The 57671-nt window shown below is 68.0% G+C and carries 34 protein-coding genes (1 of these 34 cut by a window edge); 8 read left to right on the forward strand and 26 right to left on the reverse strand.

All coding sequences use genetic code 11. The annotated features are described in order from the left end of the window. Positions 1-275 precede the first annotated feature (275 nt). The 9 genes from RT456_RS14135 to RT456_RS14175 form a co-directional block, all read right to left on the reverse strand. Positions 276-617 (reverse strand): lipid-A-disaccharide synthase N-terminal domain-containing protein, encoded by a 342-nt coding sequence (locus RT456_RS14135; RefSeq protein ID WP_313347676.1) that lies wholly within the window; start codon positions 615-617, stop codon positions 276-278. Beyond that, a complete protein-coding gene (locus RT456_RS14140; protein WP_313347677.1) occupies positions 617-1339 on the reverse strand; it encodes a glycosyltransferase family 2 protein in 723 nt (240 codons plus the stop codon). The genes RT456_RS14135 and RT456_RS14140 overlap by 1 nt, the downstream gene beginning before the upstream one ends. A gap of 87 nt (positions 1340-1426) precedes the next feature. Next, positions 1427-2392: an NAD-dependent epimerase/dehydratase family protein gene (locus RT456_RS14145; protein ID WP_313347678.1), complete on the reverse strand. Its 966-nt coding sequence runs from the start codon at positions 2390-2392 to the stop codon at positions 1427-1429. Positions 2393-2442: 50 nt separating this feature from the next. After that, positions 2443-3168 carry a suppressor of fused domain protein gene (locus RT456_RS14150; RefSeq protein ID WP_313347679.1) on the reverse strand — a complete coding sequence of 242 codons (726 nt, stop codon included), beginning with the start codon at positions 3166-3168 and terminating at the stop codon, positions 2443-2445. 42 nt (positions 3169-3210) lie between these two features. Next, positions 3211-3519, reverse strand: a complete 309-nt coding sequence (locus RT456_RS14155; RefSeq protein WP_313347680.1) for a helix-hairpin-helix domain-containing protein — start codon at positions 3517-3519, stop codon at positions 3211-3213. Between the two features lie 9 nt (positions 3520-3528). After that, positions 3529-4452 (reverse strand): ParB/RepB/Spo0J family partition protein, encoded by a 924-nt coding sequence (locus RT456_RS14160; protein WP_313347681.1) that lies wholly within the window; start codon positions 4450-4452, stop codon positions 3529-3531. Next, on the reverse strand, positions 4452-5249 hold the full coding sequence (locus RT456_RS14165) for a ParA family protein (protein WP_313347682.1): 798 nt from the start codon (positions 5247-5249) through the stop codon (positions 4452-4454). Before RT456_RS14165 ends, RT456_RS14160 begins: the two co-directional genes overlap by 1 nt. 121 nt (positions 5250-5370) lie before the next feature. Beyond that, positions 5371-6009, reverse strand: coding sequence for a 16S rRNA (guanine(527)-N(7))-methyltransferase RsmG (rsmG, locus tag RT456_RS14170; protein WP_313347683.1), 639 nt, complete (start codon positions 6007-6009; stop codon positions 5371-5373). 51 nt (positions 6010-6060) lie between these two features. Then, positions 6061-6660 carry a 4'-phosphopantetheinyl transferase superfamily protein gene (locus RT456_RS14175; protein ID WP_313347684.1) on the reverse strand — a complete coding sequence of 200 codons (600 nt, stop codon included), beginning with the start codon at positions 6658-6660 and terminating at the stop codon, positions 6061-6063. A gap of 93 nt (positions 6661-6753) precedes the next feature. Here RT456_RS14175 and RT456_RS14180 point away from each other — a divergent pair, with 93 nt between their 5' ends. Beyond that, complete coding sequence (locus tag RT456_RS14180; protein WP_068854466.1) at positions 6754-7005, forward strand: GlsB/YeaQ/YmgE family stress response membrane protein; 252 nt, start codon at positions 6754-6756, stop codon at positions 7003-7005. Between the two features lie 147 nt (positions 7006-7152). Here the strand turns inward: RT456_RS14180 and xth are convergent, their stop codons facing one another. The 4 genes from xth to RT456_RS14200 all read right to left on the reverse strand — a co-directional run bounded on the left by xth (position 7153) and on the right by RT456_RS14200 (position 12858). After that, positions 7153-7920, reverse strand: a complete 768-nt coding sequence (gene xth, locus RT456_RS14185; protein WP_313347685.1) for an exodeoxyribonuclease III — start codon at positions 7918-7920, stop codon at positions 7153-7155. 210 nt (positions 7921-8130) lie between these two features. Continuing rightward, the gene (locus RT456_RS14190; RefSeq protein WP_345785093.1) at positions 8131-9585 is read right to left on the reverse strand and encodes a coniferyl aldehyde dehydrogenase; all 1455 of its coding nucleotides are present in this window, start codon (positions 9583-9585) and stop codon (positions 8131-8133) included. Positions 9586-9717: 132 nt separating this feature from the next. Further along, on the reverse strand, positions 9718-11373 hold the full coding sequence (locus tag RT456_RS14195) for an MFS transporter (RefSeq protein ID WP_313347687.1): 1656 nt from the start codon (positions 11371-11373) through the stop codon (positions 9718-9720). A 57-nt stretch (positions 11374-11430) separates the two neighbouring features. Further along, entirely contained in the window at positions 11431-12858 is a 1428-nt protein-coding gene (locus tag RT456_RS14200; protein WP_313347688.1) for a DcaP family trimeric outer membrane transporter, read from the reverse strand. Between the two features lie 245 nt (positions 12859-13103). On the opposite strand from RT456_RS14200, the gene acs reads away from it, so the two are divergent. The 3 genes from acs to RT456_RS14215 all read left to right on the forward strand — a co-directional run bounded on the left by acs (position 13104) and on the right by RT456_RS14215 (position 16670). Beyond that, complete coding sequence (gene acs / locus RT456_RS14205; protein WP_313347689.1) at positions 13104-15047, forward strand: acetate--CoA ligase; 1944 nt, start codon at positions 13104-13106, stop codon at positions 15045-15047. Positions 15048-15064: 17 nt separating this feature from the next. Further along, complete coding sequence (locus RT456_RS14210; protein ID WP_313347690.1) at positions 15065-15730, forward strand: response regulator transcription factor; 666 nt, start codon at positions 15065-15067, stop codon at positions 15728-15730. Positions 15731-16094: 364 nt separating this feature from the next. After that, positions 16095-16670, forward strand: a complete 576-nt coding sequence (locus RT456_RS14215; protein ID WP_313347691.1) for a manganese efflux pump MntP family protein — start codon at positions 16095-16097, stop codon at positions 16668-16670. A gap of 6 nt (positions 16671-16676) precedes the next feature. Here RT456_RS14215 and RT456_RS14220 read toward each other — a convergent pair whose 3' ends face one another. The 3 genes from RT456_RS14220 to RT456_RS14230 form a co-directional block, all read right to left on the reverse strand. Continuing rightward, positions 16677-17909 (reverse strand): hypothetical protein, encoded by a 1233-nt coding sequence (locus RT456_RS14220; protein WP_313347692.1) that lies wholly within the window; start codon positions 17907-17909, stop codon positions 16677-16679. 127 nt (positions 17910-18036) lie between these two features. Next, positions 18037-21483, reverse strand: a complete 3447-nt coding sequence (locus tag RT456_RS14225) for a PAS domain-containing hybrid sensor histidine kinase/response regulator (RefSeq protein ID WP_313347693.1) — start codon at positions 21481-21483, stop codon at positions 18037-18039. A 63-nt stretch (positions 21484-21546) separates the two neighbouring features. Beyond that, positions 21547-22902 (reverse strand): ATP-binding protein, encoded by a 1356-nt coding sequence (locus tag RT456_RS14230; RefSeq protein ID WP_313347694.1) that lies wholly within the window; start codon positions 22900-22902, stop codon positions 21547-21549. Between the two features lie 150 nt (positions 22903-23052). Between RT456_RS14230 and RT456_RS14235 the strand changes: the two genes are divergently transcribed. Continuing rightward, positions 23053-24924, forward strand: a complete 1872-nt coding sequence (locus tag RT456_RS14235) for a GGDEF domain-containing protein (RefSeq protein WP_313347695.1) — start codon at positions 23053-23055, stop codon at positions 24922-24924. A gap of 32 nt (positions 24925-24956) precedes the next feature. Here RT456_RS14235 and RT456_RS14240 read toward each other — a convergent pair whose 3' ends face one another. From RT456_RS14240 to RT456_RS14255, 4 genes are all read right to left on the reverse strand, one after another. Beyond that, positions 24957-25967 (reverse strand): OmpA family protein, encoded by a 1011-nt coding sequence (locus RT456_RS14240; RefSeq protein WP_313347696.1) that lies wholly within the window; start codon positions 25965-25967, stop codon positions 24957-24959. Between the two features lie 10 nt (positions 25968-25977). Beyond that, positions 25978-29334, reverse strand: coding sequence for a hypothetical protein (locus RT456_RS14245; protein ID WP_313347697.1), 3357 nt, complete (start codon positions 29332-29334; stop codon positions 25978-25980). Beyond that, entirely contained in the window at positions 29331-38876 is a 9546-nt protein-coding gene (locus RT456_RS14250) for an SdrD B-like domain-containing protein (RefSeq protein WP_313347698.1), read from the reverse strand. Before RT456_RS14250 ends, RT456_RS14245 begins: the two co-directional genes overlap by 4 nt. 227 nt (positions 38877-39103) lie before the next feature. Next, positions 39104-39853 carry a response regulator transcription factor gene (locus RT456_RS14255; RefSeq protein WP_313347699.1) on the reverse strand — a complete coding sequence of 250 codons (750 nt, stop codon included), beginning with the start codon at positions 39851-39853 and terminating at the stop codon, positions 39104-39106. A 198-nt stretch (positions 39854-40051) separates the two neighbouring features. Between RT456_RS14255 and RT456_RS14260 the strand changes: the two genes are divergently transcribed. Beyond that, positions 40052-40651, forward strand: coding sequence for a hypothetical protein (locus tag RT456_RS14260; RefSeq protein WP_313347700.1), 600 nt, complete (start codon positions 40052-40054; stop codon positions 40649-40651). A 10-nt stretch (positions 40652-40661) separates the two neighbouring features. Here the strand turns inward: RT456_RS14260 and RT456_RS14265 are convergent, their stop codons facing one another. Continuing rightward, a complete protein-coding gene (locus RT456_RS14265; RefSeq protein ID WP_313347701.1) occupies positions 40662-42809 on the reverse strand; it encodes a S46 family peptidase in 2148 nt (715 codons plus the stop codon). A 125-nt stretch (positions 42810-42934) separates the two neighbouring features. On the opposite strand from RT456_RS14265, the gene RT456_RS14270 reads away from it, so the two are divergent. Further along, complete coding sequence (locus RT456_RS14270; RefSeq protein ID WP_313347720.1) at positions 42935-44620, forward strand: molecular chaperone HscC; 1686 nt, start codon at positions 42935-42937, stop codon at positions 44618-44620. Further along, a complete protein-coding gene (locus tag RT456_RS14275) occupies positions 44617-45948 on the forward strand; it encodes a hypothetical protein (RefSeq protein WP_313347702.1) in 1332 nt (443 codons plus the stop codon). The genes RT456_RS14270 and RT456_RS14275 overlap by 4 nt, the downstream gene beginning before the upstream one ends. Before the next feature lie 208 nt (positions 45949-46156). On the opposite strand, the gene RT456_RS14280 is transcribed toward RT456_RS14275, so the two are convergent. The 5 genes from RT456_RS14280 to RT456_RS14300 all read right to left on the reverse strand — a co-directional run. Beyond that, the gene (locus tag RT456_RS14280) at positions 46157-46471 is read right to left on the reverse strand and encodes a SymE family type I addiction module toxin (RefSeq protein WP_313347703.1); all 315 of its coding nucleotides are present in this window, start codon (positions 46469-46471) and stop codon (positions 46157-46159) included. A 516-nt stretch (positions 46472-46987) separates the two neighbouring features. Further along, complete coding sequence (locus RT456_RS14285) at positions 46988-50830, reverse strand: translocation/assembly module TamB domain-containing protein (RefSeq protein ID WP_313347704.1); 3843 nt, start codon at positions 50828-50830, stop codon at positions 46988-46990. After that, entirely contained in the window at positions 50827-52611 is a 1785-nt protein-coding gene (locus tag RT456_RS14290; protein ID WP_313347705.1) for an autotransporter assembly complex family protein, read from the reverse strand. The genes RT456_RS14285 and RT456_RS14290 overlap by 4 nt, the downstream gene beginning before the upstream one ends. A gap of 142 nt (positions 52612-52753) precedes the next feature. Continuing rightward, positions 52754-53014 carry a hypothetical protein gene (locus RT456_RS14295; protein WP_313347706.1) on the reverse strand — a complete coding sequence of 87 codons (261 nt, stop codon included), beginning with the start codon at positions 53012-53014 and terminating at the stop codon, positions 52754-52756. 244 nt (positions 53015-53258) lie between these two features. After that, positions 53259-57671, reverse strand: partial view of a hypothetical protein gene (locus tag RT456_RS14300; protein ID WP_313347707.1) — the 3' portion only. Its footprint extends 2556 nt past the window's final position; the window shows 4413 of its 6969 coding nt (coding positions 2557-6969); its start codon lies beyond the right edge, outside the window; the stop codon is at positions 53259-53261.

Raw genomic sequence — 57671 nt, forward strand, 5'->3', positions numbered from 1 at the left:
CGACTGTTAGTCGGCTGCCGTTCGCTGCCCGCGCAGCGGGCAGGACCGGGGATCGGCCAACGGTCGAGACCCAAGCGCCGAAGGCGCGGGGTAGAGCCGACTGTTAGTCGGCTGCCGTTCGCGCGGACGTCCGGGGAGAGCAGCCGACTAACAGTCGGCTCTACCCGGTCGGCTCTACCCAGTCGGCTCTACCCAGTCGGCTCTACCGGTAGGTACCGACCGTTGGTCGGTACACCGTCAAACGGCGGGTACCCACCGTTGGCTGCTGCACCTCGTCAATGCGCCGCCTTATCCCGCTTCCAGCCGCGATGCTGGATATCCAGCTTCAGGCTGTACAACGCAGTAAACGCCGGGAACAGGTTCTGCAGCACGCCCACCGAGTCCTGCTTGGCCGAGAACAGGAAGTAGCTCAGCGTCATCAGGCTGCCCACCACGCTCATGTACCAGAACAGGCGGGGGATCACCGGCTTGCCGGCGCGCCGGGAGGCGACGAACTGGACCAGCCAGCGGCCGCCGAACATCAGCGCGCCGGTATAGCCGATCAGCTTCCAGCCGGTCACGTGCAGGCCGGTCCAGAACAGCCAGGTCAACGGTTGGTCGAGCCAATGCAGCTCCATCAGCGTTCTTCCACGGCGGTGCGGCTGCTGCGCGTGATCAGCCAGGCCACGCCACGCAGATCGCGGATCCCCACCAGCGCCCGGCCCAGGTTGTTGTACTTGGACACGCCCGCGGTGCGGTGCCGGTGGTTGACCGGCACGCTCACCGTCGTCCAGCCGGCGCGCTGCATCAGCGCAGGCAGGTAGCGGTGCATGTGGTCGAAGTACGGCAGGTCCAGGAATGCGTCGCGCTCGAACAGCTTGATGCCGCAGCCGGTATCGGGCGTGTCGTCGCGCAGCATGCGGGCGCGGATCGCATTGGCCCACTTGCTGGCCCAGCGCTTGCTGCCGCTGTCCTGGCGGTTGACCCGCCAGCCGGCGAACAGTTTGACCTGCGGCGCGGCGGCCGCGCGTGCGGCCAGCAGCCTGGGGATATCGGCGGGATCGTTCTGGCCGTCACCGTCGAGCGTGGCGATCCAGGGCGCACGGGCGTGCTTCACCCCGGTGCGCACGGCGGTGCTCTGCCCGCTCTGGCTCACATGGTGCAGGACCCGCAGCTCGGGGGTGCCGGCCTTCAGCGCCTGCAGCACGGCCAGGGTGTCATCGCGCGAGTGGTCGTCGACGTAGACGATCTCGAAGTCCAGCTGGCCGCGCAGGGCGGCGGTGATCTCGTCGATCAGGGGTTGGACGTTGTCGCGTTCATTGAATACCGGAACGACGACCGACAACTGGGGTTGGCTCATGATCGGGCTCTGCGAAAGGCCAGGGATGAAAAAGACCGCGCATTTTCCGCAACCAAGGTTATCTGAAGATGAACCCGTCGATGTGAGTCAGGCGCGATCCCCGAAATAGTCGCGGCACCATGCCACCACGGGCGGCAGCCCGCGCTCGACCGGGGTGGCCGGCTCATAGCCGAATGCGTCTGTGGCGCGCGTGGTGTCGGCCATCGTGCGGACCATGTCGCCCGGCTGCATGGGCTTGTAGACCTTCTGCGCCGGACGTCCGGCGGCGGCTTCGATGATGCCGATGAACTGCTCGAGCTCGATCGGGGTGTGGTTGCCCAGGTTGAAGACACGGTGCGGTACGTCCTCGCCGGACGGATGCGCCAGCGCGCCGAGGATACCCGCGACGATGTCGGAGACATGTGTGAAGTCGCGCTGCATCTTTCCGTCGTTGAAGACCTCGATCGGGCGCCCGGCCAGCACCGCGCGCGAGAACAGCAGCGGGGCCATGTCGGGGCGGCCCCATGGGCCGTACACGGTAAAGAAGCGCAGCCCGGTGGCGCGCAGGCCATACAGCTGGGCGTAGGTGTAGGCCATCAGCTCGTTGGCGGCCTTGGTGGCCGCATACAGCGAGCGCGGGCGGTCGATGCGCTGGTCTTCGGAAAACGGCGGCGTGGCCGAGTCGCCGTACACCGAACTGCTGGAGGCGTATACCAGGTGGGCCACGCCACGGTGCCGGCACAGCTCCAGCATGTTCACGAAGCCCACCAGGTTGCTGTCCACGTAGGCGTGCGGGTTTTCCAGCGAATAGCGCACGCCGGCCTGCGCGGCCAGGTGGATCACCCGGGTGGGGGCGACCTCGTCGAACAGCGCGGCCAGGCCATCGCGATCGGTCAGGTCGAGCACGCGGATGTCGGCGTCCGGGCACAACGCGGCCACGCGGTCGCGCTTGATCTGCGGATCGTAGTAGTCGTTGTAGTTGTCCAGGCCGACCACCGTTTCACCGGCATCCAGCAAGGCACGGACGGTGTTGGCGCCAATGAAGCCGGCAGCGCCGGTCACGAGTAGGGTCATGGCAGGGTCCTGGAATTTCCAGCCGACAGGATATCGCCGATGCGCTGCGCTCAGAACAGCCCGAAGCGTTTCCTGGCCACGTTGACGCGGCCCGGTTCGATGATGTCCCGGATGCCCTTGGCATCGAAGCGGTCCAGCAGTGCATCACTGCCCTTCTTCAGCTTCAACGCCATCTCTTCCGGATACAGCGGCACCAGGGCCATGAAAACGATGGTCTTCTCCGCATCGATCACCAGATGGCTGAAGCCTTCCGGCGCGCTCACCGACGGCAGCACGATCGCGCCGTCGAAGCCCACGCCCGGCGCATAGGGCTCGGCCGGGTGGCCGTTGGGCACGGTGTGGCCAAAGCCCAGCCAGGTATCGAACTTGTGCGGCAGCCGCGCCAGGCCCTTGAGCAGGCGGATCGGCCAGTAGTAGCGCTCATCCTCGAAATCGGCGTGCTCGATCGGCCAGTCGGCCGGCAGGGTGACCATCAGCTCCATGTGCTGCGGTGCCTCCACGCCCTCGGGCAGGGCCATCGGCAGGTCGCTCATGCCCGAGGTCACCAGGCGCAGGTACGGGAATGCGTCCGTGGCCGGGACCACGTGCACGTCGATGTGCACGGCATCGGAAATGATCTCGTGGAATACGCCCGAGATCGGCCCGAGGTGCTGTTCGATATGCGCGCTGATCTGCTCGATGGATTCCTCGCCGTGCGCGGGCTCGAAATCCTTCTCCTGCGTATGCAGCAGGATCGGGCTGCCGCCCGGGCTCAGTTCGTCGTGTTCATTGCTCATGGTGGCTCCCGGTAGTCTCCGCGGATGGCCAGGGGCGTTGGCTCACCACAGGGTGAGCGGGGCATCCTTGGCCAGCGTGGCTTTGCGTTCCTTGCTGAAATCCCACCACGGTCGTGGTGCCTCGCCCTGCATGAAGCGCACGACCGACAGGAACACGTCGATCACGCACGGGTCGTGCATCACCCCGGTGCGCATGCACAGCTGCGCATACATGTCGTAGGCATCGCGGCCGCGCAGGTGCGCGGGCACGCGGATGCCGATCAGACGCAGATCTTTCTCGCAGGCCGGCCCGACATTCGGCAGGTCGGTCAGACGCAACAGATGGTTGCGGTCGACCTTGGTGGGGTTCATTACGTGGGTTCAGCCCTTCTGTGCGCGGAGTCGTTCGAGCACACCGTCCAGCGTGTCCAGGTCGGTGTAATGAATGATGAGCTTGCCCTTGCCACCGCGGCCGTGGTTGATGGCCACGCGGGCGCCCAACGATTCGGACAGCTCGGTTTCCAGCGAGGCGATATCGGCCTGGGGCGCGCTGGCACTGGGCTTCCTGCGCAGCGAACCGGGCACCTTGCCGGCAGCGAACTGCTGCGCGCGGTGCTCCACTTCACGCACCGACCAGCCCTGGTCGGCCGCTTCCTGCGCCAGCTTGCTGGCCAGTTCCGGGGCCAGGGTCAGCAGCGCGCGCGCATGGCCCATTTCAAGGCGACGCGTTTCCAGCAGCAGGCGGATCGCCACCGGCAGTTCCAGCAGGCGCAGCAGGTTGGAGACGGCGGCGCGCGAGCGCCCCACGGCCTGCGCGGCCTCGGCATGGGTGAGGGCGAATTCGCTGATCAGGCGCTGCAGCGCTTCGGCTTCTTCCAGCGGATTGAGGTCTTCGCGCTGGATGTTCTCGATGAGCGCCATCGCGATGACGGTGCGGTCTTCCAGCTCGCGCACCACCACCGGCACTTCGTCCAGGCCGGCCAGCTGCGAGGCGCGCCAGCGGCGTTCGCCGGCCACGATTTCGAAGCTGTCGGGGCCGAGCTGGCGGACCAGGATCGGCTGGATCACACCCTGGGCCTTGATCGACTCGGCCAGCTCGGCGAGCTTGGTCTCGTCCATGTCGCGGCGCGGCTGGTACTTGCCCGGCTGCAGCTGCTGCACCGGCAGCTTGCGCAGCACTTCACCCGGCAGCGGTTCGACCACCGCCGCGGCCTGCACCTGCGTCACCGCCCCCTTGGGCCCCAGCAGGGCATCGAGGCCACGGCCGAGGCCGCGTTTCTTGCCGAGGGCGGGCTTGGTGCTCATCAGGCGGTCTCCATGGCCTTGTCGGCCGTCTTGCGTTGGTGGTGGCGGCGGATGATCTCGCCGGCCAGGCCGAGGTAGGCGACGCCGCCGCGCGAGGCGCGGTCGTAACCCACGATGCTCTGCCCATGGCTGGGCGCTTCGGCCAGGCGCACGTTGCGCGGCACGATGGTGCGGAACACGCGGTCGCCGAAGTGATCGGTCAGTTCGGCCGACACGGCGTTGGCGAGGTTGTTGCGCACGTCGAACATGGTGCGCAGCACGCCCTCGATCTCCAGGCTGGGATTGAGGTTGGCGCGCAGCGCATCGATGGTTTCCACCAGCGCGCTCAGTCCTTCCAGCGCGTAGTACTCGCACTGCATCGGCACGATCACCGAATCGGCCGCGGCCAACGCGTTCAGGGTCAGCAGCGACAACGCCGGCGGGCAGTCGATCAGGATGAAGTCGTATTCATCGCGGATCGGGGCCAGCGCGCGCTTGAGGCGCTGCTCGCGCTCGCCCTGGTCCATCAGCTGGATCTCGGCGGCGGTGAGGTCGATGTTGCCCGGCAGCAGGTCGAAGCCTTCCGGGGTGGTCACCCGGACTTCGACAGCAGTGCTCTCGCCCAGCAGCAGGTCGCAGGTGGAGGCGGCAACTTCCCGCTTGTCCACGCCGCTGCCCATGGTCGCATTGCCCTGGGAGTCGAGGTCGACCAGCAGCACGCGCTTGGGCGCAGCAGCCAGGGCAGCGGCCAGATTGACGGCAGTCGTGGTCTTGCCGACGCCACCTTTCTGGTTGGCGATGGCGATGATGCGGGCCATGCGGGTGAGCCTCATCGGCGGGGAGTGGGACTGGCCATTATGCGTATATGGGGCGTGTCATGCACTGTGAGATGCACGGCGACGGATCGCCGCACTCCCCCACGGACGCCTTCGCGGCCGCTCACGGCCCCGCCACCACGACCAGGTGGCGCTCACCGGTGAGACCGGGAACGTGCAGCGGCAGGACCCGTTCAACCCGCCAGCCGGCCGGCAGCTGGGCGATCTCGTCGTGCGGATGGACGCCCTTCATGGCCAGCAGGCGGCCACCGGGCCGCAGCAGATGGCCGCCGACGGCGATGATGCCGGCCAGCGTATCCATGGCGCGCGCGGTCAGGTGGTCGTAAGCGCCCGGTTCGTCCAGCGCCTCGGCCCGCGACTCGGCCACGCGGGCATTGCCCAGCCCGAGCTGGCGTATCGCCTCGCGCATGAAGCGGGCCTTCTTGCCGTTGCTCTCGACCAGGGTCACCTGCAGCTGCGGGCGGGCGATGGCCAGCGGGATGCCGGGCAGCCCCGGGCCGGTGCCCAGGTCGGCCAGCGTGCCCTGCTCCAGGTAGGGCTGCATGGCCAGCGAATCCAGCAGATGGCGGGTCACCATCTCCAGCGGGTCGCGGATGGCGGTGAGGTTGTAGGTGCGGTTCCAGCGGTCGAGCAGGGTCAGGTAGGTCAGCAGGGGCGGCGCCAGGGCGGCGTCCAGGTCCATCGCGGCCAGGCCACGCTCAAGGGCTTCGGCCACGCCGGCCGGCAGTGTGTGTTGGGTCATGCGCCCATTATCGCAGGGTGGCGGTGGCGCGGTTGCGCGTTTTCGGTGCGGTCAGAGCAGGTGCCAGGCCAGCGCGGCGCGGAAATCGTCGGCGGCCTGCCATTCGTGCAGGTGCCAGCGCTGGGCGGGGCCCAGTTCGGGGTCGCACCAGGGCAGGTGCAGGGCACCGTCGGGTCCCGGGGCCAGCTGCAGGCGATGCAGGCCGAAGGAGATGCCCTGCCCCTGCGCCTTGAGGATGGCTTCCTTGGCGCACCAGACCCGGAAGAACCAGTGGTTGCGGGCGTCCTCGTCCAGGCCGAGCAGCCAGGCCACTTCGGCCGGGTGGAAGAAGCGTTCGATGATTTCGGCCATGCGCGGGCGCGGTCGCAGCGGCTCCAGGTCCACGCCCAGGCGCACGCCCTCGCCCAGTGCCACCAGCAGCAGGCCGTGGCTGTGGCTCCAGCCGGTGCCCTGGTGCGCCAGCGGCCCATGCAGTTCGGGCCGGCCGCGCGGGTCGCGCTGGAGCGGCAGGTCCCCGGGGCGGCCGCCGAGCTGTTCGGCCAGCAGCACCCGGGCCTGCGGCTCGCCGCGGGTGCCGGGGACGTGCGGCAGGCGCCACACGGTGACCGGGCCAAACCGCCACGGTCCGTCGAGGGTGGCGGGCAGGCTCATGCGAACACCCTGACAAGACCACTGCACGACGACTTCACGGAAGCTGCCGTCAACTGGGCCTGTCTCATCCGCACACCACAGGGAACTACTACCATGGGCATCATCATCTGGTTGATCGTCGGCGGCATCGTGGGCTGGCTTGCCAGCATCATCATGCGTCGCGACGCGCAGCAGGGCATCATCCTCAACATCGTGGTCGGCATCGTCGGCGCGCTGATCGCCGGGTTCCTGTTCGGCGGTGGCATCAATGAGGCAATCACGATCCGCACGTTCCTGTTCTCGCTGATCGGCGCCGTGATCCTGCTGGCGATCGTGAATCTCTTCACCCGCCGCAGCGTCCGCTAAGGGTTTGCCGGTAGGTGCCCCAAGGAACGGCGAATGTCGTTCCTGACGTCGCTCGTCGACGGCCCGAAGGGGGCCCGCCAAAGGCGGGCATACCGTGGGTGGGTACGCTGTACGCAAAGGCCCGGCACCCGCCGGGCCTTTGCTGTGTCACCCCAGCTGCACCCACGCCGGTGCGTGGTCGCTGGGGCGGTCCCAGGTGCGCGGCTCGCGGTCGATGCCCGACGCCAGCGCGCGCGCCTTGAGCGCGTCCGAGACCAGGGTCAGGTCGATGCGCAGGCCGAGGTTGCGGCGGAAACCGGCCGCGCGGTAATCCCACCAGCTGAACACGCCTTCTTCTTCGCTGTGCAGCCGGAACGCGTCGTGCAGGCCCAGCTGCAGCAGCTTGTTCAGCGCGCCACGTTCGGCGGTCGAGGTGAGGATGTGGTTTTCGTTCCAGACCAGCGGGTCGTGTACGTCACGCGCGTCGGGGGCGATGTTGAAGTCACCCATCACCACCAGCTCGGGGTACTTCGCCAGTTCCGACGCCACCCATTCGTGCACCGCCTCCAGCCAGCGCAGCTTGTAGGCGTACTTGTCGGTGCCCACGTCCTGGCCATTGACCACGTACAGATTGATGATGCGCACGCCGTTGACGGTGCCGGCAATGACGCGCTTCTGCTCGTCCTCGAAGCCGGGAATGCCGATCTGCACGTCCTGCGCCGGCTCGCGCGACAGCAGCGCCACGCCGTTGTAGGTCTTCTGGCCGGCAAACACGCTGCGGTAGCCCAGTCCGGCCAGCACCGCGTCGGGGAACTTGTGGTCCTCCATCTTGGTTTCCTGGATGCCGACCACGTCCGGGGCGAACGCGGTGAGCCACTGTTCCAGGTGCGGCAGGCGCACGTTGAGCGAATTGACGTTCCAGGAGGCGATTTTCATGGGGGCATTCTACCTTCGGTGCGCCGACGCGACGCGCTCTTCCTGGCCTGAAGCACCGGCGGCGGAGCGCTGGTGGGGCTCTGAGCCGAGCCGCGTCGATAATCGGCTCATTGCGTGAGCCGAATAAGTGCCCTATTCGGCTCACGGGCTCCCCAGGTCGCGGATGACCCACCCCACTGGAACGACCCTGCTTCGTCCAATGTCGTCGGTTTACCGGGTCAGCGCCTTCAACAGCCCGGCCATACGTGAATAGGGCGGTTTGAGCAGATCGCTCGCCGCCCAGCGTGACTGCCACAGGATCGGCAGCTGTTTGCTCATGGCGTCGAAGCCCGCGCGGGCGTGGTACGCGCCCATGCCGCTGGGGCCGACGCCACCGAACGGCAGGCCGTTGATGGCGAAATGCAGCAGCGTGTCGTTGACGGTGACGCCGCCGGCCACGACCTGGCCCAGCACACGCTCCACCACCGCGCGCTTCTCACTGAAGATGTACAGCGCCAGCGGGCGGTCGCGGCGTTGCACGTCGGCCACGGCGTGGTCGAGGTCTGGATAGGCGCACACCGGCAGGATCGGACCGAAGATCTCGTCCTGCATCAGGTCCAGGTCGGCCGGCGGATCGAGCACGATGGTGGGCACGATCAGCCGCTCGCGGCGCGCGCGCTCCGGATCGATGCCGGCCAGTTCGATCACCGGCACGCCGCGTTCGCGCGCCTGGGCCAGGTAGCCGAGCAGGCGCTGGTACTGGTCGTCATTGATGATGCGGGTGTAGTCGTCGGGGTGGCTGAAATCGCCATAGCGCGCGCGCACCTGGGTTTGCAGCTGCTGCACGAACTCGCGCTGGCGAAGCCCGTCGATCAGCACGTAGTCCGGGGCGATGCAGGTCTGCCCGGCGTTGAACCACTTGCCGGTCGCCAGCCGCGCGGCGGCCTTGGGCAGCGGGTAGTCGCTGCAGACGATGGCCGGCGACTTGCCGCCCAGTTCCAGGGTCAGCGGGGTCAGGTGCTGCGCGGCGGCGGCCATCACCTTGCGCCCGATCGCGGTGGAACCGGTGAACACCAGGTGGTCCAGCGGCGACCCGGCCAAGGCGGATGCCAAGGCAGCATCGCCCTGCACCACCGCCACGCGGTCGGGCGGGAACACGTCGGCCAGCAGGTCGTGCAGGAAGGCGCTGGTGCGCGGGGTGTGTTCGGACGGTTTGAGGATGACGTGGTTGCCGGCGGCAATCGCGGTGGCCAGCGGAATCAGCGCCAGGTTCACCGGGTAGTTCCAGGGCGAGATCACGCCCACCACGCCCAGCGGCACCGCTCGCGTCTGCGCGCGCGCCGGCCAGAACCGCCAGCCCACCGCCACCCGGCGTGGGCGCATCCAGCTGCGCAGGTGGCCCAACAGGTGGTCGATCTCGTTGAGCACGGTCATGCCATCGGCAATCAGCGACTCGTGCGTGGAGCGGTGACCGAAATCGGCGGCGATGGCGTCAGCCATCTCTTCGAGGCGCGCCTTGAGCGCGATGCGCAGGCGCTGCAGGTCGCTGCGGCGCTGGCCCAGCGACGGCCGGTTGGCCTGCCAGGCGCTGCGCACGGTGTGCAGGATCGCGGGAAGCGCGGCGGGTTCGGTGGAGGCGGTGATCATGGCCGGAATATAGCAAGTGGCCGGTGAGACACCGCGCAGCCACGCAGGGCGTGGCTCTACGAACCGTCCTTGCACCCGGCGTAGAGCCACGCCCTGCGTGGCTGCGCGGAGCCCAAAAGAAAGAAGGGCCGTGGCAATGCCACGGCCCTTCTGGTTCACGCCATCACCGGATTACTTGGTGATGTCCACGCCCTTGGTTTCATGCAGGAACAGGCCGCCGACCACGACCGTCATCAACGCGATGATGATCGGGTACCACAGCCCGTAGTACAGGTTGCCGGTGCCGGCCACCAGCGCGAACGAGATCGCCGGCAGGAAGCCACCGAACCAGCCGTTGCCGATGTGGTACGGCAGCGACATCGAGGTGTAGCGGATGCGGGTCGGGAACAGTTCGACCAGGTATGCCGCGATCGGACCGTAGACCATGGTCACGTAAAGCACCAGGAGCCACAGCATGAACACGGTACCGGCGATGTTGATGCGCGCGTTGTCGGCCTTGGCCGGGTAGCCCGCCGCCGTCAGGGCCGTCTTCAGTTCGCCGCCGAAGGCATCGCCCTTGGCCTTGAGCTCATCCTTGGTCAGGCCAGCGGCCTCGAACGATTCCACCTGCTTGTCGCCCACGCTGACCGTGGCCAGCGATCCGGCAGGCGCCGGCTGCACGTCGTACGGCACACCCGCCTTGGTCAGCGCGGCGGTGGCCACGTCGCAGGAGCTGGTGAACTTGCGCAGGCCCACCGGATCGAACTGGAACGAGCAGGTGTTCGGGTCGGCGATGACCAGTGCCGGCGAGCTGCTGCGGGCTTCTTCGATGGCCGGGTTGGCAAAGTGGGTCAGGCCCTTGAAGACCGGGATGTAGGTCACCGCCGCCAGCAGACAGCCGGCCAGGATGATCTTCTTGCGGCCGATACGGTCCGACAGCCAGCCGAAGAAGATGAAGAACGGCGTACCCAGTGCCAGTGCGGCGGCGATCAGCAGGTAGGAGGTGGTGGCATCAACCTTGAGCATGCTGCTCAGGAAGAACAGCGCGTAGAACTGGCCGCCGTACCACACCACGGCCTGGCCGGCCGCGGCGCCCAGCAGGACCAGCAGCATCAGCTTGAGGTTGCCGTCCTTGAGGCTGTCACGGAACGGGGTCTTGGAGCCCTTGCCTTCGGCCTTCATCTGCTGGAACAGCGGCGACTCGCTCAGCTGCAGGCGGATCCACACCGAGATGCCGAGCAGGATGATCGACACCAGGAACGGAATGCGCCAGCCCCAGGCTTCAAATGCCTCGTTGCCCAGGAAATAGCGGCAGGCGAGGATGATCAGCAGCGACATGAACAGGCCGAGCGTGGCGGTGCACTGGATGAAGCTGGTGTACAGGCCACGCTTGTCGGCCGGTGCATGCTCGGCAACATAGGTGGCCGCGCCACCGTATTCACCGCCCATGGCCAGGCCCTGGGCCAGGCGCAGGACGATCAGGATGACCGGTGCGGCAAAACCAATCGACGCGTAGTTGGGCAGCACACCGACCAGGAAAGTCGAGATGCCCATGATCAGGATCGTGACCAGGAAGGTGTACTTGCGGCCGATGCGGTCGCCGAGGCTGCCGAAGAACGCCGCGCCGAACGGACGCACGAAGAAGCCGGCGGCGAAGGCCAGCAGGGCGAAGATCATGCCCGTGGTTTCGTTGACCCCGCTGAAGAACTGCTTGGCGATGATCGCCGCCAGCGAGCCATACAGGAAGAAGTCATACCATTCGAAAACGGTGCCCAGGCTGGACGCGAAGATGACCTTCTTGTGCCCCTGGGTAAGTGCTGCTTTTGCAGGTACAGGTGTTGTTGACATGGGAAGCTCCCCCTCTGTAATGCCGACTGTAGGTGCCGACCGTTGGTCGGCACTCCTTTAGAAACTGTATTTGGTGGTGAACTGCACGCGGTTGATGTCGCCCTTGCGACCATCCTCGATCTCGCGCACGCCGTACATGTACTCCGCGCCGATATCGACCTTGGGCATCGGCGTATAGAAAATGTTGCCGCGGATGCTCTGCACGCTCTTGGTGACCAGCGGGCCAAGCACGCTGTCGTTGTCGTAGTCGCTGCGCGCGTAGATCAGGTTGGTGCGCAGCTTCGGCGTGAACGCATGTCGCCAGCCGACATAGCCGGCCAGCACACCGGTCGGGTTCAGCTCGTCATTGGCGATGTCGTACGCTGTGTCGGCGGTAACGCCCAGGCCCACGTAGCGGGCAATGCCCTCACCACCGCTGATCTGGTAGTGCAGCTGGTCGCTGCCGCCCATCACCCACTTGCCGCCCAGGGTCAGGCCGCCGCCGATCTTGTCCGCGTCCGCACCCGTGGTCTGGTTGTCGATCTTGAGCTGGCGCACGATGCCACCGACGCCGAAGGTGCCCCAGTCGCCCTTCCACCCGTACCGCAGGGTCAGGTCCGGCAGGGAGCCGCGGTCGCTGTTGCTGGCCACGTTGGTCCACACCCCGGTGACCGGGTTGCGGGTGCCGGTGAGCACGGTGGTTTCCGGGTTCTCCAGCGCGACGCTGAAGCCGCCCTGGGTGTAACGGATCTGCGTCTGGCGGACGAACAGCACGCCGTCGGTGGGGCCGACGAAATCGGCCGCTTCCGGCAGCGACGCGGCGTCCATGAAGTTCGACCAGGTCTGGCCGGCCATCCAGTTGTTCCAGTACATGTAGGCGTGCCGCAGGGTGACGCCGTAGGTATTGGTGGCGGTCTGGTTGCCCAGCGAGTTGCCGAAGAAGTCCATCTCGAAGAACGCACCGGACTTGTTGCCCTTGTCCGACACGTTGTCGATGCCCAGGTTGAAGCGCGAGAACTTGGCGTGGGCGTTGAAGTCCACGTCCGAACGCTCGCCGCTGCCACCGGCACCGGCCACCGGGGTCTGGCCCGGCAGGTACAGCGCGCGGCCGGTGGCGTCGTCGGCCAGCTGGCCATCGCCGGTCTGGGTGGCGAGGAAGTCGGCCTTGATGAAGCCGCCGATCTTGACCGTGGTACCCGGCGCGGCGCCCGGGGTGATGGTGGTGACCTGGATGGGCTGCTTGCCGGCGGGCACGGTGGCCCCCACGGGCTGCTGGGCCTGTACGGTCTTCACCGCGGTCACGTCGGTCTGTGCCTGGCTGATCTGTGTCTGTTGCTGCTGGCTGGTGGACAGCAGCAGCTGCACCTGTCGCTCGAGTTCTGCGACGCGGGCCTCCAGCTGCTTCTCCTTGGCGGTTTCCGCGAACGCCATGCCTGGCGCGATCAGTGCAACAAACATGGCGGCCGCCAACGGCCGACGTGCTGCTTTCAGAATACGGTGGCTCATGTTGCCCTCTCTCCCGGGTGGCAAAGTGATCGCCGCGTGTGGGGTCACGGTCGGGCCGAGCGTGCGGCAGCCTGACGCACCCCGCTATTGGCCATTGGTCGAACCCGCCCGCCGTGCGGGTGCGGTACGACCATGGTCTAACCATTCCCGTAACGCGCGGCCCGGCGGATGCGGCAAACTGAGGGGGATGGATCGCGGGTTATGCTGCGATCGCACAACCCAGTCCTAGTGCAAGTGAGGGTGCCATGGCCGATCTTTACCCCGTCAAGGCGGACGTTGCCGCCAAGGCGCGCATTGACAAGAACACCTACCAGCAGCTCTACAAGGCGTCGCTGGACGATCCCGATGCTTTCTGGGGCCAGGCCGCCGAGCGGTTGGACTGGTACACCAAGCCGTCAAAGATCCGTAACGTCAGCTACCAGCTCGACGACTTCCGCATCAAATGGTTCGAGGATGGCGAGCTCAACGCCAGCGTGAACTGCCTGGACCGCCAGCTGGCGCAGCGCGGCGACAAGGTTGCCCTGCTGTTCGAACCGGACAGCCCGGATGCGCCTGCGCAGGGTGTGACCTATCGCGAGCTGTACGAGCGCACCTGCCGCCTGGGCAACGCGCTGCGCAACCTGGGCGTCAAGAAGGGCGACCGGGTCACCATCTACCTGCCGATGATCGTCGACGCGGCCGTGGCCATGCTGGCCTGCGCGCGTATCGGCGCGATCCACTCGGTGGTGTTCGGCGGCTTTGCGCCGAACTCCATCGCCGACCGCGTGATCGACTGCGGCAGCAAGCTGATCATCACCGCCGACGAGGGCCTGCGCGGCGGTCGCAGGATTCCGCTGAAGGCCAATGTGGATGCCGCACTGAAGCTGCCCGGCACCACCACGGTGGAAACCGTGCTGGTGGTGCGCCACACCGGCGGCGCGGTGGACATGCAGGCCCCGCGCGACCGCTGGTTCCACGACGTGGTGGACCCGCAGCCGGCGCAGTGCGAACCGGAGCGGATGAACGCCGAGGACCCGCTGTTCATCCTGTACACCTCCGGCTCCACCGGCAAGCCCAAGGGCGTGCTGCACACCACCGGTGGCTACCTGCTGTACGCGGCCTACACCCATGAAGCGGTGTTCGACCTGCGCGAGGACGACATCTACTGGTGCACCGCCGACGTCGGCTGGGTCACCGGCCACAGCTACATCGTGTACGGCCCGCTCGCCAATGGCGCCACCTCGCTGATGTTCGAAGGCGTGCCGAACTTCCCCACCACCTCGCGGTTCTGGGAAGTGATCGACAAGCACCAGGTGACCATCTTCTACACCGCTCCGACCGCGATCCGCGCGCTGATGCGTGAAGGCGATGCACCGGTCAAGCGCACCTCGCGTGCGTCGCTTCGCCTGCTCGGCAGCGTGGGCGAGCCGATCAATCCGGAAGCCTGGCGCTGGTACTACGACGTGGTCGGCGAAGGCCGTTGCCCGATCGTGGATACCTGGTGGCAGACCGAGACCGGCGGCATCCTCATCTCACCGCTGCCCGGCGCCACCGATCTCAAGCCCGGTTCAGCCACGCTGCCGTTCTTCGGCGTGCAGCCGGCGCTGGTCAACGCCGATGGCGAGATCAAGGACGGTGCCACCGAAGGCAACCTGATCATCCGCGATTCCTGGCCGGGCCAGATGCGCAGTGTCTACGGCGACCACCAGCGTTTCATCGACACGTACTTCCGCACCTATCCGGGCAGCTACTTCACCGGGGATGGGTGCCGCCGCGACGAAGACGGCTACTACTGGATCACCGGCCGCGTCGACGACGTGATCAACGTGTCCGGTCATCGCATCGGTACCGCCGAGGTGGAAAGCGCGCTGGTCTCGCACCCGAAGGTGGCCGAAGCGGCGGTGGTCGGCTTCCCGCACGACATCAAGGGCCAGGGCATCTACGCCTACGTGACCCTGGTGGCCGACGAGACGCCGAGCGACGAACTGCACAAGGAGCTGGTGGCGTGGGTGCGCAAGGAAATCGGCCCGATCGCGGCGCCCGACCACCTGCAGTGGGCACCCGGCCTGCCGAAGACGCGTTCGGGCAAGATCATGCGCCGCATCCTGCGCAAGATCGCCGAGAACGCGCCTGACCAGCTGGGCGACACGTCGACCCTGGCCGATCCTTCCGTGGTGGCGTCGCTGGTCGAAGAGCGCAAAGTCAAATAGTGGTCCCAACCAACCCCATGCCTACCCTGCTGATTGCCGACGACCACCCCCTGTTCCGCGAAGCCCTGCGCGGCGCGGTGCAGCGGGTGATGCCGGGGGTGCTGCTGTTTGAAGCCGACAGCGTGGAAGCGCTGTACCAGCTTGCCGACCAGCACACCGACGCCGACCTGGTCCTGATGGACCTCAACATGCCCGGCGCGCAGGGGTTCAACGCGCTGGTGCACATGCGCGCCCTGCACCCGCAGTTGCCGGTGGTGGTGGTGTCGGCCCGCGAGGAGCCGACCGTGATGCGGCGTGCGCTGGACCACGGTGCGTTCGGCTTCATTCCGAAGTCGGCCGATTCGGACACCATCGGCCATGCGTTGAGCACCATCCTGGATGGTGAGACGTGGGCACCGCCGGAGGCACACACCATGCCGCCGACCGGTCGTGAGGAGCGCGAGGTCGGCCAGCGTCTGCGCGAACTCACGCCGCAGCAGTTCCGCGTGCTGCAGATGCTGGGCGCAGGGCGGCTCAACAAGCAGATCGCCTACGACCTGAACGTGTCCGAGGCGACCATCAAGGCCCATGTCACTGCGATCCTGCGCAAGCTGGGCGTCACCAACCGCACCCAGGCGGTGCTGATGGCCGGCAAGCTGGCGCTGGATGACGAGCCGTTGGTGTTGCCGCCGGAAGAGGATTGACCTGCGGTTGGATCTGCGTGGCTGCCGGCCAGCGGCCGGCACTACCTGCGCGGTAGAGAACATGCAGCGGACTAACAGTCCGCTCTACCAGCTTCGGCGTATAGCCGAAGCTATACATCCCAGCATTCCCTGCGCAATGCGTGCATTCCGTGGTGAAGCGCACTGTCGGTGCTAAGCTTCGCGTCCCCTTGGGGAGTAGCCTGTTTCCTGTGATGAGGAAACGCCCGTATCAACATACTCGGCCAGTGCGCCGTGGTGCGGGCAGCCATGATGGTTGGCGAGACCAGCGGTCCGCGTGCGCAACGACAGGTTGGGCGCGAGCGCGGACCGTTGTCCGACACCGCCCAACCTGCCGTGCCCTCCCATGTCACCCGTTTCCATCCTGCTGATCGGCTTTGCCATGTCCACCGATGCCTTCGCCGCGGCGATCGGCAAAGGTGCGGCCATGCGCACGCCACGCTTCCCGGACGCGCTGCGCGCTGGCCTCATCTTCGGTGTCATCGAGGGCATCACGCCGGTGATCGGCTGGTTGCTGGGGCGCGCCGCACTGCAGTACGTGGAAGCCTTCGATCACTGGATCGCGTTCGGTCTGCTCGGCGCGCTCGGCCTGCACATGATCATCAATGGCGTGCGCCCCGACGCCGGCGGCGATGAGGACGACGCCGACAAACACCACGGCTTCTGGCGGTTGGCCGTCACCGGCTTCGCCACCAGCATCGATGCGATGGCGGTCGGCATCGGCCTGGCCTTCATGGACGTGCATATCGGTGTGATGGCCGTGGTCATCGGCCTGTGTACGCTGACCATGGTCACGCTGGGTATCATGCTGGGCCGCGTGCTCGGCGGCATGGTCGGCAAGCGCGCGGAGATCGTCGGTGGCGTGATCCTGATCATCATCGGCGCGACCATCCTGTACGAGCATCTGCACGGCGCGGCCTGAGCCCGCTCAGGGTTCCCACCAGCGCATCCTGCAACCTCCCCCGCGAGGCTCGTGGTAATCCACGATTCCAACCAGCTCGTGTCCCCCCGGTGTGCGCCGGTGCAGCAGTCGCCACAAGTTGCGTCCGCTGAGGCCGTCCAGCTGGATATCGCTGGCGCTGTAATGCACGCCATGAAGCGTGACCGGCTTGCCGCACACGCGGCCTGCCTGCAGGTCCTCGACGATCACTGCCAGTTTGGTCAGCGTCCGCCCCGACGCCGGCAGGCAGGCCATCTGGTCTCTCAGTATCTGGCCCCTGACGATGTCGCACGTCGCCGGCGGTACGGTACGGGGCCCGGGGCCCGTTGGCGGCTCAGTCGGGGCCGGCCGGCGATGGCTGGCAGGCCGCCGGCAGCGCGGCGCCACCGCGTCCGCGTGCGCTGCCGCAGGTTCGCGCGGGCGTGCGGCCTGGCCTGACCCCGCCCCAGCAGCGGGGATGTATTCGACGTCATCGCGCTCCATCTGGAACGCCATGGCCGCGTGCACGCGTTCGTTGGCCAGGTCTGCGCGTATGTACGGGCAGCGCAGGTTGCGCAACACCGCTGTGGGCGATGCGCCCTTGCGGCCCAGTGCCAACCGGATGGGCTCCTGGTTCTCGCGGTGCGCGGCCACCAGGTAGCACTCCTGCGTGCTGGCACGGCTGACCACCAGGATGCCGCGATCGCCACAGTGCAGCAGAAAGAAATGCCGCAGCACCGCTTTCATCAGCGGCGCGACCTTGAGTCCCTGTTGGCGGCAGTGCTGCTCGAACAGAGCGCACATGCGCTTCACCTCCCTGTCCACGAAATCGGACACCTGTTTCACGGCAGCCATGTCGTGCATGCAGGCGCCTTTCGCCGCCAGCAGCTGGTGCACCGCAGGGTAGTGCTCCAGCGCATCGACACGCGCCTTGTTGGCCTCCATGGATGCCTGGACGTGCTCCCTCCAGCGCAGCACGCCCCACCAGCCGACGCCCAGCAGAGCGCCCACGCCCGTCCCCGGCAGCAGGTTGCCAATGCCCTGGAAGGCCAGCGCCACCGCGCTGCCCGCACCGGCGCCGACCCCCGCCGCCACTGGCCCGGCCAGCGCGTCCTGCGGCGACACATTCCCCAATGACTGCAGCCACGACGCCCCAGCGCGGGCCGATGTCGTGGCGGGCAACGGCGGATCCGTCAGGCAGGGGGTAGTGGCGCCGCCGGCGGCGGAGAGCTTGGGCATCACGGGTGCGGATCCGTGGAACGGGGCCGCCAGCATAGGCACCGGTCGAAACCGCGGCGGCTGCGCATCACGTCCGACCGCGTCCGCGTCCGTAGGCGAGGCGCGGCACGGCGCCACGCCTCTGTCGCCTTCAGCCAGGCAGGCTCGAATGCGCGGCCAGGAACGCGCGCAGCGAGGCCGGTTTGATCGGCTTGGTCAGCAGCCGGTAGCCGCGCTCGCGCGCCATGCGCTTGAGCTCATCGCGACCGTCCGCGGTCAGCAGCGCGCCGGGAATCGCCCGACCGGCGCGCTCGCGCAGCGCCACCAGCGTGTCCAGCCCGTCCAGGCGGTCGTGCAGGTGGTAATCCACCAGCATCACGTCCAGCTGCGCGTCCACGACGTCCAGGGCCTGGTCGACGGTGCTGGCGGTGATCACCTCCACCTGCCAGCGGCCCAGCAGCGCGCGCATGCCGTCGAGGATTTCCTGGTCGTTGTCCACGCACAGCACGCGCATGCCGGCCAGCGAATCCGAGCGCGTGGCGTGTTCGGGCGGGAGCGACTGCGCTGTGGCCGGCGGCAGGTCGGGCACCGCCGCGCGCGGCAGCAGGATGGAGAACATGCTGCCACTGCCTACCCGGCTGCGTGCATTGAGCCGGTGGTCGAGCAGGCGCGAGATGCGCTGGCAGATCGACAGGCCCAGGCCCAAGCCCTGCTCGCCCCAGTCGAACGGCTGCTGGTAGCGGTGGAACTCGTCGAAGATCTGCTGCATGTGGTGCTCGGGAATGCCCGGCCCGGTATCCCAGACCTGCAGTTCGACCTCGTCGCGGCGGTGACGCACCGCCAGCACGATGCGGCCCTGGCGGGTGTAGCGCAGCGCATTGGCCAGGAAGTTCTGCAGCACGCGGCGCAGCAGGCGGCGGTCGCTGCGTACCCACGCGGGCCGCGCGAACAGATCCAGGCGCAGGCCGCGGCCGGCCGCCACCGGCGAGTACTGCGCGGCGAGCTCGCGCATCAGCAGGCTCACATCGAAATCGCCGATCACCGGATGCAGCCCACCGGCATCCAGCCGCGAGACATCCAGCAGGCCATCGAGCAGTTCTTCGGCCGCGCGCAGCGAGGCGTCCACGCGCTCGGCGAGGTGGCGCTGCTCGTCGTTGTCGTGGTGGCTGTCGCGCAATGCCGACGCGAACAGGCGCGCCGCGTTGAGCGGCTGCAGCACGTCATGGCTGATCGCCGCCAGGAAGCGGGTCTTGGACTGCTGCGCCATCTCCGCCTCGTGCGAACGCTCGGCCACGCGCTGCTCCAGGGTTTCGTTGGCCTCCAGCAGCGCGGTTTCGGCGTGCTTGTAGTCGGTGATGTCGTTGTAGCTGGTGACGTAGCCACCGCCGGGCAGCGCCTGCCCGCGCATCTCGATCACCCGGCCATCGCTGCGGGTGCGCTCGAAGATGTGCGGCGACCCGGCGCGCATGTAGCCGATGCGGCGGTTGATCTGGATATCGATGTCACCCTCGCCCAGCTCGCCGCGCTCGGCGTTGTAGCGGATCAGGTCAGCCACCGGGCGGCCGACATACAGCATGCCGTCGGGGTACCCGAACATCTGCTGGTAGCGCCGGTTCCAAGCGGTCAAGCGCATTTCCGGGTCGACCACGCTGACCCCGGCACTGATGTTTTCCAGCGTGGTGGACAGGATCTCGCGGTTGAAGCGCAGTTCCTGACCGGCCTCGTCCAGCACCGCCACCACTTCGCCCAGGTCCATGCCCGAGCCACGCAGCAGGCTGGTGAGCAGCAGGCGCGCGGACGCCGCACCGATCGACGCAGCCAGCAGGCGTTCGGTGAACTGCACCCAGGCCCGGTCGGCCGCGGCCGAGGCCTGCAGTTCGAGGCCCATCGACTGCGCCTGCTCGAAGAACGAGCGGCGCGCATGGCGGTCGCCGACCACGCGCGAGGCCAGCGCCAGCAGGTCGCCCACATGCACGTTGCCTGGCCAGGCGCCGGCCACCGCGGGGCGCTGCGCATAGGGGTCCAGGAACGGCGCCGCGCGCAGGCGCTCGTCCACGCCCGGGCGCCAGCGCACCGAGACCAGCAGCATGGCCGCGGCGTTGACCAGCAGCGACCAGAAGGTGCCGTGGGTGAGCGGATCCCAGCCGCTCATGCCGAACAGGCGTTGCGGCTGCAGCCATTCGATACCGAAGGGTCCGGCGGTCAGCCAGGTCGCGTCCATCCAGCCGGCGTGGGTCAGCGCGGGCAGCAGCAGGGTGTAGATCCACGTGCCGAAGCCCAGCAGGATGCCGGTCTCCACGCCGCGGCGGCTGGCACCGCGCCAGTACAGCCCCCCAATGAGCCCTGGCGCGAACTGTGCGACCGCCGCGAAGGCCATCAACCCGTAAGACGCCAGCGTGCTGTCGTTGCTGCTGCCGCGGTAATAGCTGTAGGCGGCCAGCGCCAGCAGCAGGATCGCCATGCGGCGGATCCACAGCACCCGCGAGGCGACGTCGGCCGCTTCCTGGTGGTCGCCACTGCGGCGCAGCAGCACCGGCATGACCAGGTCGTTGCTGACCATCGTGGCCAGCGCGATGGAGGAGACGATGACCATGCCGGTGGCCGCGGAGAACCCGCCGACGTAGGCCACCAGGGCGAGGAACTTGCGGCCTTCGGCCAGCGGCAGCGCAAGCACCATGCTGTCGTCGGCCACGCTGCCGCCGGTGCCGAACAGGGTCACGCCGGCCGTGGCGATCGGAATCACCATTGCCGAGATCACCACCAGGTACCCGCCGAACATCCAGCGCGCGCGGCGCACGTCGCGCACATCGCCGCACTCGACCACCGCCACGTGGAACTGGCGCGGCAGGCACACGATCGCCAGGAAGCTCAGCAGGGTCTGCGAGATGAAGCCCACCGGTGGCAACCCGGTGAACAGCGTATGCACGCTGCGGATCACCGTCTCGCCGCGATCGGCCAGCCACAGGTAGGCGAACAGGCCCAGCGCCACCATCGCGATGAGCTTGATCATCGATTCCAGCGCGATCGCCAGCATCATGCCGTGGTGATGCTCGGTCGCATCGACCTGGCGGGTGCCGAACAGCGTGGCGAACAGCGCCATCAGCAGCGCCACGTACAGCGCCGGGTCGCTGAAATAGCCGGTGGGGCCCACGTTGCCGGTCAGTACCTGCAGGCTCATGGCCACGGCTTTGTACTGCAGGGCCAGGTACGGCACGATGCCGATCAGCGCGATCACCGCCACCAGTGCTGCCAGCCGCCGTGAGCGGCCAAACCGCGAGGAGATGAAGTCGGCGATGGAGACCACGTTCTGGCTCCGCGCGATCAGCGCCAGGCGCTCGATGATGCGCCAGCCGAACAGCAGCAGCAGCAGCGGCCCCAGGTAGATGGGCAGGTAGCCGATGCCGTTGCGCACCGCCGTGCCAACGGCGCCGTAGAAGGTCCACGACGAGCAGTACACGGCCAGCGCCAGGCTGTAGACCACCGGGCGCAGCCACGGGCGGTCCGGGTACATCGGCCGACGGTCGCCCCACCACGCCACGCCGAACAGCAGCGCGGCATAGGCCACCGACACCAGCAGCAGGATCCAGCTAGAAACCACGGCAATGTTTCCGCGAGCGCATTCGGCAGTGTAGCCGTTGGATGCGGTATGCCGGGGCCATCCTCACGCTGCCAGCGGTGCCAGGGGGCGCGAGGGCAGGTGCAGGTCGATGCGCGTGCCCTCGCCGGGGCGGCTGTGGACCTGTACCGAACCGCCGGCGGCGGCCACCAGGCTGGCGGTGACCGACAGCCCCAGCCCCGTGCCCTGGCCCACCGGCTTGGTGGTGAAGAACGGCTCCAGGCACCGGGCGCGGATGGCTTCGCTCATGCCCTGGCCGGTGTCCTGCAGCTGCAGCACCAGCGCGCCGTCCGGGTCAGGCGGTTGCAGCCGCAGGGTGAACGCGCCGCCATGGGGCATCGCCTGGTTGGCGTTGACCGCCAGGCTGAGCAGGATCGATTCGAGCTGCGCCGGATCGAAGTGGATCAGCCGGCGTACCCCGCCGGTGTCCACCTCGCAGCGCACGCCTTCGTCGAAGACCTGCTGCAGCGTGGGCGCCATCGCCATCAGCGTGGCCGCCGCGTCCAGCAGCTGCGGCCGGCCGGGCTCCAGCCGGCTGAAATCCAGCAACCGGCGGCTGACCGCACTGGCCCGGCGGGTGGCCGAGTCCGCCCCCTGCAGGGCAGTCTGCAGGTCGTCACCCTCGCTGCGCCGCGCCTTGGCCACGTAGCCCTGGATCAGCGCCAGCAGGTGGTTGAAGTCGTGCGCGATCCCGCTGGCGAGGCGGCCGACGTTCTCCATCTTCATGGCGTGCACCAGCTGGTCGCGCGAGCGCTCGCGCTCCTGCATCTCCACCTGCAGTTGGTCGCGCTTGCGTGACAGTTCCCGGCTGCGCTGCTGCGCCTCGTGCAGGCTTTCACGCAGCCCGGTCACGCTGTGGTGAAGCAGCCAGGCGGTGATCACGGCACCCGCTGCGGAGATCGCCAGATCGGCGGTGGCGTGCTGCACCCGGTCGGCACGGAACAGCGCACCGGACGCATCGCCCCAGGCACCCATTGCCATCACGCCACACAGCCAGGCGGTGCTCCAGCGCAGCGCGGGGCCGCCGAGCACCGCCGCCACCAGCAGCACCGGAACCAGCTGCACCATCTGCACGCGCAGCTGTGCGGCCAGGCCCCAGTAGCCGTAGGCCAGCACCAGCAGCAGCAGTTCACCCACCAGGAAGGTCATGGCCGCATGCAGGGTGCGCCCGGCGCGATGCTCGATCAGGCACAGCAGGCAGAGCAGGATGTGCGAGGCGGCCATGGCCGGCACCATCAGGTCCAGCCCGGGCCCGGTGCGCAACGCGAGCCACAGCGCCAGCAGCAGGTGGTACAGCCCCACCAGCAGCAGCAGCCCCCGCAGCATGGCGTCGGTCCGGGTGCCCAGACCCTGCGGGCAAGCGCTGGCGGCGTTGGGTGCGGGGGGCAGCGGGTCGGGCATGCGGGACGGGATCCGGCCGGTGAGGCCGGCGCTCGGCGGCAACACGGGTATATTAGCAGCGCGTGCCCGGGCACCGCCGCCGCCGCCGCTCCGCGCCGGACCCGGTACGCCGTCATCAGTCTGCACCCGACCGGGGAAGTCGTTGCCTCCATGATTACGTTGTCGCTTGTCCGGCGTGGACTGCCTGCGCTTGTCTGCCTGTTTTCGCTCGCCGCCCTGCCCGCTCTGGCGCAACGCCCGCTCGATGGCGCGCCGCGGATGGAACAGGTGGAACAGTGCCATGCGCTGCTCACCAGTGAACCGCAGACGTCGTTGAAGATGGCGCGCGCCCTGCTGGCGGCGCCGTCGATCTCCACCTCGCTGGAGATCGGCGCCGTGGGCTGCCTGGGCGTATCCCTGCGGGCGCTGGGGCAGCTGGACCAGACCGCCGGGTTGCCCGACCGCCTGCTCGCAGCGGCAGCACGCGCCGATGCCACGGCCGAGGACCGGATGCGCGCGCGCTCGATGGCCTCGCACCTGCTGCTATGGCGCGGCGATCACACCCGGGCGCTGGCATTGACCGGCGAGCTGCTCGACGCGGCGGTCCGCGAGCGCGACGTGCACGGCGAGATCGGAGCACTGATGCAGATCGCGATGATCCGTGGCGATGCCATGGGCGATGCCGAAGGGGCGCTGACGTACCTGCACAAGGCCACCCAGCTCAGCGAGCACCTGCGCCGCCCGCCCAACCCCGGCGATCTGATCCTGTACTACAACTACGGCTACGCGCTGCTGACGATGCAGCGGTATGACGAGGCGTCGGCGGCCTTCAAGCGCGCCGAGGGGATCGGGACGCGGCTGAGTGGGCAGGACGTGTTCCTGCACCGTATTGCCAGCCACCGTGCCGAGATCCAGCGCGTGACCGGGCAGCTGGACCCGGCCGAGGCCGGCCTGCGCAAGGTGTTGGACTGGCAGGCCGTGCAGGACCCGCAGGGCCAGATCGTGACCCTGCAGCGGCTGGCGCGGTTGGCGATCGATCGCCGCCAGGCCGACGCCGCGCTGCCGCTGGCGCTGCGGGCACAAGCCCTGGCCGACGGCGGGCGCTTCACCGAAGAGATCCGCAACGGACTGGACCTGCTCGGCGATATCCATACCCTGCTCGGCCACCGCGAGCAGGCATTGCAGTATGTGCGCCAGGGTCGTGACATGGACCAGGCCCGCAACAAGGGCGAAACCCTCACCCAGCTGGCCCGCTTGCAGGCCTCGGCCGAACGCAGCATCGATCCGGCCCAGGTCAACGCCGTGCAGGACCTGGGCCGGGTGCGCCTGCTGCGCAATACGGCCGTCGCCGCGCTGCTGGCGGTGTGGGTGATCGCCACGGTGATCGTGCTGCGGCTGCGCCACCAGCGCCGCCAGCTCACGGCATTGAGCCGGACCGACGCGGTGACCGGGCTGGTCAACCGGCGCGAGGCGGAACGGCTGCTGGACGCCGACACCGCCCAGGCGTCACGGCGCGGCCGCAGCGCGCTGCTGTTGCTGGAACTGGACCATTTCAAGCAGCTCAACGACCGCCATGGCCAGGCCGCCGGCGACCGCGTACTGAAGGCCGTGGCCACCTGCGTACGCCAGGCCAGCGACCGCCATGACCTGGTGGCACGCTGGGGCGGCGCCGGATTCCTGGTCGCCCGCCACGACACCAGCGCAGCGGCCGCGCAGGCCCTGGCCGGTCACTTGCGGCTGGCAATTGAACGCCTGGTGGTCGAAATCGGTCCCGGACAACACCTCACCCTCAGCGCGAGCATCGGGGTGGCGTCGCTGCCGCTCTTCGACGATGTGCCGCCCGTGCTCGACGACAGCCTGCATGCCGCCGACCGGGCGTTGCAGGTGGCCCGCCAGAGCGGACGCAATGCATGGGCGTGCGTGTGGGGCGAACGCGGCGCCGGTGCACCGGACCTGCGCGCGCTGCTGGGCAATCCCACCGCGGCGATGGCCGACGGGTGGGTGACATTGAGCAGCAGCCGCCCGATCCAGTGGGTTCCGTGACGCCACGCCATGCGTGGCTGCGCTACCTCATTTCAGCGCGCGACCTCGAATCGCACCTCGACACGACGGTTGGGCAACAGGCATTCCAGCAGCGCCGCGCGCGGACGCACGCCATCGCACTGCTGGACCTGCTGGGTATCGCCGCGGTATTCGTAGCGCACCTTCGCAGGGTCGATGCCGCGGCCGATCAGCAGCTCGCGCACGGTACGGGCGCGTCGCTCGGATAGCGACTGGTTGGCATCGAAGCCACGCCCCTGCATGCGGTCGGCATGGCCGACCAGCGTGATGCCCTGCAGCTGCAGTTTCTCGCCGGCCATGCTGGCCAGCGCGCGGTCCACGCTTTCCAGCGAGTACGTGCGGATATCGCGGTAGCCGTCGCGGTCGAACTCGAACAGTACGTTGGCCACCAGCGGGCCCGGTGCGGTCACTGCGGCCGGTGCCACGTCGCACTGGCGGGCCAGCGCCTCGGCATCGTTCACCAGCTCCTCGGCGATCTGGATGTACGGCTTGGAATGCCGCCACTGCTGCTGGTTGAACTCGTTGCCGGCGTGCACCAGCTCGACTTCGCCGCAGGCCACCTGCTGCGCTGCGCAGGCGAAGCCCGGCGTGCCGTGCAGCACGCGCAGGCGCTGCCACAGGTCGTCGCGCAGGTACTTGGCGTTGTTCACCAGCGGCGTGTCGGTGGGCAGCGGGCGGGCGCCCTGCTCCATGCCGATGATGAGCCGCTCCGATTCACCGAGCGCGGCCTGCGGGAAGTCGCTGCGGTCGTTGCGGCTGTATTCGTGGAAGGACACGTCCAGCCAGCACTGCGCCTTGGACAGGTGGTAATCGCGGATCGGACGGCCGCCGTCGTTGAGCGCCTGGATGCGGCCCTGGGTGGCCTCATACGTGGCGTGGTCGGCGTGGATCGCGGCGTCGGTGATGCGCAGCTGCTGCGGCAGCAGCTGTGCCTGCCGGGCCGAAGCGGCACCGGCGAGTCCGGCAAGGATCGCCATGCCCAGCAACGGGCGGGCGAAACGGAAGGTCGGGTGGGTAACGGTCATCGGGGCATCCTCAGCGTGCCGGGTCGCGGTAGCGGACGGGGTCCGGCCGGAAAAGGTCTTCGTCAAACTTGAAGCGCAGGCGCAGGAACACGCCCTGCTGGGTGTACTCGTAGCCATTGAGGTCGCGGTCGCCGGTGAAGCCGGTCCAGTTGTAACCGGCGGACAACCACAGGTTCTGGCGCAGCAGGCGGCCGACCTCCATGCCGTAGGCATACTGGTTTGCACCGGCCTGCCCGCGGAAGGTGGACCCGAGCACGCCGATGTCCCAGTTCTCGGTGATGTCGTACACCACACGGCCGGAGAACAGCATCGCGCGGAAGCGGCTGTCGACGCGCGCGCCATCGCGGTACGCGAACTGGTCCTGCTGCCACTTGCCCGCCACCCGTCCGGTGAACCACCACGGCCGCGACGGGTGCCAGTCGGCATGCGCGGACACGATGTGGGCGCGCGTGCGCACGTCCTGGCTGCTGCCATCCACGGTGCTGCCGTCGGACAGGGTCAAGCCACTTTCATCGCGCTCCAGCTTGTACTCGTAGCGGGCCAGCGCATTGATCCGGTTGCGGTCGGTGTCGCGGTACGCCACGCCCAGCTGGAAGCGGTCCTGCAGCACGTCGCCGCGTGCGTCGTAGCGGGTGCTGAGCAGGTAGTTGCGGCCCAGCAGGGTCCAATCACGGCTGAGCTTGCGCGCCAGCATGAACTGCAGCAGCGTGGTGTTGAACGCCTCGTTGGTGTCGGTGTCCGGCACGTCCTCGGAGATGCGGTGCTCGGCGCGGATCGCGCCCCGCCACAGCGGGTTGGCCGCGTAGTCGAGCGCCAGCGCCAGGCCGGTGCTGTCGCCGGTGCTGCCATCGATCACTTTGACGTGCTCGGCCGAGCTGGACAGGCGCAGCCCTTCGCGGATATCCCAGTTGTTGCGGATGCCCGAGGCGGCCTGCACGTCGCGGCCACTGATCGCGTCGCGCAGGCGGTACTCGCTGAAGGTCTGGGTGTCGCGCAGGTAGCTGCTGTCGATACCGAACACCAGCGCATCGGCCTCGCGGTCGGTGGTGGTGATGCCGTACGCGCTGGTCAGGCCGGTCTGCTTCTCGTAGCGGCCGTACAGGCGGCTGCGTTCGAACACCTGGTAGTCCAGGCCCGCGGCCAGGCGCCGGCGGTCCTCGCCACTGACGCTGTGCTCGATCTCCGCGCCACTGCTGAGCCGGTCGCTCAGGCGGTAGCCCAGGCCAACGCGGGCGCTGTCCGATTCCAGCTCGGTGCCCACCGGCAGGTCGCTGGTGATCGGGCTGCCGGTGCTGCTGCCGTTGATCACCATCAACCCGGTGGCCGGATCCAGCGCCTGCTGGCCATAGCCGAGCGCGCCACCGCCGGCACCGGTGGCGAAGCCGCCGGTCAACCCGCCGGCATTGCCGAACGGCACCCCGGACGACCACGGCGAGGTGATGCCGATGGTCTCGCGGATGCTGCGTACGCCCACGTCCACGGTCAGCCGCTCGGTGGCGTCGATCCGCACGCCGGCGCCGCCGGCATCACGCTTGCCACCGTCGGGATTGCGGTCCTCGCTGCGCAGGCCTTCCACGTAGAGCTCCAGGCGCGGCCCCAGCTGGTAGGCCACGCGGGCGTTGTACTCGCCACGGCCGCCATACAGCGGCGCCGCCGGGTTGTTGAAGGCCGGGTCGGTGCGGGCGGCGAACAGGCGCGCTTCCAGCGTGTCGGTCTGGTGGGCGAACTCCACCCGCCACGCATCGCCGGCCACCTCGCCGGTGACGTCCTTCAACCCCTGCGAAGTGATCTGGTTGATGCTGTTGGTGTTGACCTCGCTTTCGGTGCGCGCGAACTCGGCCACCAGCAGCGTGTTGTCGCCGAACCGGTAGCTGGCGTTGGCGCTGCCCATGCGGAAGGCCGCATACGGGTTGCGGTCGTCCACCGCGGCCGCGCCCACTTCCAGGCGGTCGGTCAGCTTGACCTGTGCATCGGCGCCCACCACCCAGAACTTTTCCGTGTCCTGGTCCAGTTCGTAGGTGATGCGCAGCGACACCGGGTTGAGATCGCTGTCGAACGCCGGCAGGAACTGGTTGAGCAGGATGCGCCCGGAGAACGGCTCGAAGCTGTAGTCCACCAGCCGCGCCAGCGGCCGCACCGAGACGATGCGGGTGGGCTGGTTGCGGTCACGCACGATCACCTCGACCCGCTCGCTGCCTTCCAGCACCGCGTTGTTGCGCAGCGCATACGGGCCACTGCCCTGGCTGCGGAACTCTTCGATCACCTGGCGCAGGGAATCCTCGATGGCGAACACATTGCTGCGCACGCGCGCGCTTTCGAAATGCCAGCCCAGGCCGGTGGCGGTGCGGTTGTAGGTGCCCAGGCTGCGCTGCGGAATCGGGCCGCTGCCGCCGATGCCGGTGGCGGTGGCCAGTCCGTCGCCGGTCTGGAAATCGCCATACAGCAGGTAGCTGCGCTTGTTGTCGATGCGCACGTACAGGCGCTCGGCCGAGCGCGCGTCGAACCCGCGCAGCGACGAATCGCCGTAGACCGGGTAGAACTCCTCCGGCTGGATGTCACGCAGCAGTCGGCCGCGGGTGTCCTTGTCCGAATCGTAGGCGGCGGTCAGCAGGGTCTCGCCCTTGATCCGTCCCTTGACGAAGAACGCGGTGCGCGCGGCGGCGTTGGCCTTGCCGTTGTTGAACTGGCGTTCCCAGCGGCGGATGTCGCGATCGAAGGCGTCGTTGCTCTCCACCGGCGACACCAGCCCGCCGTTGCCGTTGCGACGGAAATTCACCACGCCTTCGATCAGGCCGGTGGCGATCATCTCGCGCATTTCGGGGACGAAGCCGATGCTGCCCTGTGCGGTCTCGGCACCGGCGGTGATGCGCAGCAGCACATCCTGCGGCTCGTGCGGCGCGATCAGGTCGAATTCGGCCACGCCGTCGACGACCTGCAGCTGCACGCCCGGGGTGACCTTGTCGGCATCCAGCGCGCCGGGGCCGAGCTCATCGGTGCGCGAGCCCGGCAGGCGGACCCGGCCACCGCTGTTTTCAATCGTGGCGTAGGTGGTGCCGGTCAGCGGCAGGCCGCTGGGATCGAGCAGCTGCACGCGCACGTGCACCGGGCTCTGGCCGTCGGCGGGTACGCCGTCGCGGTCCAGTTCCACCACGATGCGGTCCAGCGTACCCGGCGGCGTCGCGCGCAGGGCGGCGGGCGCCGCATCGATGCTGGCGGGGCTGCGCGGGTACAGCGTGCTGGCGTCACCCAGGACCGGGGTGAAGCGGCCCGGGGTTCCCACGCTCTGGGCCATCGCCGGCAAGGTGGCCAGTGCGCAGGCCAGCAGGCTCAGGCGGGGCAGCCGGCGCAACACGGGGGCGCGGCTCATGGCGTGCCCTCCGTGGTGGCGCCGGCGGCGGGCGGGTTGGCTCTGGGGTGCACGATCGGTCTCTGGTTGGCCGTGTCGGTCGCCTGCTGCGGCGCCCGTGCGGGTTTGCTCTCGAAGCGCAGCGGTGCCTGCCCCGGTTCGGTTTCCGGTGCGCGCACCTCGCCCTGGGTGCGGCGGGCCTTGACCTGCTCCAGCACCGGGTTGGCGCAGCTGCTTTCGATGAAGTCAGCGCGGTGCAGCTCGCCGTTCTTCAGGTCGAGCAGCAGGCTGTCGGCGTCGCCGAGGTTGCGGTTGCTGCTGGTGGTCAGGCGTGCGCCGACCGGCAGCGTGCTGGCATCCACCTTCAGCGTGTGGCTCTGCGGCGGCAGGCCGCAGTGGCTGTACTTGCCTTCCGAATCGCTGATCACCCAGGTGCCGTCGGAGAAGTACAGGCGCACGCCCGGGATGCCGAGCTCTTCGCGGTCCTGCAGGTGGTTGTTGTTGCAGTCCATGAACACCTTGCCGAGCACGCAGGCCTGGTCGGTGAACACACCGCCGGTGACGCGGACGCGGTACTCGGCCCGGTTGGATGCCAGCGCACCGGCCAGCGGCGCGATGGCGACCGGGTCGATGCAGCCCCCGCTGATCGAACAGCCGAAGGCCTGCGCGCGGTTGATGCCATCGCCCTGCTGCGCACCCACGCCCACCCGGACGCGGTAGGTCAGCACGACCTGGCCACCGACGCTGATCGGTCCCAGCGCGAAGCCCAGCAGCGGACCGGGCTTGCCGGCTGGATCGGGCACCGCGCGGCCATCGGCACGGGCGGTACCGTCGATGTAGGTGAAGCCACGCGGCAGGCGGTCGATCACGTTCAACGCACCCAGCGCGCTACCGGCGGTCTGGCGCACGGTGATGGTGTACTGCACGGTGTCGCCGATCTCGGCGGTCTGGCGGTCACCGGTCTTGGTGATCGCAAGACCCGTGGCCACCGCCGTATCGAGCGGCAGATGGTTGTGCACGATCGCCGCCGTGGTCGAACCGGCGAACAGGGTCAGGTAGTACTGCGTGGCCGCACCCACCGCACCGGTCGGTGCCTGGGTGTTGGCCTGCACGACGTGGTTGGCACCGGCGCCGCCGGCCGGCGACAGGGTGTCGGCCTGCGGCGGAATCATCGTCGAGACGAACGTGTAGCCGCCCGGCGGGGTCACCGTGAGCTGGAATTCGCAGCGGGCCGGTGCGGTCGGTGCGAAGGCGAACTGGTAGAAGCCTTCGCTGCCGACCGTCATGGCAATGCGGTTGCCGTCGATCCGGTAACCGCCACTGGCGGCGTTGAGCACTGCGGTGCGCGGGTCGTAGCCGGTGCACAGGCCGACCGGGGCCAGCGTGACGATCGAGCCCGGTACCGGGTCGCGGGTGGTGGCGTCATACACCACGCCCGACGGGTCCACCGGCAGGCTCTGCTGCGGCAGGTGTTCACCGGCGCGCAGCACCACTTCCAGCTGGCTGGTGCCGTTGTCGGCAGTGCGGCAGGCGCTGACGCCGCCGCGCGCGATCGCCGCGTCGGTGTCGCAGGCTTCCTGCACGCCGCCGGCGGTTTCACGGGTGACCGGGAACGGCCACAGCACGTTCGAGCGCGGGTCGCGGAAGCGGATGTTCCACTTCACGCCGGGCACCACATCGCCGACGCGGTAGCTGCCGTCCGCTGCGGTCGCGGTGCTCTTCACCACCAGGCCGGTGGCCGGGTCGACCAGTTCGACGATCCAGGCCGACAGGCGGCTGTCACCACCGTCCAGCAACTGGTCGTCGCTGCCCACGTCGAACCACACGGTGCCGCCGACCGACGCGGCCAGCTGCACGGTGTTGGGCACGCGGCAGGCGTTGTGGAGGATGCTGTCCACGCACGCCGGCAGGTCGCCCACCTCGCCGTCGAACGCGGCGCGCTCGGCGGCGGTCGGGGCACGGAAGGCGTTCTCGCCGCCCCCTTCAACCAGCACGGCGTTGTTCACCGTACCGGCCTCGGCCGCAGCCGCACCGACGCGCGCCTGCACGGCGATGGTGTCCGGCGAGACCGCACCGGCCGCCAGCACGCGCTGGCTGGTGCAGCTGAAACGGGTTGCGCCGGGCTCACCGGTGCAGGTCCAGCCGGTACCCACCGGCGTGCTCTCCAGGCTCAGGCCCACCGGCAGGCGGTCGTGCACCACGTAGTCGCCCCGCGATACCTGCTGGCCGCCATTGCGCACCTGGATGGTGTAGGCGGCGACGTTGTTCACGGTGAAGCGGGGAGTGGTCGAGGACTTGCTGACCATCAGGTCGGGCGAGTCGCCGATCTCGCCGAAGTTGTTCTCCAGCGAATCGGCACCGAGCGGCAGCACGATCTGGCTGATCGTCGACGGCACGCTGGCACGGTCGCTGGCGACGCCCACCGTGGCACCGCCCACGGTGCCCGCCGTGGTGATGCCGTTGAGCGTCTGCGGCGGCTGGGTCGGCTCGGTCACGGTGTAGGTGCCCGGGCGCAGGCCGTCGAAGCGGTAGCGGCCGTCGGCATCGGTGTTCAGCGTCGCCGACACCGGCTGGCCGAGATCGTCGGTGCCGGTGAGCACGACGCTGACGCCGGCAATGCCACCTTCGCTGCTGTCGACGCTGCCGTTGTCATTGCTGTCGTTGTAGACGCGGCCGGCGATGCTCGCGGTCGGAATCTCGCCGAAGTTGTTGTTGATCGACTGCTGGTTGACACCCAGCACCACCGCGCTGATCTGCGACGGCGTGGTGCCCGGCGCGGTGACGGTGCCACCGGTGCTGCCGGCCACGGTGCGACCATCGCGGGTACCGGTGGGCTGGTCCGGCTCGGCCACCCCATAGGTGCCCGGCGGCAGCTCGGCGAAGCTGTAGCTGCCGTCGGCATCGGTCACGGTGTCGCGGGTGATCGGGTTACCGGCCAGGTCGGTGCCGACCAACGTGATGCGCACATTGGCCAGGCCGGTTTCACCCGGGTCGATCACGCCGTCGTTGTTGCGGTCGGTCCAGACCTTGCCACTGATGCCGCTGTTGAGCGGAATCTCGCCGAACAGGTTGTCCACCGACGCGCTGCCCGGCGTGGTCAGGTCGATCGTGCTGATCCGGCTGGGCACCGTGGTGACCGGCGTGGCGGTCCCACGCGGGGTGCCGCCGACCGTGCCGGCGGTGGTGATGCCGTTGCTGGTGCCGGCCGGCTGCTGCGGCTCGGTCAGGGTGTAGGTGCCCGGGCGCAGGCCATCGAAGGCGAAGCGGCCATCGGCATCGGTCTGCACGCTCACGTTGACGCTGGCGCCGGTGTCGTCGGTGCCGGTGACCTGCAGGGTCACCGCCTCGATGCCGGTCTCGGCCGCACCGCTGCGGATGCCGTCGTTGTCGACGTCGAAGAACACCGTGCCGGAGATCGCCACCGGCAGGATCTCGCCGAAGTTGTGTTCGATCCCGTTCCTGCCGGCCGGCAGCGCGATCGCGGTGATCGCGCTGGGCACGCTGGCCACCGCCGTGGCCACACCCGCGGCCACGCCGTCGACGCTGCCCGCGCGGGTGATGCCGTTGAGGGTCGGCGCGCCGTTGAACAGCGGCTGCGTCGCCTGTTCGGTCACGCTGTACGTGCCCGCCGGCAGGTGTTCGACGCGGTAACGGCCGTCGGCATCGGTCACCGCCGTGGTCACGGCGTTGCCCAGCACGTCGACGGTGCCGGCCGGCAGCTGCAGCTGCACGCCGGCCAGCCCGGGTTCGCCGGCGTCCTGCACGCCGTTGTTGTTGCGGTCCAGATAGACGGTGCCCGACAGCGACGCCGCCAGCTCACCGAAATCATTGCCGCTGGAACCCGCCGCCGGCAGGTTGGTCACGTTGATGACGTTGCCCGGCTGCTCGCGGCCCTCGCCCAGGCCGGTCGGCTGGGTTTCGGTGATGCGGTAGTCCTGGCCGGCGATCGCGCCCGGGTAGCTGTACTGGCCGTCGGCGTTGGTGACCAAGCTGACCGTGGTGTCGTCGGTGGTGCCGAACACGCTGTCGGCACCGGCACCCACGATGGTCACCTGCACGCCCGGAATGCCGATGTCGCCGGCGTTGTTGTCGCCGTCGTCGTTGCGGTCCAGGTACACGGTGCCGCTGATCGGCGCATTGGCCAGTTCGCCGAACAGGTAGCCGGTGGCGTCCTGGCCGGCGGTGATGGCGATGGCGGAGATCACATTGGGCACCGCCGTGCTGCCCGGCGTGGCGGCATTGCCCGCCGTGTGCCTGCCGTCCAGATAACCGGCCGGCTGGGTTTCGGTCAGGGTGTAGTCGGTTCCCGCCTGCGGCGGCAGCAGGTCGCTGAAGCGATAGCTGCCGGTGGCGTCGGTGGTGGCCGTCAGTGCGACCGGGTTGCCGAGCAGGTCGGTGCCCGACAGGGTCAGGGTGACGTTGGCGATCGGGTTCTCGCCGGCATCGCGGCGGCCGTTGTTGTTGTTGGCCGCGACGTTGGAGAAGTCCTCGTAGACCAGCCCGCTGATCGAGCCGAGCGTCTCACCGAAGTCGTTGCCGGCCGAACCGGTCAACGGCAGTGCGTTGAGCGTGATGACGTTGGACGCGTTCTCGGTCGCGTTCGCATAGCCTTGCGGCTGGGTCTCGGTGATGCGGTAGTTCTGTCCCACCACCAGCGCGTCGAAATCGTAGCGACCCTGCGCGTCGGTCTGCACCACCACCGCTGGCAGATCGTCGGCATTGCCGAACACGCCGTCGGGGCCAGCGCCGATGAGGGTCACCGTGACGCCCTGCAGGCCGCCATTGGGCTGCGAATGGCGCGTGCCCGCATCGCCGGCATCGAAGTCGCCATTGCCGTTGCGGTCCAGGTAGACATGCCCGGAGATCGCGGTGATCGCGTCTTCGCCGAAGTTGAAGAGGGTGCCGTCTTCGCCGCGCGACAGGTCGATGCTGCTGATCCGGTCGGTGGTGGCGGCGTCACCGGACGCGCCGGTGGCCACGGTGCAGCCCACGCAGGCGCCGGCGCCGACCAGGCCCGGGTTGATCGCGCTCGGGCGGTTGCGGTAGCTGCCGGTCGGCAGCGCTTCGCGCAGCGTGTAGACCTGCAGCGGGTCCAGGCTGTTGAAGGTGTAGCTGCCATCGCTGCCGGTGGTGGTGCTTGCCAGCACGGTGCCGGCGGCATCGAGCAGTTCCACGGTGGCGTTGGCGATCGGCGCATCACCCGCGTTGCGGGTGTTGCTGTAGTTGCTGTCCACGTAGACGAAGCCGGACAAGGCCGGGCGACGCACTTCGGGGAAGTTGTAGCGCACTGCGTCCACGCCCGCGCCCAGCGCGATGGCGGTGTAGACCGAATTGGCGGTCGCGGCCGGATCGACCACCGCGAACGTGCCACCCGCCGACGGCGCCTGGCCGCCGCTGGTGGGCGGTGCCACCGGGCCGTTGACGTAGGCCGCCGGCTGCACCTGGGTCACGGTGTAGCCACCTGCGCCCGCGGGGGCAAGGTTGTCGAAGCGGTAGGCGCCGCTGGCGTCGGTCGTGGTCGTGAGCGCCACCGCGTTGCCATAGGCGTCCTGGCCGTCGAGGCGGACTTCGACGCCGGAAATGGTGGGCTCGGCGGTCTGCACCGTGCCGCCGTTGCCGGCGCTGCGGTCGCGGTCCTGGAACACCACGCCGGCGAGCGAGGAACGCACCACGGTGTGGGTGCTGGTGCCTTCGTCATTGCCGGGAGTCGGGTCGAGCTGGTCACTGGTGGCGCGGGCGGTATTGCTGCCGGCGCCGTTGGTCGGCAGCGTGGTCCAGCGCGCGGGAACCAGCACGCGTGTGCGGCCGTCCAGCGCCAGGTCGCCCATGCGGCAGGTGACGGTGCGGCCATTCAATTCGCAGTTGCCCGTGCCATTGGCCTGCACCCCGGCGTCGGCGGTGTTGCCCACCTTCTGCCAGGTGATGGCTTCGGCGCCGCCGATGACCTCCAGTTCGGCCGGCAGGGTGTCGGTGACCACCACGCCATCGCCGCGCAACGGGTTGCTGCCGGTGCGGTCGCGCGACAGGCTGTGGCCAGGACCGTTGTTGAGCACGTCCAGCACGTACCAGAACGGCTGGCGCAGGCTGACCGTGGCGGCGGCGGCCGGCAGCGGCTGGGTCGGGTCGGCGTTCGGGGCCAGCACCACGCTGGACTTGGTCATCGCCAGGTCCGAGCGGGTACGGATGCTGGTTTCCTGCACGGCAGTGTTGTTGCTGCTGTCGCGTTCGGTTTCGGCCGAGCGCGCGGTGACCGAGTTGAGCAGCGTCGCGCCGGTAGCCGGCGGCGAGGCGAGGTACTGGTAGACCAGGTACAGGTAGCTGGTCTGGCCGGCGCCGATCACGCCCTGTTCGGTGGTGGCCACGCCGATGCTGGGCAGGCTGCACGACAGGGTCTGCGGTGCGGTACTCGGGTTGGTGCTGCCGGGCGCCACGGTGCAGCGGTCGCCCGGTGCTTCCAGCGCTCCCTGCGGGGTGGTCGCGGTGCCGGTGCGGCTGCCGACGAAGGCGACATTGGCGCCACTGGCCGGGGTGATGGTGTCTTCGATCAGCGTCCGCGTCGCCAGCGACGGACCGTCGTTGCGCACGCTCACCTGGTACGTGATGTAGTTGTTGGCTTCCTGGCCCACGCGCGAATCGAAGCCGAGCGGGTCCACGGCGCCCACGAAGTTCTGGTCGATCTTGTTGACGATCAGGTCCACTTCACCGGCGGTGAAGTCGAGCACGGCCGAACGGCTGTCATCGTCGGTACGGCTGTTGTAGTTGTAGGTGCGGCCGTTGCCGTCGGTCCCGCTGGCCGGGTCCTGGGTGCCGTTGCCATCGAGGTCGACGTAGAACGTGCCGACGTTGGTGAACTGACGCCCGGTGTTGCCACTGTTGACGTTCGGGCGGATCACCACCGTCATCGTCTGGGTCGAATTGTTCGCCATGTCCAGCGGTGCGCAGGTCAGCCGCAGCGTGGCCGGCGCGCCGCCGTTGTTGAACCACGAGGTGCCACCGGGCGCGGCGGCCGAACCGATGGCCGGGTCGCTGCTGGTCACCGTACAGGCGGTGGTGCCGGTGCCGGTCCGCACGGCCGAGACCAGCACGAAGCCGGCGTCATTTGCCGGCAGGGTGAAGGTGTCGGTGAAGACCACGCCACGGGCCACCGACGGGCCGCGGTTCTGGTAGGTGATGCGGTAGGTGGTGTTGACGCCGGCACGACCGGGGCTGCCCGACGTGATGTCCTTGGCGGTGGTGGCCACGTTGGCGACCGGGTCGATCTGCACCCAGTCCGAGGCGCTGTTGTTGGTGGCGTCGGCTTCGCCGATCGAACCGCTCACGGTCGGATCGACGCTCACCCCGGCGGTGTTGCAGAAGCGGCCGGCCGGCATCGCCACGCCGCCGCAGGTCAATGCGGCCTGCGACTGGCTGTCGAACAGACCACGGTTCACCGTGAAGCCGATCGTGACCGTGGCGTTGGCCGCCAGCGCGGTCGTGTTGGAACGGCACACCCAGGTACTGCCGGTGAGCCCGCAGCTCCAGCCGGCCGGGGTGCTGGTGGAGGTCACGGTGGTGGAGCCGGTGACGAAGCCGGGAATCGGATCGTTGACCACCACGCCGGTGGTGGCTGCGCCGCTGTTGGTGACCTGCAGCGTGTAGCTCACCCCGCCGTCGGTGTCGCGAATGATGTTGTCGGCGTCGCCCGCGGCATTGGTGCGCTTGGTAATCGACAGATCGGCGCGGGCGTCGGTGGCGCGGCTCTGCGCACCGGTGCAGTCATTGCCGGTGTTCGGGTCCAGGTTGATGCCGCCGGCGGTGGTCGGTTCGGCCGAACCACCGCTGCCGCCGGTGCACGCGGTGTTGGACAGCGTGCCCTGCAGGCGCGCCAGCGTGTACAGCGTGAGCGCCGCCGAGTTGCCGTTGACGGCCACCGGGTAGCCGCCGGTCTGCGTGCAGGTGACCACCTGCGCCGGCGCCCCGCTCCAGGCGCGGTCCACGCTGCAGCTGAAGCCGCCCACGGTGACCGGCGTGCCGGGCGCATACGGCTGGCCGTTGGCATCCACCCACTCTTCGCCGGGGGCCAGCGTGTCCACCAGCTGCAGGTTGCCGGTGACGGTGCGCGGGCCCAGGTTCTGCGCGCGCAGCGCACTGGCCATCACGCTGTCGGTGCGCAGGCCGGTGTTGTTCCACACCGGGACCAGGGCCGGTGTCTTGGTCTTGGTCATGCGCAGGTCGGCGCCGTCGGGGATGACGGTGAGGCCGACGCTGCCGGTGTTGTTGGCCGATACCGGGTCCGGCGTATCGGCGCTGATCTGCGCGGTGTTGCTGACCGTGCCGCTGCTGTTGGTGCCGGTGGAAGGCACCTGCGCCTGGATGGCGATCTGCGCCTGCGCGCCCGGTGCGAAGCTCGCGGCGGTGCAGGTGACCACGGTGCGTTCGGCGTTGTTGCTGCACGACCAGCCACTGGGACCGGTCACACCGTTGACGATGAAGCCTTCCGGCAATGGGTCGCGAAGCACCACATTGGTGGAAGCACTCGGCCCGTCGTTGCGCGCGGTCAGCGTATAGGTGACCACCGAACCAGCGGCTGCCGGCGCCGGCGACACCGACTTGGACACCAGCAGGTCCGCACCGGCGGTGACCGCGGTGGTGACCTGCGCGGCGTTGTTGTCCGGCACTGCATCGGCCACCGTGCCCGCGTTGACCACGGCGGAGTTGACGATGTTGCCGGTGCCGACATTGACCTTGCCACGGAACGAATAGCTGGTGGTCGCGCCGACCGCCAGGGTGCCGTTGTAGGTACCGTTCTGCTGGGCGAAGGCCCAGTCCGCACCGCTGGGCACGCCCACCAGGGCCACGTTCGGCGGCAGCGTGTCGACCACGTTGAAGCCGGTGGCCACGCTCGGGCCGTTGTTGCGCACGGTAAGGGTATAGGTGATTTCACCGCCGCCGATCACCGGGTTCGGGGTCGCGCTCTTGCTGAGCTCCAGGTCGGCCGCGGCCTGGATGGTGGTGTTCTGGCTGGTGCGGTTGTTGGCAACGTTGGTGTCGCTGCCGAAGAACGGATCGTTGGTCTGCAGCGCGCTGATCGGCGTGGTCGCCGGCGGCAGCGCAGTGGCGAAGCCGATCGCCGCACGGACGGTGATGGTGGCCGGCTGCGAGGCGGTGGTGGTGACCGGCAGCTTGAACTCGTAAGGGGCCGTCGCGGCATTCAGCACCGGGTTGGTGCAGACCACGCGGGTCGTGCCGCTGGCGCCTGCCGAGGCGCTGCACCCGGCCGGTGCGGTGCCGGCGAGCGCGGTGCCGGCGGGCAGGTCGAACAGGGTCACGGTACCGCTGGCGTTGTCGTTGGCGCCGTTCTCGACCTTGACGTTGTAGATCACGGTCGTGCCCGCCGGTACCGGGTCGTAGCCGGTATCGGAGAAGTCGGTGATCTGCAGGTCCACCGCCAGTGCGGGCAGCGGCAGCGCCATCAGCAGCGCGACCACGGCGCGCCGGAGCCGCAGCGGCCACCACGGCGCCAACGTGCGCTCGAACGGCGTTGCCGCCGCGCAGATGGCTGCGCGATCGCTATGGATGGACATGCGTTTTCCCCTGTTCCGGTCGTTGCGGCGTTCACGGGGAACGCGGCACGATGCGCTCCCAACGCAATCGAACCGGACGTTCCCTGTCAGATGACTCCCGAACGGCGGGCGACAGGCGTCGCCGGCGGTACCGGGCGGGGCGAATTGTGATGTTGCCGTGAAAACAAGTCAGTGCCGGCGGCTCACGCACGCTCACACTCGCTCACACCACCCGGCAGGGTGCCGGATCAGCCGGTCAGCAGGTAGCCCTGCCCGCGCAGCGCGCGGATCGGCAGCTCCACCCCGGTAGCACTGCGCACGCGCGCGCGCAGGCGGTGCACCAGCACGTCCAGCCGGTGCGGATCGAAATCCCACGGGTTATCGGTGACCTGCGCGATCAGCTGGTCACGGGTGACCGCCACGCCCGCCGCAGCGAACAGCTGCTGCAGCACCCCGCGCTCCATCGCGGTGAGGGCCAGGCGGGCACCGGAAGGCGCGTGCAATGTCCAGCCGTCGGTGGACATCTCCCATCGCGATGGCGGCGCGGCGGCAACGGCGGGCTCGCCGCGTGCGCCCGGCAGGCGCCGGCGCAGGCTGCGCAGGCCGGCGGCCAGCACGTCCAGGTCCGGCGGCTTGATCAGGTACAGGTCGGCGCCCTGGGTGAGCCCCATCGCCATGTCACGTGCATCGCCACGCCCGGTCAGCATCACGATGCCGATGTCGGCCGACGCACGCAGGTGGCTGGCCACTGCATAGCCGTCCTCACCGGGAAGGCCGACATCGAGCACCACGATGTCGCAGCGGTCGCTCAACAGCGCGCGGTAGAGGGCCTCGGCACTGCCCAGCCCACGCACGGTCGCACCTCGCCACGCAAGGTCGTCCAGCAGCAGCGCCAGCAGCTCCGGATCGTCTTCGACCACCCAGACATGCAGTCCCGCAAGCTCCCCCGCGCGGGCCATCGGCGCGGGGCCGTGACCGTTGTCGTTTCCTGCTGTCACGTGGCGTGTCGCATCCCTCGAACCAGCCTGCAGTCTAGCCGCAGGTCGGAAGCGAGCCAAATACGACACTGCAGTGCCCTGTCCCCAAGGCCGCCAGCCACCGATGCGTTGCGGTGCCAGGAACCACGACGGATCCGACTCTTGCTGGCCATCGCCTTTGCAGTCAGCGTCGGGTCTCGCCCAGCGTCGAAAGTGACCATGAACCCCGTCGACTCCCCGTCTTCTTCCACGATTCCGGTCGGACGACCCGTTCCGGATATCCCACCGCCTGCTACCGCACCGATCGTATCGATCAGCAACCGTGCCTCTGCAGGGGTGGAGGCAACCCCGGGCATCACATCAGCAACGGCGCTGCCCGGGGCATCGGTGCCGTGGCGAGCGGCCGGGTCTACGCAGCATTGGCCGCTGTCGATGCTCGAGGAGCTCTGTCCTGGCCTGGTAGGCGAAGTGCGCCGGGAAGTGGCGCTGTACCCCCGGCTTTACGCACCGGCACAACGCGAGCAGTTCGTCGAGCGGTTGGTCAACCGGATCCAGGCGGAGGTGGACGGGCTGCCAGCGCAGCAAAGCGCGCCCGGACCGCAGCAGCTCAATGTCCGTCTGTTCGTCAGTGCCGTCCGCGAGACCGGCCGCAACGCGCTGTATGTCGCGGCCTGGGAAGCGGGTACGCCGCCGCCGCCCGGCCCACCCTGCGAGCCCCTGCCACCCCACCAGTGGGACCCCCGCGATCCGCTGTCCACCCAGCAGGGCGATCCCATGCTGCGGCACGCCCAGATCCTGTTCCGCATCCACATCCGCTGACGAGCGCGGCTTATTCCGCCGGAACGCCCATTTCCTTGAGCAGTGCCGGCGCCGGATAGACCTTGGCCAGCAGCCAGCGCAGGTAGCGCATGTCCACGTGCACCGCGCGCTTGAAGCGGGGGTCGAACCACCAGCTGGCGCTGACCGATTCCCAGTTGCTGTCGAAGTTGAGCCCGATCAGCTCGCCGCGTGCGTTGAGCACCGGCGAGCCGGAGTTGCCGCCGGTGGTGTCCAGGTTGGTCAGGAAGTTGACTGTCTGGGTCTTCAGCACCGGGTCGGCGGTGCTGCCGAAATCGCCCTTGGCGATGGCCGCCAGCAACGGCTTGGGCGCATCGAACGGGAAGGCATTGGTGTTCTTCTCGACGATGCCGGCTACGGTGGTTACCGGGTCGAAGTGCACCGCGTCGCGTGGCGACAAGGCTTCGACCTTGCCATAGCTGATGCGCAGGGTGCGGTTGGCGTCCGGGTACACCGCGCGGCCCTGCTTCGCACGCCAGGCAAACAGCGCCTGCATGTACGCCGGGCGCAGGCGCAGCTGTTCGCCCTCGCGGTCCTTGCGCTGGTCGTCCAGGCGCAGCTGTGCGGCCACCAGCGGGCCGGCCAGATCGATCAGCGGATCGCGCGCCAGCGGCTTGCCCTCTTTCGCCGCCGCGAAGCGCGACAGCCGTTCGGACTCCTCGCCCAGGCGGGTGCCGGCGTACAGCGTGTCCAGCGCCTTGGCCAACGCGGCCGGCGTGCGGCCGAAGGCCGCGTCGAATTCCGGCAGGCGCTGCGCATCGGGCAGCTGCTGGTAGCGGGTAAGCAGGTTGGTCAGCAGGGCCTTCTCGACGGCCGGCGCATAGCGGCGCTGCACCTGCTTGAGGGTACCTTCGATCAGGGCCTGGTCACGCTGCTGGTAGCCGCTCTCGCGCTCGGCGTCGGGCTTGGCCGACTCGATGCGCAGCCGTTCCAGCATCAGCGCCGAGCGCAGCAGCTGACTCTGGGTGGCGGCCTGCTCCAGCACGAAGTCGCGCTCGCCCATCGCCGCACCCTGCGAGAGCGAACCGAACAGCGCCTGGATGTCGGGCTGGTAGGCCGCATCGGTGGCCTTCAGCATGGCAGCCTCGTCGTAGCCGCGCTGGGTCTTGGCATCGCTGCGCAGCAGGCCTTCCAGTTCACCGGCGGCACGCTTGCGGTTGTTCTTCAACGACTGCAGCTGCGCCGCATAGCGGGTGCGCGCCTGTGCATCCTTGGCGGTGGCGGCTTCGATGGTATCGATCATCTGTTGGAACACCGCCACGCGGCGCGGCAGCACCGCATCGATCTGGCCGCCGAACTCGGCGGCGGTGCGGTGGCGGTAGGTGATGCCCGGGTAGCCGGCGAGCATCGCGTAGTCACCTGCCTTGGGACCGTCGATGGCCATTTTCAGGTGCGCCGGCGGATGGTACGGCACGTTGTCCGGGCTGTAGGCCGCCGGCTTGCCGTCCTTGCCCACGTACGCGCGCAGCAGGGTGAAGTCACCGGTATGGCGCGGCCACATGAAGTTGTCGATCTCGTCGCCGTAGTTGCCGATCGCACGCGGCGGCGCGTAGACCAGCCGCACATCGCTCAGTTCGAGCTGGCGGATGCGGTAGAAATCCGTGCCGTAGTACATGTCGGCCACGCTGCAGCGCACGTTGCCTTCCTGCTCGCACTCGGCCACCAGCCGCTTGCTGGCCCGGTCCACCGCATCGAAGTAGGCGCGCCCGGTCTTGCCGCGCGCATCGCGCAGGACCTCGTCGGTGACCTTGTCGAAGCCGGTGGTGACCAGCACCCGGAAATCCGGGTTGGACGGGCGCTCGTCGGCGCGGCCTTCGGCGATGAAACCGCCGTCGATCAGGTTGTGCTCGGCCGTGCTGTTGTACTGGATGACGCCCATCGCAACGTGGTGGTTGGTCAGCAGCAGGCCATCGGCCGACACGAACGACCCGGTGCCGCCGCCGGCCCGCACCACCGCACTCAACGGGGGCGCGGTGACATTGGCCAGATCGGCGGGGTTGCCCTTGAAACCGGCCGCCTTGAGCGGCTTGGCCAGGTCCGGCAACTGGGTCGGCATCCACATGCCTTCATCGGCATGGGCGCCGGTGGCGAGGGTGAGGCCGAGCGCCAGGGCGGCGACGAGGGGGGTGCGTGCGGGCATGGGTGCATCCAGTACGGCGGAACAAGCCGGCACCTTAGCTACTGGGGGGCTGTGGGGCAACGCCCGATGGTCAGGGGTGGCGCGGGATGGATAGAATCGGCGCTTCTCAGGGGGAGATTGTGGCAATGATCGTAGGAATCGATCTCGGCACGACGCATTCGCTGATCGGCGTGCATGACGGTCATGGGGGACGGCTGTTTCCCAATGCGCACGGCGAGCTGCTGACGCCGTCGGTCGTGAGCCTGGACGGCGACACGGTGCTGGTCGGCCAGGCGGCGCGGGAGCGCCTTGTGACTCACCCGGAGCTGACGGCGGCGACCTTCAAGCGGCAGATGGGCACCGACCATGAGAGCACCCTGGGCGGGCGCCGATTCCGGCCGGAGGAGCTGTCCGCGCTGGTGTTGCGGTCGCTGATCGCCGACGCGGAAAGCGCGCTCGGTGAAAAGGTCACCGAGGCGGTCATCAGCGTACCGGCCTACTTCAGCGATGCCCAGCGCAAAGCGACGCGGGCGGCCGGCGAGCTGGCCGGCATCCGCGTCGAGCGGCTGATCAACGAACCTACTGCTGCTGCACTGGCATATGGGCTGCGCGACCGCGAAGGCGAAGGCCGTGTCCTGGTACTGGACCTGGGCGGCGGCACGTTCGACGTGTCCCTGCTGGAGCTGTTCGACGGCGTGGTAGAGGTGCATGCATCGGCGGGCGATACCTTCCTGGGTGGCGAAGATTTCCTGGAGGTGCTGCTGCAGGCATTCGCTACCGATACCAAGACCGATCTCAAACGCTTGCCGGCATCGGAGCTGGCGCGCCTGCGCCAGCAGATGGAGGCGTTCAAGCAGGGCCTGTCGACCCACGGCGACAACCGGCTGCAGATTCAACTGCTGGATGCGTCCATGGAGTGGAGTTGCACGGCGGAGCGGTTCGAGACGCTCGCCGCACCTCTGCTGCAGCGCATGCGACTGCCCATCGAGCGTGCACTGCGCGACGCCCGGCTGGTGCCCGGCGACATTGATGACGTGGTGCTGGTCGGCGGAGCGGTACGCATGCCGATGGTCGGCCGGCTTGCTACGCGGCTGCTGGGTCGCTTGCCTTTGCGGCACATCCATCCGGATCAGGCCATCGCGCTCGGTGCCACGCTCGCGGCAGGATTGAAGGATCGCGCCATCGATCTCGACGAGGTCGTGTTGACGGACGTTTGCCCCTACACATTGGGCATCGATGTTTCCCGGGTGGACGAGCGCGGTCGATACCATCCTGGCTACTTCCTGCCGGTGATTCCACGCAACAGTGTGGTGCCGATCAGTCGCGAGCAGTCGATCAGTCCGGTGTCGGATAAGCAGAAGGTACTGTCGATCGGGGTCTATCAGGGCGAGCACCCGGTAGTGGAACGCAACATCGCGCTGGGCCGGCTGGAGATTCCAGTCGATCCAACACGCGGGGGCGATGGCAGTTTTCGTGTGCGGTTTACGTACGACGTCGATGGGCTGCTGCAGGTGGAGATTACCGATACCAGCAACGGGCATCGGCACGACCTGGTCCTGCAGCGCAATGAAAGCGCACTGGACACTGCGCAGATCCAGACACGCTTGGCCGCACTGCAGGCCTTGAAGGTGCACCCCCGCGAGCACCTGCCCAACGTCGCACTCATGGCGCGCGCCGAGCGGGTCTACGCGGAGTACATGGACAATCGTGACCATGTCCAGGCGTGGCTCGCGCAGTTCCGATCCACGCTGGAGAGCCAGGATACGGCGCGCATTTCCGAACAACGCGATGCATTCACTGCCGCTCTGGACGCGTTGGAAGCCGAATCATGAGTGCAGGCGAGGAGCTGCTGGAGCTTGCTGAACAGGGCGATGAGCGTGCAGTGAAACGTGCCTACGCACGCCTGTTGCGTTGCAACCGGCCTGATGATGATCCTGACGCGTTTCAGGATCTGCATGCCTGCTACCAGCACGCGCTTGCGATATGCCGCAGTGTTCCCGAACAACTATCCGATGCGCCGCCTGCGCTGCATTTGCCTGTACCGGCCGTTGGCACACCAGAGGTTGCCAGGCTCGAAACGACATCCACTGCGTTGGATCCGGACGTAGCAGCGCTCGACATCCTCCAGCAGGCTGCCGTAGTGGGCGCAGCGTCATTGAGCCAGTTGCTGCAGGAGCGTGCCCTGGGCTGGTCGCTCAAGTTCCGGGTCGACGTCGGCTGGGCACTATTGGAACGCCTGCATCACGAGCGTCCACCGGTATCTGAGGCAAACTTCGGCACGCTGATGCAGGCGTTTGACTGGGATGACATTGCGCTCGACCTGGATCCGTTGTGGCTGGCGACAGTGGCCCGCCGTTGCCGGCAGGCATGGCAGCTGCTGCCGGAATCGCGTGGCGCACTGCGCATCGTTTACGAGCGTTGCAGCGAGCGTTACCTGTCCGCGCAGGAGACCGATGAAGCGGTCGCGCGATTGCGCGAGCCGCGCCCGCGCTGGCGCAATCGCCTCGACGCCGCCCTGCCCATCCGTGCCCGTGACACCCCCTTTCTGCTGGCCGCGCTGGAGTACTGGCCAGAAGAAGAAGTACCGACGGGGCTGGATCCGGGCCAGGTCGGCTTCTGGGCGAGGTTTGGCGATGCATCCCATCCTGTCCGCCTTCGCTACAGCGCACTTCGCTGCGCCATCGTCGGGCTGTTTCTGGGCGCGATCACCGCGTGGGGTGTCAACGCCAGCCCTGCCATAGGCGCGTTCAAGGGATGGCTGTTCATCGCCACCGCTACCCTGATGGTGCCTGCCGGCTGGCTGCTGGTCCTTGGGTTCAAGGGACTGTTGCGTTGGCAGTGCGTGCATGAAGACGAAGCGCGCGGACCGGCTTGGCTGCGTTGGGCGTTTCTGCCGTTGGCCGCCATTGCGGTGGGCGCGGCGATGTGGGCGCAGCGGGCGCAGGGAATAGACGGGCTCCTTCTGATGGCGCTGGACCGCGCGTGGGTATTCGGGTTGGCCCTCATTGCGATGACGCGTGCCAGAGTGCGTGGCCCGGACCCGGAAGGCGAACCCAACGGTCTACCGCTGGTCGCCGGGATGATCTGGCCGCTGGCGGGCATCGGGATGTCGCTGGTGTTCTGGGCAATCGATCTACGAAGGAACATCGGCAAGCGTTGAGGGTAGGGTTGGTTCCCAAACAACTGCCGACCGTGCGTGCGATCCCTTAGACGCATGGACATCTGCAATCGCACGGCCGGTGGAGCCGCGATGCCGATCACTGCAATGCCATCACCGGATGCGTGCGCAGGGTCGGCGGTGGTGCTCTTCCGCGTCCTGCGGCCGCACCACGTGTGCATCCATGCACGTCTCCGATTGGGATGCGACCCTACCAGCGGACGCGGTCGGAGCCCTGGGCGGCGTGGTACCACCCCGGCCGGCAGGCCACACGCACCACCGGCGTGAGCGTACGCAGCAGCAGGCAGCCGGGGGCGATCTGCACGCTGAGGCGTGTGCCGGTTTCAATGCCCGCCGTGGTCATCCACATGCCGCGCAGGTGCAGCGACGGGATCAACAATTCGTCGGGCGGCGGCGCACCGTCGTGCTGGCGCAGTGCGCCGGTCAACACGGTGCGGGGCGTGCGCCAGTGGTAGATGACACGCGGCTGGGTGCCGGCGGATGGATCGCTCTCATGGTCGTGCATGGTAGGCCTCTCCTGGATGTCTCCCTCGCCGGAATGGCGAGGGAGTCGGGAGGCTAAAAGCCGTTGCAAGAAACGGTGCGACGTATTTCCACGAGGGTGTTGTATTTCGCCACCCTCCCGACGCATTACATCAAGCTTGCAGTGTTGCTGAGCTTTTAGACTCAGGGCCTACCATGCGTACGCGGAGACCATAGCGGAAATCGGTTGTATCTGTTGAGGCGCGCAGCTTGGATGGCATCGCCTACCACCTTGTCGGGAATGAACTGCATGTACCTGCAAGTCATTGCGCACCAAGCAGATCGCGGAATGTGATGCGCTGCGCAGCGCGCTCCGTAGCGACACCAGAAAACGATCTGCTGCATATTTTTCGATGCCGTTTTCGGCATGCACCGCGCTGATGCCTGTGCACGTACACCGGGTGGGGTGGGTTCCCAAACAGCTGCCGGGCTGGGCGCGGCGTTACGCCACGACCAACGGTCGTGGCCTACCGTGCCCGTACCGCGCCGGCGCACGACATCATTTTTCCTTGCGCCAGTTGAGCGAACCGCGGTTTTCCACCGTGCTCGATTCCACTTCGATATCGAAGCCGCGGCGCAGCAGGTACTTCAACGTCAGCACCGAACCGCTGCCCACCAGCGAAACGCCGTAGCCGACGTACAGCTTGGGCGAGATGAACTTGCCCACGCCAATCACCGAACCGCCCAGCGCGCGCGACTGGCTCACGCCGGCGTCGTCCAGGCCGAGCTTGGCGCCCAGCTGCGAGGCGAGCAGGCCGCTGCCGGCCGACAGCGCCGCCGAGGCGGCGTTGACCTGCTGGGTCTGGTCGCTGCTGGCGCCGGTGAGGCTGCGGCCCAGCACCAGGAACGCGAGTGCTTCGGACTGCGACATCGTCGGGTCGGACCACACGTCCACGCGCGGCGACTGTGCGCGCCCGGTCACGTCGATACCGGCGGTGACATCGCCCACGCGGCGTTCGGCGCGGATGTTGATGCGCGGGTCGGAAACGGCGTTGTAGTTCCAGTTGAGGTTGCCGCGGGTAATGGTCAGGTCCTGGCCATAGGCCTTGTAGCGCCCGCTGACTTCCAGCGCCCCATTGGCGGTCATCTCGCGGCCCGGCCGCGACCACACCTGCATCTTGCCGCCGAGCCCACCCTTCAGGCCGAAGCCGGCCATGCGCACGTTGTCGCCCAGGCTCACGGTCAGGTCCATGTCCAGTGGCAGGCTCGGACCCTCTTCCGGGTCGGCCGGGTCCAGCACCACCACGTCTTCGGACACGGACGTACCGCGATCCAACCGCTCCAGGTCCAGGTCGGCCTCGGGCACGTGCACGGTGCCGCGCAGCTGCATGGCCGCCTTGGCCAGGGTGAAGTCGAGGGTGGGGTTGGCGACGATGCGCAGTTCCGGCGTATTGGCCAGCAGCACGTTTTCGCCGTGGATATGCAGCTGCAACGGCTGCGCTTCGCCGAACCACGACAGCCCGCCATCGACGAACAGCGTGCCCTTGCCCGAGTTGGCCTGCGCCTTGATCACCGCCGAGCCGTCCGGCTGCGCGGTGAAGGTGCCACTGCCCTGGTCGAAGGTCAGCCCGAGCGCCGGGAACTCCCCCTTGAACTTGCTCAGCTTGGCGTCGCCACCGAGCGACGGCGTGCCGCGCGTGCCGCGCAGGCTGACGTGGCCCTCGATCAGGCCGGTGGGGCGAACGATGTCGGGCGAGAACAGCTCCAGCCAGTACAGGCGCGACATGTTGAGGTACAGCTCGCCGTTGAGCGGGGCGTTGGCGTCCCAACCGGTCTGCACCTTGGCGTCGACGAAGCCGTCGCCCTGGAAGCCCACACCCAGCTTGGCGTTGATCTGTGCCGGGGTCATCTCCAGCGTGGCCGAGAACTGGTCATAGCGCACCAGCTCGCCGCGCGCGTTGTCACCCAGGCGGATGCCGCCTTCCAGCGAGGCGATCTTGGCGCTGCCTTCCCACGCATTGCCACGCGGGCGGATGCGTCCGTCCAGCGTGATCTCGCCGCGCAGGTGCAGGCGGCGCCCGGACTGCGGCGGCAACCACGGCTGCACCAGCGCCAGCGGCAGCGCGTCACCGCGTACCACCAGCCCATCACGCGGCCAGTTGGCGCTGGCGCACAGCGCGCCGCCGGTGGCCGCACCCAGGCAGGTGTCGCTGAGGGTGAAGTTGCTGCCCTGGATGCCGAACGTGGCTGGCGCACGCAGTGCCCACGCATCGCCCTTGACCGGCGCGATCCGCAGCGCGGCAAGATCGCCACGCCATGCGTTCCCCTGCTGGCGCACGCCACCCTGCAGCGCCACGGCACCCAGTTCGTTCTTCGCCTGCGCGTCCAGGCGCAGGTTGGACAGGCTGCCGCGCGCATCCACGTTGAGCGTGTCCAGCAGCATGCCGACCTGCACGCTGGTGCCCTGCAGTGCCAGCGTGCCGGCATCACCCTGCCACGGCAGGCGACCCTTGAGGCTGATCGATTGGGCGCTCCAGTCCTGGTAGCGCAGCCCGCTGCCGACCAGGTCGGCGGTGATGTCCGGCGCGGTGCGCGGTCCGCGCACCTGCACCTGGCCACGCAGCGTGCCGGTGCTGCCGGGCATCAGGTCGTCCAGCTGCACCGGTTCCAGCTGCGCCTGCACATCCAGGCGGTCGCCGACGCTGCCACTCGCGGTCAAGCGGCTGTTACCCACCGCCAGCCGCACGTTGCCTTCGCCCTGCTGCCCGCGCAGCGCGAAGCGACCCTGCGCGTCCACGCGGCGGTTGCGCAGCATGCCGTTGATGCCAGGCACGTCCACGGTGGCCTCGTACGACGCGGCCGTGCCGGCGGGACTGCCTGCCGGGGTCGGCAGCTGCCGGCCTTTGGAGGCCAGCGCGCCGGACAGCCGGCCATCCCAGCCGGGCACGAAGTAGCCCGGGTCGAAGGCCGCCAGTTTGGCGGCCACGTCCCAGTCCAGCTGCGGGGCCCAGGCGACCTGGCCGGTGACATCCAGCGCGCCGCCCGGGGTCTTGGCCTGCAGCTGCTTGATCTGCGCGGCGGTGTCGCTGCCGCGTACGTCGAACTGCAGGTCGGCCGACTGCTGCTCGCGCTCGACCGACGCCTTGCCCACCGCAGCCCACGCCTTGAGCGTGCCGGCCAGGCCCATGCGGGCCTCCTTCAGCGTCACCGGCACCGGCTTCGCCGCGCCCGGGGTGGTGGGGTCGGCGGCGGGCACGAACGTCAGGTCATTGGCGATGATCGAGAAGCGCAGGCTGGCGTTCTCGCGGTCACGGAAGTCGGCCGTGCCCTGCAGGCGTGCCTGGCCACCGAAGCCCTTCACCACCAGCGGTGAGACGGTCAGCACCTGGTCGGCCAGCCCTACCCTGGACGGCGCCAGTTCCACCGCCAGGTCGCCCTGCTGGATGCGGCCCTGCAGGTTGGCCTGGCCGCCCTTGCCGTCGGCCTTGAAATCCAGCGACAGCGGCGTGCTGGTGCTGGCGTCCATCCCCGGCACCAGCAGTGCCAGATCCAGTTCGGTGCTGCGCGCACTGGCTTTCCACACCGGTTCGTCGCGCCCTTCGAACACCAGGCTGGCCTGCAACGGTGCAGGCGCATGCCCGGCCACCGCGATCTCCATGCGGTCCAGGTCGCCGCGGGCCACCAGGCCCAGCCGTGCCGGCGTACGGCCGCGTGGCGCCGGCAGCACCGCACCAATGGTGATGTCGGTGGCGTAATCGTTGCGCGGTACGTAGCGCCCGTCCACGCGGAAGTCGCCCCGGTCGCTGTCCACCTTGAGCTGTTGCGCGCGGAATTCGCCAGTGGCGATCTCCAGTCCTCCGCGCAGCCGGGTGATGTCGATCAGTGGTTCCTGCGCCTGCGTGATGCGGAACCCGTCGATGATGATCGTGTCGGCCTGGATCGCGAGCGGCATTTCAATCTGCGGCAGCGATTCCGGCCACGACGGCATCTCGAACGGTTCATCGCTCTTGGCCAGGTTCAGCGTGGCGTTCTTGATCTGCAGCGCATCGAGCTGCAGCTTGCGGCCGAGCAGCGGCCGGATGTCCGGGTCCAGGTAGGCACGCTCGGCGGTGAAATGAATATCGTCGTAGCGGAAGTCCAGGTCATGCAGCACCAGCGGCCCGGCGACCGGGCCGTCCACCTTGCTCCAGGTCAGCGTAGCGCCCACCGGCAGCCGCGCCACCACCTGCGCCAGCAGCACGTCACGCCCCGCCACCGTCTGCAGCAGCCAGTACACCAGCAGCAGCGCCAGCAGCACCAGCCCCAGCACGGTGAAGCCCGACCACGCCCAGAACCGGCGCTTGCGGTAGAAGCGGACGCGCGGACGCGGCGTGGGGGTGGACGACGGTGTTGGCGTGCTCACAGATCCGCTCCCACGCTCAGATACAGCTGGAACTGCGAATCCGGATTGTTCAGGCCGTGGGCAACATCGACGCGGACCGGCCCCACCGGCGATTTCCAGCGCACGCCGAAGCCCACGCCAGTGTGCAGGTCGATGGTGTTGTCGAAGGCGCTGCCGGTGTCGACGAACACCGCCCCGCCCCATGGGCCGCCCTTGAAGTAATGCTCGTACTCGGCCGAGGCGGTCACCACGTTCTTGGCACCCAGCGCGAACTTGTCCGGCGGCGCCGTACGCGGGCCGACCTCACGGAACGCGTAGCCACGGATGCTGCGGTCGCCACCGGCGAAGAAGCGCAGGCTGGGCGGCATCGCCACCAGGTCGCTGGTCCAGGTGGTGCCACCCTCGCCGCGCAGGATCAGCCTGTCGGCCTCGCCAACCGGAATGAACCAGCGCAGCATCACGTTGGCCTGCACGAAGCTGGTGTCCGAGCCCGCGCCTTCGATGCCGCCGCGCAGGGTCGCGCTGCCACTGATGCCACGACGTGGCGCCAGCCGGTCGTCCACATTCACGTAGTCGGCCACCAGCTGCGGGTACACCAGGGTGGAGGTGTTGTAGATCGCGTTGGTGAACTCGGTGCCCGAGGCGTAACGCCAGCGCTCGCGCAGTGCGTTGATCGAGGCGATCGCGGTCCAGTTCTCGTTGATCTCGCCACTGCGGCTGCCGGACAGCTTGAAATTGCGCAGGTCGATGTAGTCGGTCTGTTCGTCGTACGCACTGGCGGTCAGTGCGTACCAGCCATCCAGCCACTTGAACGCGGGCACCCGGTAGGTGGTGACCAGGCTCTTGCGCTTCTGTGCGTAGTCCAGCTGGGTGTTCATCTTGTGGCCGCGGCTGTTGACGAAGCGGCGCTCCAGGCCGCCACGCACACCGGCGCCGCTCTCGCTGCCGTAGCTCACACCGGCGGTGTACACCGTGCGCTTGGCGCGGGTCAGGTTGACGTCCACCGGCACGTTGCCGTTCGCATCGGCCTGGTCGGGCAACGGCTGGATGTCGATCACGCTGAAGTAGTCCAGCTTGGTCAACGACTCGCGCAGGCGGTCCAGCTTGCCTTCGTGGAAGTAGCTGCCCTTTTCCCAGTACACCAGCGGATCAAACAGCTTGGGGTCGAAGTAGTCTTCGTGGAAGCGGATGTCGCCCATGTTGTAGCGGCGGCCGCTGTCCCAGCTGAGGTCGATGTCCGCCGCATTCTCGGCGCGGGTGATCTCCACCCTGCGCTGGGTGAAGTCAGCGTCGAAGTACCCGCGCTCGGCCAGGCGCCGGGTGATGGTGACCCGGCTGGCGTCATACAGCGTGTGCTCGAAGCGCTGGCCCTTGCGCGGGCGGAAATTCTCCAGGTCTTCCTGCAGGTACTGGTCCAGCTGTGCCGGGCCGGTGATGTCGATGTTCTCCCGGCGCACCAGGGTCGGCGGCCCCTTCTCAACATGGATCACCACGCGCAGGTTCTCGCCCTCACGCGGGCTCTCGACCGTGATCACCGGGTTGTAGAAGCCGAACGGCTCCAGGGCCTGGCGGGTCTGGCGTTCGGCCTGGGAGAGCAGGTACTCCAGCCGCGATTCGCCCTGCGCTTTGCCGATGGTGTCGTACAGCGACAGCGAGACCTCGATGTTCTCGATCATCTCGGCATCGTCGCCCTTGTCCAGGCCGGTGATGTCCACTTTCTCGATGGTCCCGCGCGCATGCGCCGCCGGAACGGCGGCGAGCAGGAGGAAAATCAGCGGCAGGGCGTATTTCAGAGGCGGCATGGGCACAGGATAGCGGGATACGGCGGGCCGGCAAAACGACATGGGCATCCCGTGCTGGACCAAGCCCATTGTCGTCAGTTGACGGGTAGGCCGCTGTGAAGGCCGCATGATCCGCGTCGGCGGCCGCCTCACGCCCGGCGCGTCACCAATGCCGCTGTGGCTCCAGCCTCGTCCTGAGTTCCTCCCACGTCATGGGCGGCGACACGAAGATGTCATACGGACCGCAGGTCGCGATCCCCGATTCGATACTCACACTGAAGAACTCGGCACCCTTGGACACGTAGTAGCAGTCGCGGACGCCCTCGCGGTACAGGAATCCGAACACGCAGGCATCGGCATGCAGTTCAAGGTTCACCTCGCCCAGCGCCACGTCTTCGGCGGATCGGGCGTTGGGCACCTTCATGCAGACAACGCCGTGGCCCTCACCGTCCCCGAGATACCCGTATGTCAGATAGTCAGCGAGCTTATACGAGAGGGTGCTGCGGAATGCGGCGTGCTCGTCTGGATCCGCCGCGCAGAACTCCAGTGGCCCACCCTCAAGTCGCGCCAGTTCATTCAGGGGAGGACCGGCACCCCCCGGTCTGCCTGCGCAGACCGGGGAAATGCTCACGCTGTTCGAGGTAATTCCTTCAATGGGCATGTCAGTCTCAAACGGGCAGCTGCGGTTCCCACAGCTTGGGAACGGGCTGCTTGGGAGGGTGCTTCACCAGGAACTCGTCGACCCAGGTCTTCTTGCCTTTGGCGTCGGCGAACAGTGTGGTCCACTCGGTGTCGGCCAGTTTTCTCATTTCTGCCTCGGTCTTTCCAGCCTTTTCCCAACTTTCCCTGTTCTTGTTGAAGATGACATCCACCTTTCTGGCCCGCCACCAAGCGGTTCTCTCGGGGTTGTTTTCAAAGCGGTAGAAGACCTTGACCTGCATACCGGGCATGCGGGCGATCATCTCATTGAGCCGTCGATCGCAGCTTCGCGTGCACGGGTTCATTTCCGACACGATGTTGAGGGTGCCACCGAGCCCGTCGATCGTCACGCCAGTGGGACGCCACAGGACAGCGTTCAACGCGGGCACCGCCTGGCCCACCGCGCGGTAGAAGGCATCGAGAATCTTGCCTTCGCTGCACGAGCGGATCTGGTACATGCGGTAAGGGACGCCCGCCTTCCATGTCCTGACATTGGCCGGCAGCAGCCCGGAATCGCCGAATAGCTTTCGCAGCTCGGACGAATAGTCGGCATTGCTCAGCAGAAGGATCTGATCGTCGGTGAGGAGATGGATCGGGGTTTTGACCCGCTTGGTTCCCTTGGGGCCGGGTACTGTGACAACCAGATCCGCTTCCTTCAGGATGATCAACTTTGACGCTTGGCCTTCTTCAAAGTACCGACCCGTGACGGGCCCAAGATCGCTGCCCCCTGCGTAATATTCATGGTATTGAGCAGACACCTGTGGAACATTGAAGGCCTCCGTGTCAGGCACCAGTACGTATCGGGTGGGCGCGCCGGGCAGTACCCCGTCTGTTCCCAGCAGCGGCCGTCCATTGCCACTGAGCGCCGTAGACTTCAGCGGGAACGTAGACGGCAGTTCCAGCCGCTGCCCGTCGTAGGTGATATCCGACACCGTATAGCCTGCCACGTTGCCGATGTCGAAGCTGTCCAAGTCACCAAACGACCGCTTTTCCAGTTCCTTCAGGCGTGCGGCGGCGGTGTCGTCCATTTCCTCCACCGTCTCGTCCATCCTGATCCCCTTGCGCTGGTCAGCCTTCAGCTTTCTCAGGTCCGCCGCCTGCTTGTTCAGGGCGTCAAACTCCACCTTTTCAGCCGAGTAGTAGAGGTCTTTCCTCTTGAGCGAGGCGTGGGTCGTGTCCATCAACTGGGTCACCGCATCACGCACCGCCCTTTCCTGGGGGGAGATCGAGATGGACGGAAGGAAAGGATCAGCCGGTACCGGCCCGCAGTCGTCCGCGCGCTTGGCCCGCCCACCCGGCGCCCTCGGCAAACTGCATACGGCCACGATCGGCGAGTTCTTCATGTCGTCCAGCACCGCGCGGCGCAGATCGATCGGCTCCGCAAGCCCCCCGGACCTGCCCGGCATCGATGTCCGCTCGGCAGGCGTCAGCTGCTCGAATATGCCCTCCTGCCAGGTCGCGTACACCTTGCCCGTGGCGTCAGTAGGAAGCTCGCCAGCGCTGCCGGCAAAAACCAGCTTGACCTCCGGCACGTCCGGGGTGGACGCGGTCAGCAGCAGTTCGACGCGGTCACCCTCGACACTGACCGCCCTCACATCCCGGCCCGGCAGGACCGCCTTCAGGTGGATGCCGAGCTCGTTGACCTGCGCGAGGGTATGCACGTTGCCTTGGATGATGGCCTCACGCTGCTGGCTCTGCGCCCGGTTGGCCAGCACATTGGACACGGCCGTCTGGATTTCCGGCGGAAAATCCCAGGATTCCAACTGGTACTTCTGCTGCACAGTGGCGCTGTTCACCAGTTCCTCGGCCTCGGCCTTGGTAAGGTCGCGGTAGTGCTTGACCAGGTTGTCGGCTGCGGTGGGCAGGTGGTGCTGCAGGGTGAGCCAGCGCTGCCAGCTTTGCAGGCTCTGCGTCGGGTTGGCGCCAATCGTGCGCGCCAGCTCCGCACGCACGGCCTTGGCAAGCGTGGCGTCGTCGGCTTCCGGCGGCAACCCGAGGCGGCTCAGCAGTGCGCCGTGGTCCGCGGAGGCGATCATCTTCTCCAGGGTGGGCAGATCCCTCGGGTTCTTTACCTTTACATGCAGCCCTGGGTTGCCGTTGCCGAAGCGGGCCAGCTGGGTCCACTCGCGCCCGACGATCGTATAGGTCACAACGCCCTTGCCGTTGCCCAGCTTTTCACTGTCGGCCCAGGCCCGCATGATCATTACTTCGTCGCCAGGAAGCCCCAGCGAACCAGGTTTCTCGACGATCTCCGCGATCCGCAGCTCCATCAGGTATTTTCTGACGACCTCCTGCACATGGGCGTTCGGCTGCGTCAGCGTGAGATGACCAAACATGGCTTCCAGCTCGCTCTGCCGCGCAGGCGGCAGCAGTTCGGCCTTCTCCAGGTCATTCGTCGCCCAGTCCGGCGAGCCCGGCCGGTTGTGCGGCGTGGTGGCACCGCGAACGGTGGGCGGCTCGTCATTGCGCTGCCAGCGGCCGTTGTGGAATTCCACCGGCGCACCCACGGCGGCGCTGTCGTCCGGATCGCGCAGGCGCAGCGTGCCATCGGCGTCGGTGTAGACCTCCACGAAGCTGTTTTCCTGCTTGATGTAGTGCCTGTTGTCCTGCTGGTACAGCTGGGCACCGCTCTGCTGCCGGCTGCCCAGCATGGGCAGGTCGGCAAATTCCCCACGCGGGCGCACGAAGGCCTTGTTGACGATGCCGTCGGCTGTGAATGCACGCCGCTGCTTCAGCAACTGCGCCAGGCCGCCCGCGGCATCTGGCAGGGTGGTGAACGCCTTGCGACCCAGCTGGAACAGCAGCGAAGACAGCCCCTTGACCTCCAGGATATCGAGCGCGTCGAGCCAGTTTTCAAGGATGGACCAGATCGCCTCGTCGTCCTTCCCCTTCCTCAGCAGGTCGGTGGTTTCATGAATGCCTTTGGCCACCACCGCCAACGTGGTGGCAATGCACAACGCGGCGCCCACCCCGCCCGTGCCGATCGAGCAAAGCAGGCCCGCCATGATGGTGCCCACGAACTGCAGCGTCTCGCCAATACGCTCAAGCTGACTGACGGTCCGTTCGTCGACGTCTGCTATGCGGCCTTCGATCATTTTCCTGGCGGCGTCGTCCGGGCCCTGCGTCGGGCTGAAGCCGATGGCGATACCCGTGCTGCTCCTCACCTTGGTGAAAGCCAGCGCCACGATCGGATGATCCACAAGCGGCGTACGCGGGAGTACGTAATCTTCTCCTTCCGATCGGCTGAGCCAGGTACGGAACTGCTCCAGGGTGAGCAACTGATCGCCATTCAGCGTATCGGTCAGGAAGATGTAGCGGACGCCTCCCGCCTTCATCGCCCACACCCCCCGGATCTCCACGCCCGCGAGCGTAACCGCCTTCAGCGTCGACCGTGTTCCGTCCTGGGGTGACAGGCCTGCGTGTGTGCGCTTCAGGGCCTGATAGGTGCCGTGATCGATCACGCCGCTGTTCCAGGCCACCTCGATCATCCAGGCTGTGCGCACCTGGATGAGCCTGCCAAGCGCAGCGCTCAACTGCTGCCCTCCTTCGGTCTTCTCCTGCGCGACCAGATATTTCTTGTAGTCCTCGGCCAGGCTGTTGGTCTGGGAGAACTCTTCCATGACCGCAAAGATCGCGCGCAACGCCTCGCCATCCTGCACTGCGTCGGTCATCGCATGATCGATGCTGCCGTCGGCATGGTAGGCCTCGATGTGCATTGCAGCGAGCTCGTCGTCGCGCGGCCACGGCTCGGGTTCCACCCGCTGCCGCGGCCCGCCCGGCACGTCCGGGAAACCCTCACTGACCTGTACCGGCAGCCACGGCCGTTCCAGTCCGCTGCGTTGCAGGCCGTTGGTCATCCAGTCGGTGAGGCACATCGTCAGCTCACCGATCTGCAGTTGAATCCGGTCGGGATCGAGACGGTCCGGAACCGCAATGCGGTGCACCTTCAGGTACGTCTTCAACGCCTTGGTCACCGTGGGGTTGGCATGCCCGCGCAGCGTGGACAACACGCTGACCAGCAGCGCCGAGTAAGCGCGCTCGGCCTCTGTATTGGCGATCCCCAGCGGGCTCCAGTGCAACCGGTTGTTCTCCAGCTGCCTGGCGGCGAGCGTGGTTTCATGCGCCACCAGCCCGGCTGCCCAGCGCGCAAACGCGTCGGCCGACGATGTCGACGACTCGAACGCCAGATCGAAGCTGGTGCTCGGGTTCCAGGCCTCCAATGACCTGTCGCCGGACTGGAACCGCACGTACCTCGATTCCCAGTTCCGCACCCGGTCGAGGACTGCTTCGCGCTTGTCGGGAGACGCGGCACGGGCGATGTCGTCGGCCAGGGTCCGGTCAAAGACGTGGCCGTTGACGGCCATGTCCCGTTTGGCACTGCG

Source organism: Stenotrophomonas sp. (assembly GCF_032099025.1).
Taxonomy (GTDB): domain Bacteria; phylum Pseudomonadota; class Gammaproteobacteria; order Xanthomonadales; family Xanthomonadaceae; genus Stenotrophomonas.

Bases quoted from the DNA above. Each gene is read 5' to 3' on its own strand.
- RT456_RS14135 (WP_313347676.1), bottom strand. From the start codon at position 617: ATGGAGCTGCATTGGCTCGACCAACCGTTGACCTGGCTGTTCTGGACC.
- RT456_RS14140 (WP_313347677.1), bottom strand. From the start codon at position 1,339: ATGAGCCAACCCCAGTTGTCGGTCGTCGTTCCGGTATTCAATGAACGC.
- RT456_RS14145 (WP_313347678.1), bottom strand. From the start codon at position 2,392: ATGACCCTACTCGTGACCGGCGCTGCCGGCTTCATTGGCGCCAACACC.
- RT456_RS14150 (WP_313347679.1), bottom strand. From the start codon at position 3,168: ATGAGCAATGAACACGACGAACTGAGCCCGGGCGGCAGCCCGATCCTG.
- RT456_RS14155 (WP_313347680.1), bottom strand. From the start codon at position 3,519: ATGAACCCCACCAAGGTCGACCGCAACCATCTGTTGCGTCTGACCGAC.
- RT456_RS14160 (WP_313347681.1), bottom strand. From the start codon at position 4,452: ATGAGCACCAAGCCCGCCCTCGGCAAGAAACGCGGCCTCGGCCGTGGC.
- RT456_RS14165 (WP_313347682.1), bottom strand. From the start codon at position 5,249: ATGGCCCGCATCATCGCCATCGCCAACCAGAAAGGTGGCGTCGGCAAG.
- rsmG (WP_313347683.1), bottom strand. From the start codon at position 6,009: ATGACCCAACACACACTGCCGGCCGGCGTGGCCGAAGCCCTTGAGCGT.
- RT456_RS14175 (WP_313347684.1), bottom strand. From the start codon at position 6,660: ATGAGCCTGCCCGCCACCCTCGACGGACCGTGGCGGTTTGGCCCGGTC.
- RT456_RS14180 (WP_068854466.1), top strand. From the start codon at position 6,754: ATGGGCATCATCATCTGGTTGATCGTCGGCGGCATCGTGGGCTGGCTT.
- xth (WP_313347685.1), bottom strand. From the start codon at position 7,920: ATGAAAATCGCCTCCTGGAACGTCAATTCGCTCAACGTGCGCCTGCCG.
- RT456_RS14195 (WP_313347687.1), bottom strand. From the start codon at position 11,373: ATGTCAACAACACCTGTACCTGCAAAAGCAGCACTTACCCAGGGGCAC.
- RT456_RS14200 (WP_313347688.1), bottom strand. From the start codon at position 12,858: ATGAGCCACCGTATTCTGAAAGCAGCACGTCGGCCGTTGGCGGCCGCC.
- acs (WP_313347689.1), top strand. From the start codon at position 13,104: ATGGCCGATCTTTACCCCGTCAAGGCGGACGTTGCCGCCAAGGCGCGC.
- RT456_RS14210 (WP_313347690.1), top strand. From the start codon at position 15,065: ATGCCTACCCTGCTGATTGCCGACGACCACCCCCTGTTCCGCGAAGCC.
- RT456_RS14215 (WP_313347691.1), top strand. From the start codon at position 16,095: ATGTCACCCGTTTCCATCCTGCTGATCGGCTTTGCCATGTCCACCGAT.
- RT456_RS14230 (WP_313347694.1), bottom strand. From the start codon at position 22,902: ATGCCCGACCCGCTGCCCCCCGCACCCAACGCCGCCAGCGCTTGCCCG.
- RT456_RS14235 (WP_313347695.1), top strand. From the start codon at position 23,053: ATGATTACGTTGTCGCTTGTCCGGCGTGGACTGCCTGCGCTTGTCTGC.
- RT456_RS14240 (WP_313347696.1), bottom strand. From the start codon at position 25,967: ATGACCGTTACCCACCCGACCTTCCGTTTCGCCCGCCCGTTGCTGGGC.
- RT456_RS14245 (WP_313347697.1), bottom strand. From the start codon at position 29,334: ATGAGCCGCGCCCCCGTGTTGCGCCGGCTGCCCCGCCTGAGCCTGCTG.
- RT456_RS14250 (WP_313347698.1), bottom strand. From the start codon at position 38,876: ATGTCCATCCATAGCGATCGCGCAGCCATCTGCGCGGCGGCAACGCCG.
- RT456_RS14260 (WP_313347700.1), top strand. From the start codon at position 40,052: ATGAACCCCGTCGACTCCCCGTCTTCTTCCACGATTCCGGTCGGACGA.
- RT456_RS14265 (WP_313347701.1), bottom strand. From the start codon at position 42,809: ATGCCCGCACGCACCCCCCTCGTCGCCGCCCTGGCGCTCGGCCTCACC.
- RT456_RS14270 (WP_313347720.1), top strand. From the start codon at position 42,935: ATGATCGTAGGAATCGATCTCGGCACGACGCATTCGCTGATCGGCGTG.
- RT456_RS14275 (WP_313347702.1), top strand. From the start codon at position 44,617: ATGAGTGCAGGCGAGGAGCTGCTGGAGCTTGCTGAACAGGGCGATGAG.
- RT456_RS14280 (WP_313347703.1), bottom strand. From the start codon at position 46,471: ATGCACGACCATGAGAGCGATCCATCCGCCGGCACCCAGCCGCGTGTC.
- RT456_RS14290 (WP_313347705.1), bottom strand. From the start codon at position 52,611: ATGCCGCCTCTGAAATACGCCCTGCCGCTGATTTTCCTCCTGCTCGCC.
- RT456_RS14295 (WP_313347706.1), bottom strand. From the start codon at position 53,014: ATGAAGGTGCCCAACGCCCGATCCGCCGAAGACGTGGCGCTGGGCGAG.